The sequence below is a fragment of the Nonomuraea antri genome (genome assembly GCF_013283785.1).
Lineage (GTDB): Bacteria > Actinomycetota > Actinomycetes > Streptosporangiales > Streptosporangiaceae > Nonomuraea > Nonomuraea antri.
Map to the genome: position 1 here is coordinate 1 of NZ_JABCPZ010000001.1, position 57,671 is coordinate 57,671.

Sequence of the window (57,671 nt, forward strand, 5' to 3'; positions counted from 1 at the left end):
GGTGCTGGGGGTGGTGGGGAGTTGCGGTGTCATCGTCCTCACCTACGTCGTTCCCCAGCTCCTCGTGGCGGCGTACTTCATGCCGCTGCTGATGCCGGCCTACTTCCTGCTGGCCGTCGCGTTCGGCGCCCTCGTCGGGCGAGCCCTCGGTGTTCCGAGGGCGTGCAGGATGCCCAGGTGGCCCGGGGAGAGCAACACCTGGTGGAGGCCCCATCGCCAGGCCCGACGCCGGTTGCCTTTCTTCGACGCCAAAGCGGAACCCGATCTCAAACCTCTGGAGATCCCATGAGCTGGGCCGGCCGACTGCGACCCACAGGTGATCGACCTCCGATGCCACGGACCGCCGGACCGACCGATCTCCGACCACCACCTGCGACATCATCCCGCCGACTGATCGCATGTGCCTACGAACTACGGAACGCGGCATAGAGACGCGGTCTCGGCGGGCCCGAGGATGTCAACGACAACTCATCCTCACTATCGGTAGCATATTGATTACGCAAGGTGCGCTCGCTCGCTCACCCGTACTCTCCTACCACAGCAGCAAGCCCCCTGAGCACGGAAGGGCAGGCGGAAGTGGACGACTCCACCGATCCCGGTCTTGCGAGGTCCACGTGTCATAATGATGCGATGATCGATCCGATGAGTATTGATCTATTCCGATTTTTCGTGGATTGGACAGGCCCGCCGGATGCAAACCCAAGTCCGCTGGGCGCCTCTCATCGCTGGCTTCCTGAGCCTCTGAAGCAATGGTTCGAGCTCACCTCTCAATGGAGTGAACCGTTCATGAGGTTGAAACGAATGCGGCGTCCCGAAGAGATAGAAGCGGAAGACGGTAAGGCCATTTTCATGGAGGACCCCACCGGCGACTGGCTCTGGGCATTCGATACGGACAAGACAAATGTAGTGTACGAAGCAGAACTCGGCGGGAGGTGGGATCGAGCCACGGAATTCCTCCCGGAACTCCTCGTCCATAACGCCCTGAGTGAAGCAACTTATAACGCTCGGGCGTGGCGCGAGTATGACAACGTGGAAGAGCGCTTCGTGACTGACATCCTGACGCCGCTGGATGAGGTCGCACTCGGCGAATGGCGGTGGCCCAGTCCTGGCCATCGGGTTTTCATGGGGACAGCGCTGGTGGCCGAGGTGTCGCCAACCATGGATCTCTGCACGTGGGAGACAAAGCCCGGGTATGCTGATCTCCGTATTGCGGCGAGTGACGTGGAGCGTCTTTCCTATCTGGATCGGATTGCATCGATACGGTGGAGCAAGTCGCGGTAACATGTTCGGGAGGCGGGCGCAGCATTCACGCCCGCCTCCCGAACATTCATCAGATACCATCGGTGACTAGTCATCTGCACCTGTATAGGTCCTGCTTTGGATGTTCCCCGCGCCGTCCCGCCAGGTGACTCTCAACTTCTTACCTGGCGGCAGCATATCCTCCAAGCTGTCCTTGCAAGCGCCGCAGATGTACTTGCCGCTGATGTAGAGGAAAGCCTCATCGAGATTGGGATTGGCGCGTAGAGCCCCGGCGGCTTGTGCCTCCAGGTGATGGTAATTGGACTTCTTGGCGCCCTTGGGAAGGTTGTTCAGATAGTTCGGGTGTAGATTCCGGCGACCCGTCGACAGAGGTACCGGCTTCTCTCGGTCCGGCAGATAGAGTGCCCCCGTCATACCTCCGGGCTCTTCGAACTCGCGTGCCGCGGTTGCGGCCTTGTCCAGCCCCTCCTCGTCATCGGGTGGGCAGTAGCTGTTGTGGACGAGGAGGTCTGCCTGTCCCGCGGCGGTGTAGTACGTGTGAAGGTCCGCGACAGTGAGGTTGTGGACACGCTGCGCCGGACGTCCCTCCCGCGTTATGGCCGTAATCTGGATGTAGGTTCCGGCGGCGGTCTGCAGCCACATGCCAGGCTGAAGCTGGCCGGCATCCATCCAGTGACCCTGTTCCGGTGCCCAGAACGGGTGCTGATCGGTGGCCACGATGGTGTCAGTCTCATCGCCGCGGGTGCCATCCGTGTCTATGGTGACGGACACCAGCGACTTGCTACCTATGCTGGTGAGCGTCTTCACCACGGATTTCGCAGCGGTCTCTCCCGTGTGTGGATCGGTCGCGAGAACTTTGTCTCCGACCCGCACCTCCTCGATGGGCTTGGCGGTGCCATCTGCCATGCGTACTTCGGTCTTTGGCACGAAACTGTTGCAGTCCCTGGCCTTTTTGCGAGGATTTTTGAATTTCGCGTCGGCCAGCGCTTCGAGGCACTTGTTATTCGGGTTTTGCGCGCATGTAGTACCTACCGTGACGAGGTCGTAATAGTTCTTTAGCCAGGTAAACAAGGCAATCTCGAGCGGTGAGAACTCAGGCTCGCTGCTGCACTTTCCTTGGTGACAGTCCAGGCGAATCTTTGGGACGTTTTCATCCTTTTTCTTAGCTGCCTTGATCTTTTTTTCCTGGGCTGCTACGGCTTGCTTGTGCTTTTTCTCAAGCTCAAGCTCCCAATTTTTCTTCCTCTGCCCGCTCGGACGGTGCGTCTTGTAGAAGGCCGCGTCGGATTCCCGGGTCCCGGTGTCCACACGTCGGCCATCAGGGTCAGCGAGGTCGATGGGATTGTTGGCGGCGTACGAGTAGGCGTTTGCCCATTCGGGGGTGCGCAGATCAAGTTCCGGGTCGGTGGAGATAAACTTGGCGATGGCCGGGTCGTAGTAACGAGCACCCAGATACGTCAGGTCGGTAGAGGCGTCCTCTGTCTTGCCTAGGAAACCTCTGTCGGTGAAAGGCAGGTCGTCGCTGCCCCGGCGCTGGCCGAAGGGCAGGTAGCGTTCGCGACTGACCGAGCCGGTGGAGTTATTGACAGCGAGCTGGGCGCTGCCGTGGTTTCCGGGAAACAACCAGGTGACATTGGTGGTGTCACGCATGGCGACCATGGAGCCGTCGCTGGCGGCGTAGTAGCGTTTGCCACTGACCTGGCCGTTTGACAGGCGTAGTTCCATCCCGCCGAGGTAGAGAGTCGCGCTGCTGTCCGGGTCGCGGCGGATCAGCCGATCGCCGGCGGCGTCGTAGACCATATGGGTCTCTTGGCCGTCGACGGTGGCCTGTGTGAGCTGACCGAGGTGGTTCCAGCCGAAGCTGGCCTGTTCACCCGCCACCGTGCGGGCAGTGAGCTGGCCATTGTTGTCGTACGTGTATGTGTCGGCGCCGTTGGGCCGGGTGATGGTGGTGACGGCGTTCGGGCGGACCGCGTTGGCCCCAGGGGCCGGGTAGGTGTAGGTAGCGGTCTCACCATTGTCGGTCAGCGTGGTGATGTTGCCGACCTTGTCGTAGGCGTAGGCCTGGCTGTAAGGGTCGAGGCCCTTGGCATCACCGCTGCCGGTGCAGGAGCCGGCGGTGGTGGTGTAGGCGGTCTTGAGGCGGAGTAGGCCATCGTAGGTGAAGCATTCGGACTGGCCGTCCATGGTGCCGGGAATGGCGGAGGCGGCATCCAGCACACGGGTGATGCTTCCGCCGATGTTGTAGCTGTAGCGGTCGTCCTGAACGGTCTCGGGGGTCGCGGTATCGGCCTTGGTCTGGGTGGTGACGCGGGAGAGCCAGTCGGTGGTCGGGTCACGCTCGAGGACGCGTTCGATCTGACCGTTGGCGCCGAGTAAGCGAGCCTCCAGCTTCCCAGTCCGGGTAAAGGTGGTGTCCTTGATGTAGGTGAAGTTGCCCAGGTCTGAAGTGAGGCTCTTGGCGAAGCCGAGATCGGTGTAGCCGTAGGTGAGTTTCTCGGCGGTTAGGCCACCGGCTGCGGGCACACCCTGTTCGCGGAGGTTGCCGGCAGCGTCGTAGGAGAATGTGAAAACGTAGTCACCAGCCAGATCCTCCTCCACGGCGGGAACGGTGATCTTGGTGGTGGTTGGCCGGTAATCGTTGTCGTAGGCGGTTACCGTTTGTGTGTACGGCTGGCCGTTGGTATAGCGAATGGCAGCGTCGGGCTGTCCCTTGACGACGGTGTCGTAGGCCCATTCGGCAAGCTTGATGCCAGTGTTCGGCTCACCGGCCCACTGGCTGGTGCGGCGGCCTAGGTCATCATAGGTAGTGGAGACCTTCTGACCCTTGCCGTCGATACTCCAGATCTGTCGGCCTGCCAGGTCGTACCCGTGACTGGACGTGCCCGCGTCTGGGTCCGACGCAGTAATGCGTCGGTCAAGCCAGTCGTAGGTGTAGGTGCGGACGTTGCCGTTGGCGTCCGTCATCTTGGTCAGGTTGTCGTTGAGGTCATATCCGTAGGTGGTGTCGGCGTGGTTGGTGGCATCCGACCACTCTTCGACCTTGACGACCCGGTCGTAGACATCGGTGGCCGTGGCGGTCTTGCCGCCGACCGGCGGGGTGACCTCGGTGCGATCGCCGCCAGGGTAGGTGGTGGTGGTACGCCGTAGTTCGGTGCCCTCGTGGTAGGCGATGACGGCAGTGGGCCGCTCCAGCCCGTCATATACGGTCTTGGTCCACTGCGGCAGGCTGGTCAGATTCGGGTTCAGCAGTCCGCTGCCCGGTGCCTCATCATTGTACGTCGGCTCGGAGATCGTCCCGGCAAGGCCGCGCCCGTCATAGGTTGTCGCGATGACGATCCGGCCGCCGCTGGGGGAGGCGGTCTGGGTCTCTCGCGTACGACCGAAGCCGTCGTCATAGCTGGATGTCGCCGTCCATTTGGCCTGGGTGCCACTACCCATCAGCAGTTGCTTGACGGTGGTCTTGATTGGCGTGGTCGGCTGCCCCCGCCAGCCATCCCAGTCGATGTCGTAGGTGACGGTGGCGCTCGGCGTGCCGCCACTGCGTGGCTGGCTCGGCTTCCACAACTGGGTCGTCCGCCCTAACCCGTCATAGTCCATCTCAGTGGTCTTGCCGTTCGCGTCGGTCACCGAGGTGGGTTCACCGAGTGTGTGGGACAGTCGGGTGTTGATGATGTAGCCGAGCGGGTTCGTCACCACAACGCCATCCTTCGGCCAGCCAATAGCCGGGGTGTACGTCGTGGTCGTGATCTTGCCGAGCGGATCGGTTGCAGTCCGCGTCCGGCCGTAGTCGTCGAAAATGGCCTTCGTAGTGGAAACACTGCTGGCGTTGGCGTATGACCGGGTCTCTGTAGCGTTGCCGTCACTGGGCTTGTTCGTGGCAGGGTCAGTGCCCTGGTCGTACAGAGTGACCGTTTTGTTGATCAGGCTTCCGAATGTGCAATCGTCGCCCGAGCGCCTCTCCACCACGGACGGGAAGTTGATCAGCCATTGGCCGGAACTGGCGTTGCGGGCGTACTTAGTGCTGGTGCAGGAGTTGTCGGTGGCTATACCCTCCTGGCCATAGTCGTTGACCATGTCCGGCAATCCATCGGCGTTGTGATGAATCCGCTCATCGGCGTAGCGCCAGGTGCCGCCGGTGACCTTCAGCCTCGAACGCTCTCGGGTCTGGAGGACATAGGCAGGATTTATGCCACCGGGCCCGGTACCCGTCTCCTCAATGGTGTACTCCCATCGCGTGGAGCCGACCTCGGTATAGGCGCGAGGGCTGTACGAGGTCATCTCCCAGTCCTGCTCCTGCAGCACTTGGCCTTGCAGCAGCGGCACATCGGTGATGGTTACACCGTCGAAGTTGGTGACTTGCTGTCCACTGCCGCGCAGGAATGTCCGGGTGGTCACGGTGTAACCGGCTGGGTCGGTGCCCGCACCCTTGATGGTGCGCACCTGCCCGTAACCGCGCCAGTCCGAGCCGGCCGGCGCCAGCCCCGGCTCGGCGATCTGGAGGGGGCTGGTCCAGCGCGGACTGCCCAGGAACTCATACGCGTACGTCACGTCCGGGGAGCCGGCGACCATGTCGCGCTCAACGACCTTGGTGGCGAGTTGTTTGTAGAAGCGGGCCCAGGCCTCGTAGCCGCCCTCTGGGTCGCTGCCCATGTTGACCTGGTAGCAATCACCCGTCTGGTCGTTGTGATAGTTGGAGCCATCGCGGCCCTTGGCGCCGCCGCACGGGTCCGCCTGGCCGTAGGTGACCTCGACCCGGCCACCCATGCCGTTCTTGATGGCCGCGATGCGCGGCACCATCCGCCAGGACAGTTGGTCCTGCCAGTCGGAGTCGCTGATGTAGTCCATCCGGCCGGCCAGCATCACCGCGTCGAAGTCCAGCGGCGGCAGCGTGACGTTCGGCGAGGCGGCCTGGCCGGTCTGCTGCACAGTGTCCAGCCACATCGCCGCGTCCCACGGCAGCCCCTGGTCGGTGCGCTGGTACACCCAGGTGTGGGTGAGGTCGAGCCGGTCCACCGGGTCCCACGCTCCGAAGGTGGGGTTGCGGGACTCGGTCTGCACCGAGGCGAGCCGGCGCGTGGAGAAGAAGGAAATCGCGTCGTTCGCGCAGCCCGCCGCCTGCGCGCACTGCAGGTCGGTGGGCACGTCGTCCCCGGTACGCGCCCCGGTGGTGAACGTCATCCGCGCGGTCGGCACGCTGCCCGCCACCTGGGTGTTGTGCCCCCACGTCACCGAGGACAGGAACCCGGCCCGATCGTACGGCAGCACCTCATACACCTCGTCGGTGCACGAGGGCAGGCAGAAGTGGTTGACATCCCTGCTGTAGGAGTAGTCGATCACGTTCTCGTTGCGGTCGACCTCCTGATCCAGATTCCACCGCCACACCGTGTTACAGGTGGGCGGGATGATGTTGTTCCAGTACCGGTCGAAGCACGGCTCGCCGTTCTCGTCGCCGACGTAGGGGACCTGCCATTGGGCATCCCTGGTGGCGCCGAACCGCCAGACCTGCCCCTCCCGATCGGTGATCTTCCAATAGGCGTTGCCGTCCGCGCCTCCCGCCACCTGCTCGATCTTCCAACCGAAGTCCGGGACCGTCTTCCATATCCCTGCTGTGGTCTTGACGATCTGCGCCGACCGGCCGCCCACGCTCAGCACCAGCTCCGACTGTGTACGGTCTGCACCGGTCACGGTCTCGTCCGGCGACTCCCAGCACAGCGCGTCTCCGGCCTTGCTCTCTTCGGCGATCCACACCAGTTCGGCAGTGTTGTCGTCGTAATAGGTCCACACATCACAGCGGCGGAAACGCCGCTCGATATACCCCGCGCTCAGGTCCCAGCCCGCTCCAACCGCGCTGGACTGGTTGTTGGTCCAATCCCCCTGGCCGTCGACCGAGGAGGCGTCGTACTGCAGCGACAGATCCGGCCCACCACCGGCCACTACAGGGGGTTCCGGCAACGGAACGTCATAGTCGAACGAGCCTCCGGACGTGCCAGCCTGCCAAGTGCCCGACGGCTTCAGATCGGTGGCGCCCCAATTGCCGTCCGGCCCGGTCAGGTCGGCCGCCAGCAGATACACCGAACCAGCCGTCAGCTGCGTCGCCAACCGATCATCGGCTGCCTTGGTTGCGTCCGCCTTGCGGTCCTTGCCCAGCACCGATGGCTTGACCTGCAACTCGGCGGCGCCGGTCGGGGTCGCTTCCACGTCGGCGGTCAGCGTGCCCGCCTTCAGGTCGTTAACCGAGGGCACCACCGTCGGCCGTATGACGCACGACCGCGGCCGCGGCGCCTGTACGGCGCACGCCGGCAGCCGGACCACCTGCAGCCGGGAAGCGAACTGGCCGCCATGGGCGTCCCGGAATTCAGCGTAGGAGAACGCCGCTCGTGCTTTGCCCGGCGCTGTCCCGCCGTCGGCCCGGGTCAGCCGTGCAGCCAGGCCAACCCCGCCCAGGTTCGCCGCGATCTCGGGCGCCAGCGTCTCCACCGTCACCTTGTCCAGCTCGGCACCCTCCACCTGGCCTACCCGCACCGGCAGCGCCCCCGCCTCGGCCAGCTTGCCCGCCTCTGGAACGTTGACCTCGGCCTTTCCCGGCTCTGGCCACACCGGCTTCTTCCGCGTCACCTCCAGCGAAGATTCCTCTGCCCCCTTGGCTGCCCTTCTTGTTGGCACCGGCTGAGCGTCAACCTGTGGCTCGGGGTTGGTCGCGGCAGCTACCGCCGTGTCGATGAGTTGAACGGGACCTCCAACGCTGGAAATCAACACCAGCGTCACAAGGCCAACGACGAAAGCCACTAATCGGATCCGTAAGTGACGACCGCGCATTCTGCACACCCTTCATGGCACGCTGACACAGACCTCGACGAAAGGGCCTTGGATACTTAAAGGCGACGAAGGACGATCAATCGGAGGTTGATCGAGGAACGAAGTTCGGTCAATGCAGAGAACGTCACTTTCCCGACACGTCTAGTCAGGACGTAGTCAAGGTCTTTACATGCTGCCTGTTCAGACGCAACCCTCTAGTCAGGCAGTCAACTTCGATCAACTTGGTGTGAGTTGCGTCACACGATCACCATAAGGGTGACCTAAAGCAGAGCCCGACGACACGGTGCTCGGTGTGCCCGTGGTCATGGTTCATTGACCAGTTGGCGGCCCCTGCCGGGGTGGCGCTTCCGTCTCGAGTGGCCAGCATGCATTCGCCATTGCACCTCGACGTGACGGCGTGCTGGCCGATGCGGCCGGGGTGAGCGGTAATCACCTGAACCACCCAGTTCAAGTCACATCTCGCGACGCCACGGTCTCGGCGCCCACCATGACCCCGCTATCACCGTACGCGGCCACGTCGACGGCGTGATGATGGTGCCCACCGTTCGGCACCGCCTAGGGGCTGTTTCTTAGATCAGGTGCGAAGCAAGATGATGAGGGCGGCCAGGGTGACGGTGCCGAGGAAGATGTAGGCGCGCTTGTCGTAGCGGGTGGCGACGGCGTGGAAGTTCTTCAGCCGGTTGATCGCTCGTTCGACGACGTTCCTGCCCTTGTAGCGCTCGGCGTCGAAGCCGGTGGGCCGGCCCCCAGCCGAGCCGCGCCGGCGCCGGTTGGCGCGCTGGTCGCGGGGTTCGGGGATGGTGTGGCGGATCTTGCGGCGGCGCAGGTGGACGCGGTTGGCGCGGGAGGAGTAGCCCCTGTCCGCGCTCAGATGGTCCGGTCGGCTGCGCGGGCGGCCAGGTCCCAGCCGCGGGATCCGGATGGCCTGGAGCACAGTGCGGAACTGGGGGCTGTCGCCGTACTGGCCCGGAGTCAAGAGCAGGGACAGGGCCCGGCAGCGGCCGTCCGCGGACAGGTGGATCTTGGTGGTGAAGCCGCCGCGGGAACGGCCTAGGCACTCCCCAGTTTGACCACCTCCGCCAGCCGGGCGGCCAGGCCGGCCAGCACCGGATCGCCCCGGTTTGTCCCGGTAGCCTCCCCCTTTTGCCGCCCGGGCATGGGCAGCGCGGGAGGTGAGGTGCGGGGCGCGCCGGCGGCGTGCTGGTGCGCTCGTACGGTGGTGGAGTCCACGGCGATGTTCCAGTCCAGGCGGCCCTCGGCGTCTTGCCCGGCCTGGATCGCGGTCAGCAGGCGCTGCCAGGTGCCATCGGCCGACCAGCGGCGGTGCCGCTTGTAGACCGTGATCCAGGAACCGAAGCGTTCGGGCAGGTCACGCCAGGGCAGCCCGGTGCGGGCTCGGTACAACACGCCGTTGATCGTCTGGCGGTGGTCGTTCCATCGTCCGCCACGAAGGCCGCCCTCGGGCAGGAGCGGCCTCAGTCGTTCCCACTCGGCGTTTGTTAAGTCACCACGCCCCATGCACTCATCGTGACAGCCTCACCACAAACCGTCCCCAGATCTAAGAAACAGCCCTTAGGACGCGGTGGGAGAAGCAACGTTCGTACGCAAGCGATGCTGCTCAGGTGAAACCTCGGCCGAGCGTGGCGCTCAGGTGGGCGGCTCATTAGGACATCAACCAATGCGAATGTGATGGGCGTAACCACTGATCGGGGTGGGCCATGTGCGACCGGTGGTGCTCAACCCTCGGAGACCAGTTTCATAGAGGGCGCCGGGCCTCTGACCTGGCGCTTTTGCTTTCTCTTTGCAATGAGAGTTCAAGTCGGCGAACCTGTGGCCCCCGGCCAGGCGCATGGGGGTTCACCTCCTCTCCGACATGCGCGCCCTGCAAGCCCATGGCCCTCCAGAACAGCTACTCGACTCGGATCCACTTCGGCGGGCTGGACGCCTTGGAGGTCTGGCGCTGGTGCAACCCGGCTGGTTCTGGCATCCGGGCACCCACTCACCGTTAGCGGCGGCGCAGGCAGCATCGGCAGCGCTCCGCGTTCGCGGGTAAGCAGGTCGGCGGCTACGACGGCTTCGCGATGGACGCCCCGGCATTTGGGGCGCAGGCGGCCGCCTGCCGTCCACAGCCGATTTCCGCGCTATAGGGCAGCTTTGATCATTTCGACCATGTTGTCGAACGCCGGCAGGCCTCCGGCGGGAGCGCGGACGACGCCGACCTGGGCCGGCTTGGGTCGTGCGATCGTCGTGGCGGGGCCCCACGACACGACCTTGATCGTAGCCCCGCCGCCGTCGGCGCTCTTCCGTTTGTCCTCGACGCTCCAGCCCGACCCGAACTGGAAGGGCAGGCCATTCGCGTCGAAAATGATGCGCCAGCCAATGGCCCTGTTCGCGATACTCGTGTCGGGTCGCTTCCCGGCTACTTCACGGAATGTGGGCGACAAGTCGTACAGTTCGCCGAAGGTGATGGAGCCCGAATACCATCCAGTCTTCCTCATGGCCGGGGTTTTACCGGCCGGATTCGGCAGGCCGAACTTTCGCTCGTCGGCGTCGGCGATCAGCGCCTTGAGCGTTCCGATCTCGAAGATGTTGATGACCTGGTCACGGAAGGCCGTGGCCGCGGGCGTGCCCTTTCCACGCCGCGCCCAGGTCTTTCCCTCGGGCAGGCCGGCGGTCCACAACCGCCCCGTGTTGTAGAACCAGCCACCTGTGTTGACCCAGCGGTGCGACTGGGTCTGGATGACCAGGCTTTTCGCGACCAGATCCCCTTCGGCGGCGTGTTCCTTGGCGAGGGGGAGGTTCTCCCTGTCGAAGTCCACCCGGCGGGTGAGGCCTACCGCGGTGACTCCGTTCCTGCCCAGTTGCAGCCTTCCGTCCTGGACCGGGTTGAAGCGGAACACCCGGGCCATATTATTGGCGGATCTGTTCCTGCCATTGAGCGTGACGGTTCCGTACTGGGTGAACTTTATGCTCGCACCTTTAACGAGCTGCTGCTGTACGGCGCGCACCACATCGGGAATGGCGGCCTCGGCCGGAACTGGCCTGGCGAGCGCCGCGGCGAGGCCGATGAGTAGGGCGGATAAGAGCACTGATAAACGACGCATCGACCTATGCCTTCTGCTACGGACCAGAGATCGGTTACTTATCCAAAGATTTCCGGAAGCGTACCAGTCGCGGCGAGCGATTCTGCGGAGCTCAGAACTCGAATCATCAGCGTCTTCGCCTGCGCTTCGGTTCCGCACGCCACGACGTCTCCAACGAGCGGAATTGCTACAACGGCGGCGCGAACCAGCAGACCCGGCTGATCTACCGGATGAGGATCTACCGGCGCCGCAAGAACGAATGCGAAGGCTTCGACGAGAGCGGCTACGCCCATCTGCTGGATACCGTCCACCAGCGGTTCGAGGGCCGATCGTGCTGATCTGGGACAACGTCAACACCTACGTTGGCTTCTACCCCGTGTTCGACGCCGTCATCCGCAACGCCAAGCACTCTCTCCGGCTCTGGACGGCCCTGGGTGGCGCAGCGTGTGCTCCAACTGCTCCCCAGCCGCACGGAGGCGGCCGAGCGCGGTGTCCGGATCGTTGTCGTCGTCCGCGATCCGTGAACTGCATGCACCAGAAGATTGCGATCAGCGACGAGCGGACCGTCATGCTCGGCAGCCGGAACATCCTGTCGCAGAGCAGAACCCTGACTATGCACGGCGCCCACTTCGCCAGAAGGCTCCTCGAACACGAGCACGCCACCGACTTCGGCTCTCCATCGCCGTGCGGCAGATGCGGCGGCAGTGAGATCGACCTCCGGCGCGGAACGAAGGGCGACTGGTACTGCTACGACAAACCTGTCGGGGAAGCTCCAGCAAGGCCTGGAGCGAACCCGTCACCTTCGGCGGCCGCAGGCGGCCCTCCCCGTAAGCCTCGACCGTGGCAAGCCGATGCCAGGCGATATTCCTGCTTTCCCAGCCGTCGACCCTGCACCACGGCAAAGTTCAACACCATGCCCAGTCCGCTGGACCAGCGGAACGAGCAGCGGCCTCCATACGTTCAAGCCGGCCTGCCTCCGGCGTTCGCGAACGCTGTCGTGGACGGGCTCGTCGGGGGATGGACGAAGGCGGGCGGAGGGGGCAGGGGCTGGTTCTGCTCTACGCGAAGCCCACAGGACGCGAACGTGACGTCTCCCTATGGTGTAAAGCATGGCCTCCTTCATCCCGCCCCTGCGCCCAGCGATCGAAGATCGGTCCGCCCCCGAGTTCTCTCCGGTTCGCGAGCCGCTGTGGAGGCAGGCGCTCGGTGAGTGTCTGAGAGGCATGCGTCATGAGCGGGGCGAGAAGTTGAGCGACACGGCGAGTCGCGCCGGAGTCTCGCCGCAATATCTCTCCGAGATAGAACGAGGGCTCAAAGAGCCGTCGAGCGAGATGATCGCCGCGGTCGCCGGCGCGCTGGATGTGACCCTGGTCGATCTGACCCTTGCCGTGGCCGAGAACCTGCGCACCGCCCAGCACAGCGTGTCGAGAGGTGCTACCTGCTCGGCGGCGACGGCGTACGCTCTGGCCGCATAGCGCGGCGCGCCGGGGTGTCCACAGGCTATGCGTGCTCCTCGATGATCTGGTCGAGGAGCCCGTACTCCAGGGCCGCGGTCGCGGTGAACACGCGATCGTGATCGGTGTCGGCGCGTAGGGTCTCGATCGTCTGGCCGGTGTGGCGTGACAGGATGCGTTCGATGTCCGCTCGGACGCGTACGACCTCGTCGGCCTGCAGGATGAGGTCGGGGATCGTTCCGCGTCCTTGAGCGGCCGGCTGGTGCAGAATCACCCGTGCGTGTGGGAGGGCGGCGCGTTTTCCCTCGGCGCCTGCGGCGAGAAGGACGGCACCCACGGCGACGGCCTGCCCAACGCAGGTGGTCGAAACCCGCGGGCGGATATGGCGCATCGTGTCGTAGATCGCGAGCATCGCGCTCGGGTCACCGCCTTCACAGTTGATATAGAACTGGATTTCGGCATCGGGGTTGTCCGACTCCAGAAAGATCAGCTGCGCGATGAGCGCGTTCGCGACGCCCGCGTCAATGGCGGTGCCCAGATAAACGATTCGCTCGGTGAGCAGGTGCGAGTAGACATCCATGATCCGCTCGCCGCGAGGATTCTGGGCGATGACGTTCGGGATCGTATAGCTGGTCACTTGCCGACTCCTTCGGAAACGCCGAATCCGGGCCGCGGGCGATGGTGAGGTGCGATTTCGTCGAAGTTCTGCACTATCGCGTCGATGAAGCCGTAGTCGAGCGCTTCTTGCGCCGTGTACCAACGGTCGTGCAGGGAATCCTCGAATATGCGCTCGACGGATTGCCCCGTGTCCTCGGCGATGAGGCCGAGCACCGTGTCGCGCGTATGCCGAAGGTCGTTGGCCTGCAGTTCGATGTCGACCGCGGTGCCGCCGATTCCCGCCGAGCCCTGGTGCATCAGGACGCGTGAATGCGGCAGGGCGCGGCGCTTCCCGCGGGCCCCAGAGGAGAGCAGGAATTGCCCGGCGCTGTAGGCGATGCCCAGCACGAGGGTCGACACGTCGCAGGGTACGAGACGAATGACGTCACGAATCGCCAGCATCGAGGGAACCGAGCCGCCCGGGGAGTGGATCCACAATGCGATGTCGGTCGACGCGTCCTGCGTGGCGAGTGCCATCAATTGCGTGGCCAGCAGTGTCCCGTTGTCATCGTCGAGAGGGCCGTCGAGAACGAGGACGCGCTGCTCATAAAGCTCGCGCCTTACCTGCGCGTTGAACAGCGGAAGTTTTGATTCTTCGCTCATGCGTCCATCATGGGAGGCGATTCGGGCCAGGGGTGACGCGATCTGCCTGCGGCGGATCCGCTGTGGGCAGATCGATTTTTTGGATCATCCCGGTCGTCGACGCCGTTGACGCCCATCTGGTGTCGATGCTCAGCTTCCCGGGGAGACCCTGTGGGCTACAACGCATTTGTGAGCGACTGAGACGTGCGAGCGGCATGACGACGCCTCCGGTGCGGAGCGCGGGGGCGTCGTGGTGCCTTGGCTGCTATTCAGGAGGGGGCGCGGTGGCCGGCGACGATTTCCGCGCGGTGGCCAAGGGCCTGCCTGCAAAGGTGATCTGGACAGGAGATCATCGTGAGGTGATCCGGCGTCATGAGCTCAGTGATGAAAACAGGTCCTAGCCTGCCATCAGCTCTGTGAGCTGCTTCTTCTTGTCCGGGTCACGCACGGATGCCAGCAGCTTGCCGTCGTGTTTGCTGCGCAGAAACATGTCCGGCTCGGCCGTGCCCCAAGGGGGAAGGTCCGTCTCCGTCTTTCGGATCTCGACGTCCACCTCCGACCACACGTAGCCGCACAGGCGGCCGCCGCTCTCGCGCAGGATCACACCACGCTGGAAGCAGTGCAGGACCGGCAGCTTGCGGCGGGCACGGCGATAGAGCATGCCGCAACTCGCCAGCGCGACGACGGACAGCAGCACCATGACCGATCCGGCTGCCGGAGACCCCTCGGACCACAGGCCGACACCGCTCATGAGCGATATGGGGGCGAGAAGGGCGATGACGAGGAGGCCGCGGCCGGGCGTGCTGGACGTGCTGGGCCGGTGTGTCAGGGCGAGGTGGCCCAGCTCTCGCTGTCGTGCGAGGTGGTCCACGTCCGAAAGTGGCTTCCCCATGTTCCCGGACTCCTCATTACGTGCGAGTTCGGCAGTTCGCACATCTGCGCGGCCAAGTCGGCAAGAGCGCCGCGCCTGCCTCAGCAGTGGGCTCGCGGCTAGCCCCCCGCCCATGCTCCAAAGATGACGTCCCCACCCGATTACCGCCAGAGGGGCATCAAGCAACGACCCGTCCAGAGCGACTCGAACGGTCGTAACCGATCAGCTGATCGGTTGCGCGGAGAGCTGGAAGCATCGCCGGCCTGAGGTGTCTGGTGATCTTGCGAGGCTGCCCGGGTGGCGGTCAGGTGCGGGCCAGGGTTCAGGCGCCGGGGCTGTGGGTGGGACCCAGGTTGATGAGGGTGCGAAGGTCGAACCCTGGCGACACGGGTGTGGAGACGGGAGTTGTTCCTGATCACGCACAGGCAGCGCAGGCGCCGGTAGCCGACTCGCCGGTCGGGGTCGGTGGTGGCCTGGCGGACCCTCGGAACGTGGACACGCGATGGCATCGGCCTACGTGATCAAGAGCCCGCGGATCAACGCCGAGCACGTCGGCGGCTCGGGCTCCCATCGCGTCGAGTCGGACGGGCTCTGGCTGGACGGCGAAGACAAGCGGTCCTGCCGAGCCGACCCTGCTGCCTCGTCTTGAGCGACACGTTCACCTCGGTCACAGGGCGGAGTGGCAACCGCATCCGCTGAACGGCGGCGCCTGGGCCGCCGGGTCCTTCGCGGCCGCTTCGATGTCCGCGAGCATCGCCGCGCGCCGCGCCGGCGAGATGTATCTGCCCCGGGCGACCACGGAATGGACGCGTCGGGTGGCGGTGATGTCGGCGAGCGGGTCGGCATCGAGCACCACGAGGTCGGCGAGCTTGCCACGCTGGACGGTCCCGAGGTCGTGCCCCATCCCCAGGTACCGGGCGGGCTCGACGGTCGCGGCTTGGAGTGCGCGCAGCGGGCTGAGCCCTGCTCGGACCAGCACGGCCAGCTCGTCGTGCAGTCCGAAGCCGGGGAAAAGGTACGGGATGCCGGGTCCGTCCGTCCCGGCCAGGATCGGTACGCCGGCGCGGTCCATGGCCGCGACGAGCCGCAGGCGGTGCCGGAACAGCCGGCGGCGCCGGGCGCTCTCCTCCGGGGTGCGCTGCCGGCGGATCGCGGTCAGGGTGCCGTTCCAGATCTGCCTCCACGAGGCCGGCAGGTACTTCAGCCGTTCGTCGTCGAGCGCGACGTTCTGCGGCATGTCGATGCGCTCGAACATGGCCAGCGTGGGCACCTGCCGCGACTCGTTCCGCGCCAACCGCGCGAAGACCGCCGCCGCCTTGCGCGGGTGATGATGGCGGACGGCCCGCAGTTCGAGCGCGCTCATCTGGCGCAGCGGGTCCACCGGGTCGATGGCGGCGTCGGCGACGGCCCGCAGGAATTCCGACTCGCGGTCGGACGTGGCGAACAGCATGCCCAGCAGGTGCTCGAACGAGCTCTGCCCGGCGTCACTGGCCTCACCGACCGGGACGACGTTGGGGCAGTGGCCGGCGAACGGGATCCGCTGCCGCCGTGCCTCGTCCACCACGGCCCGGTACAGCGGGCGGGACAGCTGCGAGTAGACCTTGACGAAGTCCGCGCCGTCCCGCTTCGACCGCTGGACGGCGGCCCGCGCCTCGGCCTCGTCCTTGACCTCGTGGAAAGGCAGGCCGCGGCCGTTCCAGTAGGAGGGCGACCCGTCGATGAGCATGCCGCCGATGACCCAGCGCGGACCGGCCAGGGTGCCGTTCTCGACCTGGTCGCGCCATTGGTGGTGGAATGGCATTCCCCACATCTCGCGCACCGTGGTCACCCCGGCCACGAGGTAGAGCGGCGGAAAGATCTTCTCCGAGCCGAAGTTGTGCACGTGCATGTCGCACAGCCCCGGGATCAGGAACTTCCCGGTCAGGTCGATCACTTCGGCGGTCGCGGGGACGGGGGTACCCACATAGGGGCCGACGGCCGCGATCCGTCCCGCGCCGACGATCACCGTCTGGTCGGGCAGCCGCCGTCCGGTCGTCACGTCGATCACCGTGACGTGGGTAAACGCCGTCTCGTCGCCGGCCCGGGAGGCGGCGGCGGGCCGGGTGACGCCGAGAACCGTTCCCACACCGGCCGCCGCTCCGAGTGCGAGTGCGCGGCGGCGAGACCATCGGTCGGACATGCGATACCTCCGGGAGACGACGGCGACATCGCCCACCAGTCTTCTGCGATACGGCTCGGCGCTCAGTCACGCTGACCCCCGTGGAGGAGGTGTGGCTGCCCTTACCACTCAGCTCGCCTGATCTTGTTCCTTCGCCCTATGGACGATTTGCCCGATGGACGAAGAGCACAGGCAGAGCCGTGCGCACCCGCCCGATGTTGCGCCGACCATGGTCGAGCCCGTCGTACAAGGTCCCGTGCTCAGGCGCCGGTGCCAGCCCGACCGGCGTCTTGACCGGCCCAGCCCCGCACAACACCGCGCCGGTCGACTCGAACGACTCCTGGCCGGGCAGGCAAGCCACTTGGTGCGGAGATCCGCTGGTACGGCCGGCCCGCTGTGCGAGCGGGATCACCACCGGTGCCTACCAGGGCAAAGACGAAAGCCGAGTGGGCGTTCAGTCCTGTCGGGTTCTGGGTTCGGCGGCGGTGTCGCTGATACGCGCTCGGCGCGACCACGAAGCTCACGGCCCGGCGCTGGGGTGGTCGAGTACGCACACGTCGAGGCGACCGTGTGGCGAGCAATCCTAGATTGAGTAGGTGCGCAGGAATCCCCGCAGCCACGAGCGAGGCCGGCCGGGGTTACCGACCCGCAGACGGATGTGCGTGCCGGACATCCCGGCAGTTGCGGCCCGGAGATGCGGATGCGACGCATGCGATCGGCTCGATCTGCGTGATCCTCCCGTGCCGGAACACGTTCAGCACGGCAACTCCCATCGTTCGCCGGTCGGCAAGTCGGTCACGAGCAGGTCCGGACCGGACAGCCGCGCCGCGTCCGAGGCGGTGCCGTTGGTGCGGAACAGCCGCGAGAGCGGGTCGTGCCCGTGGGCATCGTGCACGGGCACCAGCACCCGCGCGCCCAGTACGGACGACCCGGCGACGGCCTGCGCCGGACCCATCACCAGACGCGGGCCGAACAGCGGACGCAACCCGTTGACCGGCAGCAAAGCGAGGTCTGCCGGTGGCTGCTGGGCGCGGTAACGCTCCACGAGCGCGACGTCGGCGATCTCACCGCCGAAGAACACCCGGCCACCCGCGGTCTCGAACGCATAGGCGTTGTTGGGCCAGATCAGGGTCCGTCCCGCGGGCACCACCCGCATGGACACGCCGGGGGCGACGTCGCGGGTCTGTCCCCAGCTGAGGCGCTCTGCCCGCAGGAAGCCGAGCGCCTGGGCGCGGCGCGCCATGCCGGCGGTGGGCACGTACAAGGGGGTGGTGTCCTTGGCGGGCAGGGCGCGCAACCCGCGCAGGTCCCAGTGGTTGGTGGCCAGGTTGGTGACGACGATGGCGGCGAGCGGAGGCAGGTCGCCGATCCCCAGGCCGAGTGGCTCTCCACGGCGCAGCCACCACCGTTCGGTGAACCACGGGTCGGTGAGTACGGGATGGCCGTCCAGCTCCAGCAGCACGCAGGAGTTGACCACGCGGGTGACCGCGATCGATGACTTGATCATGCCGTCAGCGTGCCGGTTAATGTACACATGAAGTCAAGCGAGGCTCTGGCCATCGGCGAGCTGGCACAACGGGTTCGGCTTGGCCACGCATGTGCTGGCTGGATCACCTCCGGCATTGAGCGCTGAACGGTACCGGCCGAGCTTGCGGTCACACTGTGACAGCCGTTTGCGCAGGTCGATCAGGGCCGCCTCGTTGGGGTCGGTCGCCTGCCCCGGCCATCGGCGCGATCGCGTGTTCCGGCCTGTCCGGCCCGAATGCCGGTTCGGCGCGCCCCCGTCACGGACGGGATGCGGCCGGGTCGTCGGCTCAGGCCGGGGGCGGCCGTTGCGTGGATGCCGGCCCGAACAAGCGGTCCAGGTGGTACCCGATGATCGCGGCGGCGGCCTCGTGGCTGCGCTGTCGGCCCAGGACGCCGGCGGTCAGGCCGTTGACGAGGGCCAGAAGTGTGGCGACCTCGGTGCGCGGGTCGCGATCGGAGGCGAGGTCTCCGGCCTGCTGCGCGGTGGTGAGCCGGATGGTGAGGAAGTCTTCCAGCGCACCGGGTCGGGTGAGCGCGGCCGCGGCGAGCGCCGGGTCGGTGAGTGCGGCGGTGTAGTAGGCGGTCCAGGCCAGCGAGTCCAGCCGGCTCTGTTCGTCGGAGGGCAGGATCGCGCCGAGGACGGCTTCGAAGACACCTCGCGTGGACAGCCCTTCCGTGGCGGCGGCCCGCTGCTTGACTCGGCGGTCCAGGCGGGCGGCCAGTTCGGTGAGACCGGAGTCGAGCAGGGCCTGCTTGTCGGTGAAGTAGTACTGGACCACCCGAAGCGAGACGCCGGCCTCGGCGGCGATCTCGCGCATCGACACCGCCTGCAGGCCGCGGGTGCCGGCGATGCGCAGCAGCGCCTCGGTCAGCCGGCGTCGCCGCTCATCATGGTCGACCTGTTTGGGCATGTCAGTGTCCTGGCCGCGGGTTCGTGCCGTGCTCCGGCGTTGCGATCTCGGGCCGGGCTTGGCCGGGGAAGGCGAGGATCCGCTCTGTGACCAGGCCTGGAGCCTCGACGGGCAGCGCATGCCCGGTGCCGGGCACGATCTCCACCCGCCATGATGGCGCGATCTCGGCCAGCCGCGCGACCACCGCCCGCGCGTCGTGCACCGCACTGCGGGCGCCCAGCAGCACCTGTACGGGTACGGTCAGCTCACGTACCTGCTCGTCGGTGTAGGCGGGTGGCATGGGCAGCCGCCGGCGGAAGGAGCGGCCGGCGAGCATCAGCTTCATCAGCACGTCCTCGCGCAGCGTGCCGTTGCCCAATGCGCCGGCGGCGCGGTGTCGCAGCGTACGAGGAAGCAGCGCGGCCATACCGCCGACGATGACCCACCGGTAGAACCGCCCGGTCAACGGCGCGAAGCCGACCGGATCCACCAGCGTCAGCGCCGCGACCCGGCCGCCGCCGCCACGCTGCTGTTCCAGCGCGGTCCAGCCGCCGTAGGAGGAGCCCACCACATGTGCGTGCTCGGCGCCGACCGCGGCCAGGACGTCGGTGAGCCAGCCACCGACCTCGGCACTGGTCGCGAGCGGCCGCGTCTGGACCGAGAGGCCGGGCTCGCCGAGCGGGTCGACGGCGATGACCGGACGCGTGCGTGCCAGCGGCTCGATGTAGCGATACCAAGCCAGTGCGTTCCCACCGGCCCCGGCCAGGAGGACTACGGGTTCTCCCGTGGCGGGCCCAGCCCGGTGGATTCGCACCTTGCCGGCTCGGGTCTCCACGTCGATGGCGTCCACCGGCGCCGGCCACAGCTCGCCGAGCACTCGGTCGTAGGCGGCGTAGTACTTGTCACGTGCAGAGTTGCTGGTGAAGGCCGACGGCCGGTCGGGCATGCGCATGGTGACCTCACCTCACGTGCCGTTAGGATACAGTCGTATCCTAACGCTCGATGAAGTCGCCTGTGGCGATTGTCTGGTGCGAATTCAGCTGCCCAGCGGCGCCGCGAAGACGACCGCAATACGAACTTCAGCGGGCATGTGCTCTCCCGCTGGGCGCAATGATCGAGCCGGTTGTCGCGTATGCGCGGGCCTGTTGATCAGAAGCGGAACATCTCGACGAACCGGCCGAGCAGTGCGGGATCACCTTCTGTGCGCACGCTGCCGTCGCGGAGTACTTCGTCGGGGGTCTTGCCGCCGGTTATCAGCTCGCGGATGGGGAAACCGGTCAGCCGTTCGATGACGAGGTCAGGGGACGGGTGCGGGCCGATGCCGACCGCGAGTGCTCCGTCGGTGATCTGCAGGCGGAACGTGAAGTCGCCCATGCGGAGCTCGTAGCCGGCGGTGACGCCGACGGCGGCTTCCGGCTGGAAGGTGGTGCGGAAGGACATGGCGATCGATTCGGCGGTGACGACCTCGCCGGGGCGGGGCTCGGCGAGTGTCCGCGCGCCCCAGCGTCCCAGCGCGATCAACGCGGGTTCGAGGTCGCGTCCGAAGTCGGTGAGTTCGTAGACCACGGCGCGCTCGGGGTGCGGCAGCGCGCGGCGGGTGGCCAGCCCCGCCTCTTCCAGCTGTTTGAGCCGGGCGGAAAGGACGTTGGTCGGGATGGCCGGCAGGCCCCTGTGCAGGTCCGTGAAGCGCTGGGCGCCGATGAGCAGGTTACGGATGATCAGCACGCTCCACCGTTCGCCGATCATCTCCATCGCGCGGGCCAGGCCGCAGAACTGTCCGTACTCGCGAGACGCCACGCTGCAGATCGTACCGCATGCTTCAGTTGACAGATCACACTTGCAAAAGACAAGCTTGCTGCTCGCAGGACTACCGACGGAATGGAGAAACGTATGTCGTTCCAGGCCTACCTCGACAACATCGAGGACAAGACCGGACTGACGCCGCGTGAGTTCATCGCTCTGGCGAAGGAGCGTGGCTTCGACGAGCCGTCCGTGAAGGCCGGAGTGATCGTCGACTGGCTGAAGCAGGACTACGACCTCGGACGTGGACACGCGATGGCGTTGGTGCACGTCATCAAGAAGGGGTCGAAGATCGACGCCAAGCACGTGGGCACCTCGGGCTCCCATCGGGACGAGTCCGACACGCTGTGGCTGGACGGCAAGAACAACCGGCCATGAAGAGCCCTCTGACGAGCTGGACGCGCCGCGGCGCCGGTACGGAACACGGTTGATCGATCGGTATCAGCCCTCCTGGCAGGAGGGGCACGTGTGCGAGACCCGGAGTGATGATGAGCCTGGAGAGCCTGGGGCTGACCGCTGAGCAGGAGCGTCTGTACCGCTACCTGCTGCGCAATCCACGGGCGGACCTGCGGGCGGCGGGGGTCGAGCTGGTCGTGCCGGGTGTGGGGCCGGTGCTGGCCGAGTTACGGGAGCTGGGCCTGGTGGACGGCACGCTGACCGCGCTCTCCCCGGCCGCCGCGATCGACGTGCTGGTACGTCGGCGCATCGAGCAGACGCGGCGCCAGCTCACCGAGCTGACGCTCGCCTGGGACGTGCTGACCGAGCTGGCGGAGGAGCATCGCAGCGGCCGGGCGGTGCAGATGGTCGAGCACATCCCCGAGGGGGCGGCGGTCACCCGGCGCATACGCACGATGCTGGCCGCCGATCCCGGCGAGTTCACGCACATGAAGATCCGCGCCAGGCACGCCGCCGCCGGCTACGACGACAGGCCATTCCAGCAGCTGCTGGCGCGCGGGTTACGCAGCCGCACCCTCTTCCCGGCCCACACCCTGGAGGACCCGGACGAGGAGGAGCACGCCCGGTCCTGGCACGCCCTGGGCGACCTGCACCGGGTGACCATCGAGCCGGTCAGGCACCTGGCGATCGTCAACCGGTCGGTCGCCTTCGTCCAGGCCTCGCCCGCCCAGCCGCGGGCGGGGGCGCTGCAGATCCGCCAGCCCGGCGTGGTGGCCATGCTGGCGGACGTCTTCGACGGCATGTGGGAGCGGGCCCGCGACCTGGACGATCTGCCGCTGTCACCGATCGAGCAGCAGGTCCTGCGCGCGCTGACCTGCCACGACACCGACGAGGCCGCCGCCCGGTCGATCAGCGTGTCGGTGCGCAAGTTCCGCGCGCACGTGGCGGAGCTGATGGCGCGCCTCGACGCGGCCACCCGCTTCCAGGCGGCGCTGCGTGCCAAGGAACGCGGCTGGCTGTGAGGAGACGGGCCGGCGGTGTCAGCCGGGCGGGGTGAAGCAGATGCCTGACGATACGAACCTGCCCCGTCCAGGCGAACCTCCCGATCACGAGGGGCGCGCTCCGAAGTCGGAGACGTGGGCGCCGGCCCATTGCGCGAAGGTGCGGGCAGGACGGCCGGTGAGTTTCTCCACGGTGGGGTGGACGGTGCTCTCGTCGATGGTGTGGTCGCGGTAGAAGCTGAAGAACGCCCGCACGTACTCGATCGGCGTGGTGGCGCTCATCCGCGTCCAGGCCTCCTCGTCCGTCAGCGCCTCGAAGCGCAGCTCGCGGCCCAGTGCCCGGCCGAGGATGCGGACGCGGTCGGCGGGCAGCAGCGCCTCAGGCCCGCTGAGAGAGTAGACGCGTCCCTCGTGCCCCGGCCCGAGCAGCGCCTCGACGGCCACCGCCGCGATGTCGGCCGGGTCGATGGCGGCGATCGGCACGTCGCCGAAGGCGTCGCTCACGACGTCGCCCGTCCGCAGCTGCGGCAGCCAGCGCAGAGCGTTGGACATGAAGGCGGACGGCCGCAGGAACGTCCAGGCCGAGCCGGACTCACGGACGGCCGCCTCGGAGTCGATCATGTACGCGGAGACGGCGTTGGCGGTGTCGGTGGCCACGGCGGCCTGGCTGGACAACAGCACGACCCGCTCGACCCCGGCCCTGTCGAACTCGGCGGTCAGCCCACGCATGTAGCGGTAGCCGGGCAGCAGGAACACCGCTCGCACCCCGTCCAGCGCGGGACGCAGCGAGGCGGGTTCGTTCAGGTCTGCTCCCTCGCTCCGCGACAGGGCGCGGAACGGGGCGCCCGCCGCGGTGAGCTCCGCGACCACCTCGCGGCCGACGTTGCCGGTGGCTCCGGTGACCAGGATCATCCCAGCGTCCTGCGGAAGTGCGCGGCCACGGCGTCGGCCGACACCGCCACCTGCGGCTCCTGGTCGTAGAAGTCGAACTGGGTGCCCTGGGTCCACAGGATGTCCTTGGGCCCGGCCAGCCCGGCGTGGAAGCGGCGCGCGCCGTCGGGGATGGCGGCGTCCTCGCTGTGCACCAGCAGGGTGGGACGGCTGATCCGCGGGGCCAGCGCGATGGAGTCGTAGGTGAGCCAGTCCGGCCAGGCCATCACCGCGAACCGGTTGGGCCAGGCCGCGATGCCGCCGCGGGCCGGGTTGAGATAGAAGTCGATGTCGTACGGCATGGCCGCGCGCTGGTCCGTGGCGCTCACCACCGGCACGTAGTCGATCTCGCCTGTCTCGTCATGGCGCGACCGGGCCTCGCGTCCGATCTTGATCTTGTCGGCCACCGCCTGCGCGCCCCCGTAGGCGGCCTCGCAGATGGCGGCGTCGTGGAGCCAGGGCGCCACCAGCGCCAGAGAGGAGATGCGGGGATCGTCGGCGGCGTTGTCGGCCATGTACATCGCCGCCGCGCAGATGCCCAGAGCGCCCAGCCGGTCGCCGTCGACCGCCGGGTGGGCGGCCAGGAAGCCGACCGCGTGGTGGATGTCCCTGACCTTGCGCGCCGGGTTCTCCACGTCCCTCGGCTCGCCGCCCGAGGCGCCGAAGCCGGTGAAGTCGAAGGACAGCGCCGCGAAGCCGCGCTGGGCCAGCCGCTCGGCGTACCGGTCGGCCATCAGCTCCTTGACGCTGGTCCAGGTGCCCGCCACGACCACGCCGGGCGCCCGCTCCACCCCTTCTGGCAGGAACAGGTTGCCGGACAGGGTGACGCCGTCGCTGTCGAAGGTCACGTTCACGCGTACTCCAAGGTCGCTTTGGTGATCAATCCGTCGGTGATGTCGAAGTGGTAGTTCGCGCGGAAGCCGCCCACGCCGCCGGGCTGGAAGCGGACCAGCATGCTCACCCCGCCGTCGCGCGGGGTGTGGTCCAGCAGCGTGTACACGCCGCCGATGACCTCGTCGGCCGCCCATCGGCGGATGGCGTCCCTGCCGCGGATCTCGCGGCCGACGTCGACGACCAGGCCGTCGGGCGCGAAGGCGGCGGCCAGCGCGTCGGCGTCCGCGGCCGCCACCGCGTCCAGGTAGCGCTGCGCCGCGGGGTCCAGCGGGCCGCGCGAGGCGGCCGGCGAGGGCAGCGGCTGGACGGTGTCGGCGACGACCGCGCGCAGGAAGTCGCTGCCCGACACGGCCGCGATCGCGCCGACGGCCAGCACGGCCACCGCCGTTCCGGCGATGGCGATCCGCCTCATCGGACGCCGTCGTTCCAGGCCGCGGTCATGACCACCGCGGTGATGCGCCAGCTTCCTCCGGTGCGGGTCAGGGCGAAGCGGTAGGTGCCCCCGAGCGTCCACAAGGTGTCATCGCTCTTACGGTGGGTGGCCTGGAAGGGGGCGGTGCACGACGCGGTGTCGCCGTCGACGACGACCAAGGGGTGGCCGAGCAGGTGCTGGGTGGCCGCGTAGCCGCCGAGCGCGGCCCGCCAGCCGTCGATGATCTGCGCCGGGGTGAGCGTGACGGGCTCACCGCCGTTGAGGCTGGTGTAGTCGAGAGTCACCTTGCCGGAGAACACCTCGGCCAGCTTGTCCCACTGCCGCTGGTCGGCGTGCCAGGCCATTCTCAGGCAGGTGTCGATGATGTCGTGTCGCTCCATGCGGGCAAGGATGTCGGCGTTGGGGTGGTTCGCGGGAGACGGAGAAGCTGCAGCTCCGGCTGCAGGAACCTGCAGAGCACCGCCCGCTCGGCCCCTTGCCCTGCTTCGATGCGTAATGCCGGTTCAGCCGTAAGCTGGCAGACGTGGCTCCAGCGCTGACCTTTCTCGACGGTGTCCGCTGGCAGGGCACGCGGCTGGCCGGTGACCGGGCGCAGGCGCTGCTGGCCGTCCTCGCGCTGCACGCCGGCACCGGTCTCAGCGACGAGCGGCTGGTCGAGGAGCTGTGGAGCGAGGAGTCTCCGGCCAATCCCACCAAGGCGCTGCAGGTCGTGGTCTCGCGTACGCGGGCCGCCACCCATCCCGACGTCGTGGTGCGTACGGCGCGCGGCTATCGGCTCGGCCTGCCGGCCGATCAGGTCGACGCGCTGCTGCTCGCGAGCCTCGCGGGGCAGGCGCGCGAGGCGCTGGGCGGGGGCGACACGGCGGTGGCCAGGCGGCGGGCCGAAGAGGCGGTCGCGCTGGTGGCGAGCGGGTTCGAGCCGTCCAGCGGGCCGCTGGCCGACGTGCGCGCCGACGCCGCGAAGGCGCTGGAGGAGGCCCGCCGGGTGCTGGCCGTCGCGCGCAGCAGGGACGGCGACCACGCGGGCGCGCTGCCCCTGCTGGAGGAGTACGCGTCCGTCCGGCCGCACGACGAGGAGCTGCTGGCGTGCCTGCTGCGGAGCGAGGCGGCGGTGCGCGGCGTCGCCTCGGCGCTGGAACGTTTCGAACGCTACCGCGCCGACCTGGCCGAACACCTCGGCGCCGACCCGGGCCCCGAGCTGACGCGGGTGCACGCCGCGCTGCTGGCCGCCGACCGGCCGGTGCGCGAGGGCATCCTGTACGACGGATCCTCACTGCTCGGCCGCGACGACGACATCCGCTCGGTGCACGCCCTGCTGCAGACCGGCCGGGTCGTCTCCATCGTCGGCGCGGGCGGGCTCGGCAAGACACGGCTGGCCCATGTGGTGGGCAGGAACGCCGCCCAGCCGGTGGCGCACTTCGTCGAGCTCGTCGCCGTGTCCTCGCCTGAGGGCGTGGTCGGCGAGGTCGGCTCGGCGCTCGGGGTGCGCGACTCGGTCACCGCGCGGCGGGTGCTGACCCCGCAGCAGCGCAGCGACGTACGCTCGCGCATCGCCGGTCATCTGGACCAGGTGCCCTCGCTGCTCATCCTGGACAACTGCGAGCACGTCATCGAGGCCGTCGCCGACCTGGTGGCCTTCCTCGTCGCCAACACCCGTGACCTGCGGGTGCTCACCACCTCGCGCGCCCCGCTGTCGATCCCCGCCGAACGGGTGCACCAGCTCGGCGAGCTGGCCACGGGCGACTCGGTCGAGCTGTTCGGGCAGCGGGCCACGGCGGCGCGTCCGGGCGTGCGGCTGGAGGAGGAGGCGGTGCGTGAGATCGTCACCCGCCTCGACGGGCTGCCGCTGGCCATCGAGCTGGCCGCGGCCAAGGTGCGGGTCATGTCGGTGGAGGAGATCAGGCGGCGGCTGGCCGACAGGTTCGCGCTGCTGCGCGGCGGCAACCGCAGCGCCCCCGACCGGCACCAGACCCTGCTGGCCGTCATCGACTGGTCCTGGAACCTGCTGGACGAGCAGGAACGGCGCGCGCTGCGCCGGATGTCGCTGTTCGGCGACGGTTTCACGCTGGAGACGGCGGAACACGTCCTGGGGCCGGGCGCGCTGCAGGCCGTGCACGCGCTGACCGAGCAGTCGCTGCTGAGCGTCAGGGAGAACGCCTTCGGCCTGCGCTACCGCATGCTGGAGACGGTCCGTGAGTTCGGCCTGATGCGCCTGGCCGAGGCGGGCGAGGAGGCGCAGGCCCGCACGGCGCAGCAGACCTGGGCGACCGAGTACGGCATGCGCCACGCCGCCGCGCTGTTCGGCGCCGACCAGTTCGCCGCGGTCGACGCGCTGCGCGCCGAGGAGGGCAACCTGGCCGACCTGCTGCGCCGGGCGCTCGCCGAGGGCGATCCGGCCATGGCGGTGCGGTTGATGTCCGCGGTCGGCCCGCTGTGGTCGGTCCGCGGCGACCATCCCAGGATCATCGCGCTCGGCGAGGCGCTCACCCAGACGATCACCGGCTGGTTCCCGCCCCCCGAGCTGGAGGACCTGACCAGGGTGACCCTCCTCATCATGCTCATGAACCTGATGGTGATCACCGACAGTCATCACCAGCTGCGCGACCTGCTCGCCCGGCTGCCCGACCGCGACACCACCGACCGCCGTCTGACGGCGATGACGCGGGTGACGATGGCCAGTGATCCCGCCAACGGCGAGAGCGCGCTGCGCCGGCTCACCGAGCTCAGCCAGAGCACCGATCACGACCTGGCGCTGTTCGCCGGCCAGATGCTGACCCACGCCCTGGAGAACACCGGCGACACGGCGGGCGCGGCCGCGGTGGCGGAGCGGACGCTCGCCCTGACGGGAGACGACGACGGCCCGTGGACCCGGGCCATCATGCGCGCCACGCTGGCCCATCTGGCGATGCAGGCGGGCGACCCCGAGCGGGCGGCCGGCCACGCCAGGGCCGCACTCCCTGTCATGATCAGGATCGGCGCCACCGACGACGAGGCCCAGCTCCGGGCCATCATGATGTATCTCGCCATCCAGTCGGGCGACCTGGCGACGGCCGAGGCCGAGCTCGCCGAGCTGATGCGGATCAACGAGAGCGAGGCGGTGCAGGGCGGCCTGGCGATCATCCCGGCGTGCGCGGCGGAGCTGGCGCTGGCCCGCGGCGACGTCGCGCTGGCGCTGTCGGAGTACCGGCTGGCCGTGCAGCGGGCTCGTGACCTGCGCCTGGCCGGGCTGCCGAAGACCGGTGTCGAGCCGTGGGTGATGGTCGCCGCGTCCGTCGCGCTGACGGTCCACGCCTACCACGCCGGTCCCGCCGACCTGTGGTTCGGCGAGGAGCTGTTCGCCACGCAGTACGCCCTCCTGCGCGATGAGGTGCTGAGCGAGGCGAACACCTTCCTGGACTACCCGGTGGCCGGGATGACGCTGTTCTCGCTGGGGGCGTGGGGGCTGCTGCGCGGGGCGCTGCCGCCGCGCGTGGCGATCAGGCTGCTGGTGCTGGCCGAGCGTTTCTCGTACAACCAGATGATGGCCAGCATGGCCTTCGAGCGGATCGAACCGCACGCGGAGAGTGCCGTGCCCGGCCTGATCGCCGCCGTCCGCGCGGAGTACGGCGATCGGCGCGGCCACGACCTGCTCGGCGAGGCCAGGCGGGCGCTGCGCGACCACGGGTCACATGTGACGCTTGTAGCTGCGCACGGACAACGGCGCGAAGATCGCGATGCAGATCAGGCAGGCCAGTAGCGTCCAGGCGACCTCACCCGTGACGACGCCGCCGTTGGCCAGGTCGCGGGCCGCGGTGACCAGGTGCGAGACCGGGTTGACCTTGACGAACGCGGCCAGCCAGCCCGGCAGCGTGTCGACCGGCACGAACGCGTTGGACAGGAACGTCAGCGGGAACAGGATCATCATCGAGATGCCCTGCACCGCCTGGGCGCTGCGGGCGATGGTGCCGACCCAGGTGAACACCCAGGCCAGCGACCAGCCGGTGACGATCGACAGCGCGATCGCGGCGAGCGTGCCGGTGACGCCGCCGCCCGGCCGGTAGCCCATGAGGATGCCCATGCCGAAGGTCAGCCCGGAGGCGATGGTGTAACGCAGCAGGTCGGCGACCATCGGCCCGGCCAGCGGCGCGATGCGGGCGATGGGCAGCGACTTGAACCGGTCGAAGACGCCCTTCTCCATGTCTTCGCGGAGCTGGGTGCCCGTCGCCATGCACGTGGTCAGCACGGTCTGGGCGAGGATGCCGGGGATCATGAGCGGCAGGTAGTTGCTCACGTTCCCGGCGATGGCCCCGCCGAAGATGTAGGCGAACATCGCCGTGAACAGGATGGGCTGCAGCGTCACGTCGAAGAACTGCTCGGGGTTGCGCCGCATCTTCTTCACCGCCCGCCAGGCCATCGTCATGGTCTGGGCGAGCGTCTCGCCGAGCGAGACGTGCCGGCGCGCGGCGGCCACGCGGTCGGCGGCCCGGACGGTCTCGCGGGCCGGCGCGGTCAGGGTGGTGCTCATCGGGCCTTCTCCTCGTGCACGTCGTCGGTGGTGTCGTCGGCGCTCGCGGTGTCCTCGCCGGCGCCGTGTCCGGTGAGTGCCAGGAACACCTCGTCCAGGCTGGGCTTGTCCACGCTCACCGACGCGACGGAGATTCCCGCGGTACGCAGCGCGATCAGCACGTCGGCGGCCAGGTCGGCCTGGCCGAGCGGGGCGGTGAGCCGTCCTCGCTCCGGGCTGAGCGCCGGCTCGACGCCGAGCACCCGCCGGACGATCGCCACCGCGTCCCCGGTCTCGCCCGGTGCGGCCAGCACCACCTGCAGGGTGGAGTCGCCGACGGTGGTCTTCAGCTCGTCGGGCGTGCCCTCGGCCACCTTCCTGCCGTGGTCGATGACGGCGACCCGGTCGGCGAGCTGGTCGGCTTCGTCCAGGTACTGGGTGGTCAGCAGGACCGTGCAGCCGTCGGCGACCAGGCCGCGGATGGTCTCCCACATCTGGCCGCGGGTACGCGGGTCGAGGCCGGTGGTCGGCTCGTCCAGGAAGATCAGCGGGGGTTTGGTGATCAGGCTGGCCGCCAGGTCCAGCCGGCGCCGCATGCCGCCGGAGAACTGCGCGATCGGCTTGTCGGCCGCGCTCTCCAGCCCGAACCGCTCCAGCAGCCCGGTGGCGATCCACCCGGCCCGCGCGGAGCCGATGCCCTGCAGCCGGGCGAACATCCACAGGTTCTCGCGGCCGGACAGGTTCTCGTCCACCGACGCGTACTGGCCGGTGACCCCGACCAGTTGCCTGATCACGTGCGGGTTGTCTGCCACGTCCACGCCGAAGATCTCCGCGCGTCCTGAGTCGATCCGCAGCAGGGTCGCCAGCATGCGCATGGTCGTGGTCTTGCCCGCGCCGTTCGGTCCGAGTACGCCGAATATCTCGCCCGGTCGCACGTCCAGATCGATCCCGTCGACGGCGCGCTGCGTGCCGAACGACTTGACCAGCCCTTCGGCCAGCACGGCGCTCACCGCCGTCTCGACGACGCCGGTCCTTCTCTCTTGGGTGATGCTCATGGCCACAGTGTCAGCGGGCCCGGTTTCACCACGCACTCGCCCCGGTTTCGCGCGACCCGGGTGCGGTTTCTCGCGCGGGGCGAGGCCGCGGTGGAACGGGTTGGAACGCCGACGGTCATGGGGGCGGACTCGTCGGCGTGGACGGGCGGCCGGGCTGAGCCGAGGCGGCTGTCGACCGATCGTCGACGGATTGTCGATGAGGCGTGCGAGCGTGAACTGTTCCAAGGGGCACCGGAGTCACCGACGCCGCCTCGGGCCGGGGGGATCGCGGACCTGGGCGCGGCTTGGGGGGATGAGCATGAGCCTGGCCTACGAGCTGGAGACCTGCGTCGGCGCGCCCGGCGACGCCGAGGCGTCGCTGGTGGCGGCCGAGCGCGCGCTGCACCTGGACGGGGACCTGCGGACCGGACGGTGCCGGTTCGACCTGGCCTTCCAGGTCGCCGAGCGCGCCGGCGACGGGCCCGCGACGGCCAGGGCCGCGCTGGGCCTGGGCGGCATGTGGGTGCACGAGCACCGCACCGCGGCCTCGGCCGCCAAGGTCCTGTCCAGGCAGCGGCAGGCGCTGGCGAACCTCGACCCGCGCTCGCCGCTCGCGGTGCGGCTGCGCGCCAGGCTGGTGGCCGAGGAGGACCATCTCGCCGGCCGGCACGAGACGATTCTCCGTGCGCTGCCCGAGGCCAGGGACACCGGCGACCCGGTGGCGGTGGCGGAGACGCTGAGCCTGGCGCACCAGTGCCTGATGAGCCCGGGCCACGAGGCGCTGCGGCTCGAACTCGCGCACGAGCTGATCTGCCAGGCGGCCAGGACCGGGCGTCGCGGAGACCTGCTCGCCGGGCTGCTGTGGCGGACCGTCGACCTGTTCCTGGCCGCCGATCCGCGCGCGGAACGGTCGCTGGCCGAGCTGCGCGGCCTGCTCGCGGTGCGGGATCACCTGGCGGTGGGGTTCGTCGTCCAGGCGGTCGAGGTCATGCTGGCGATCAGGGCGGGCCGGTTCGCGCAGGCCGAGGCGCTGGCCGCGGTCTGCGCCGAGCGGGGCGAGGCCGCCGGCGACGCCGACGCGGCCAACTGGTTCGGCGCCCAGCTGGCCACCGTCCGCTGGTACCAGGGCAGGATCGCCGAGTTCGTCCCGGCGTTGTCGGGGCTGGTGAACTCGCCGGCGCTCGGCTCCACCGACTTCGGCTGCTTCCCCGCGCTGGCGGTGGCCGCCGCGGCGGCCGGGGACCAGCGGGTGGCCAGGGGCATGCTGGCCAGGGTCGGCGACCCGGCGACGCTGTCACGCACCAGGGGCTGGCTGGCCACGGTGCACGCGGTGGTCGAGGCGGCCTTCCTGCTCGACGACGCGGAGACCGCCGCCCGGGCGTACGAGCTGCTCGTGCCGTTCGCCCATCTGCCGGTGGTCGTCGGGCCGGGGGTGGCGTGTTTCGGCTCGGTCCAGCACGCGCTGGGGACGGCCGCGCTCACCGCGGGCGAGCCGGATCGGGCGGTCGAGCACCTCGGCGCGGCCGTCCAGGCCAACCTGGCGCTGGGGCACTGGCCGGCCACCTGCCTGTCGCGCCATCGGCTGGGTCAGGCATTGGCGCTGCGCCACGGGCCCGACGACGTGACGGCCCGACGCCAGCTGGCCCTGGCCGGCGAGGAGGCCGCCGGGCTGGGCATGACGCTGCCCGCCGCGTCCACGCGGAACCGCCTCGCGCCCGGCGGCGGGCCGGCCGCGGTGTCATGTCGGCGCAGCGGCCGGCACTGGCGGCTGGACTGGCGCGGCAGGAGCGCACTGGTCGACGACAGCGTGGGGATGCGGCACCTGGCCGTACTGACCGAGAACCCCGGACGCGAGATCCTCGCCGCCGACCTGGCCGCCGGACCCGGGGGCGGCCTCCCCGACCAGGCCGGCTCGAACCAGCCGATGCTGGACGAGCAGGCCAGGCTCACCTACAAGCACCGGCTGTCGCAGTTGCAGGCCGAGATCGACCAGTACCGGGCGCTCAACGATCCCGAGCGGGCCGCCGCCGCCGTGGCGGAGCGCGACTGGCTGCTGGCCGAGCTGACCGCGGCGGCCGGGCTCGGCGGTCGCGTCCGCGCCTTCGCCGACGGACGGGAGCGGGCCAGGATCGCCGTGGGCAAGGCCATCAGGCGTGCCCTGGCCAGGATCGCCGACGCCGACCCGGTGATCGCCGACGAGCTGCGCGCCACCGTCCACACCGGGCTTCGCTGCCGCTACCTGCCCAGATGAGCGACCTATGGATCGGCGGCCAGGGCCGCCCGGCGCAGGCACCCGGCGAGCTTGACGCGCAGCGGGTCCGTGTCGGAGAGATTGAGCTCGTCGGCGATGACCAGGGCCTGCGACCAGGCGTCGCGGGCGGCGGCCAGGTCGCCGACGACGCTGTGGGTGTCGCCGATGTAGCCCAGGCCGATGGCCGTGCTCCGGCGGTCGCCGGTCCGGCGGAACAGGACGAGTGCCCGGTGGTAGCAGTCGATGGCCTGCCGATGCTCGCCGAGATGGTGGTGGATGTAGCCGATGGTGTCCCAGATGTGTGCCTGGCCGTTGGGGTCGTCGATCTCCTCGGCCAGGGCGAGTGCCCGCCTGCAGTGCGTGAGGGCCTTGGCGTGCTCGCCGAGCTGGGCGTGGAACCAGCCGACGCAGCCCAGGGCGGCGGATCGGCCGCCCCGGTCGTCGGCGGCCAGGTAGTGCTCAAGGCTGGCGTAGGAGTGGCCGAGCGCCTCGGCGTGGCGGGCCTGCGCGCCCAGGACCCGGGCGAACGCCTGGTGGGTGCGGCCCTGCCCGACGTGGCAGCCGAGCCGTTCGAACAGCTCCAGCGCGATGCCGAAGTGGCGCAGCGCCTCGGCGCGGTCGAGCGCGGCATGGGCGAGCCCGAGCCCGAGATGGGCGTTGGCCTGCCCGGCCGGGTCGCGCCGGCGTCGCGCCACGGCCAGCGCGGCGGTCTGCGCGGCCGCCAGCGACGCCCAGTGCCCCTGCCGGTCGAGGAACGTGGTGAGCGTCGAGGCGAGCTGCCAGGCATGGGTCTCGAAGCCGGGCGGGACGTGTTCGACGAGGGCGAGGAGAACGGGATGTTCGGCGGCGAACCAGGCCAGCGCCTGGCCGTAGTCGCCCGGCGTGCCGAGCGCGGTGCCCGGCGCCGGGCGGCCGAGCACGACCAGGCCCCGCTTGCGGTCCAGGAGGGAGCCGGCCAGGTCGGCGGTGTGCAGGTAGTGGTCGAGCATTCTGCGGGTCGCCGCGTGCCGCTCGTCCTCGCCGTCGTGGGTGACGACCAGTTCCGCCGCGTACGTACGGAGCAGGTCGTGCAGGGAGAACCGGCCCGGGACCGGCTCGTTGACCAGGTGCACCCGCACCAGTTCTGCCAGCAGCGCCCGGGCGCGGGCCGGCGGCACGCCCGCCAGGGCGGCCGCGGCGGGCAGGGCGATGTCGCGCTGCGGATGCAGGCCGAGCAGCCGGAACAGCCGGGCGGCGGCCTCGCCGAGCATGCGGTAGGAGCAGGCGAAGACGGCCCGGATCTCGGTGACCGGGTCGCCGCCGTCGAAGGGGTCGAGGCGGGCGGTCTCCTCCTGCTCGCGTTCCTCCAGCTCGCGGGCGAGCGCGGCGAGCGGCAGGTGCGGCTGGGCGGCGCTGCGGGCGGCCACGATGGCCAGCGCCAGGGGCAGCCCCGCGCACTGCTCGACGATCGACGTCACCGCGCCGGGCTCGGCGGCGATCCGGTCGCCGCCCAGGCGCACCCGCAGCAGATTGCGGGCCTGCGGGCCGGTGAGGAGGTCGAGCACGAGCAGATTCGCGCCCTCCAGCGCGGCCAGGCTGCTGAGCCGGTTGCGGCTGGTGATCAGCGTCAGGCATCCGGGGGTGCCGGGCAGCAGCGGCCGCACCTGCTCGGCGTCGCGGGCGTTGTCCAGCACCACCAGCATCCTGCGGCCGTTCAGCAGGCTGCGGTACATGGCGGTCTGCGCTTCCAGTCCCGGCGGGACGCTGCCCGGAGGGATGCCGAAGGCGTCCAGGAAGCCTCGGACGGCCTGCGCCGGGTGCACCGCCGATCCGGTGGGGTCGAAGCCGCGCAGGTTCACGTAGAGCCGGCCGTCCGGGAAGTGCCGCGCGACCCGGTGCGCCCAGTGCACGGCCAGAGTGGTCTTGCCCACCCCTGCGGTGCCGGAGACGGCGCAGACCACCGCGCCGGCCGGGCTCTCGCCGGCCAGCAGCGCGTCCAGGTGGGCGAGCTCGCGCTCGCGGTCGGTGAAGCCGGCCACGTCCGGCGGCAACTGGCTCGGCCGCGGTCCACCGCCGACGTCGACCGCCGGCCCGCTGGTGCGGGGGCCGAGCAGGTGCGGGTCGTGGGCCAGCACGCCGCGATGGATCTCGGTCAGCGCCGGGGACGGCTCCATTCCCGACTGCTCGATGAGCGCGGCGCGGGCCCGCACGAACGTCTCCAGCGCCTCGGTATGGCGGCTCGCCCGGCACAGCGCGATCATCAACTGCCCCCAGAGCCGCTCGTGCCCCGGGTTCTGCTCCGTCAGCGTCAGCAGCTCACCGACCAGCGCCTCGCCCGCGCCGATCAGCAGCTCCGCGTCGATCCGGTCCTCGACGGCGCGCAACCGCAGCTGGCGCAGCCTGGTCACCTCCGGCCGGAGCATCGGGACCTCGGCGAACTCGCCGTAGGCGTCCCCGCGCCAGAGCGACAGCGCGGCGGACAGGCGCGTGCGCGCGGTGGACGGCTGGTCGGCGGCCAGGGCCCGGCCTTCGGCGGTCAGCCGCTCGAACGTGACCGCGTCGAGCGAAGCGGCCTCCAGCCGCAGCGAGTAGCCGGCCGGATGGGTCGCGATCAGATGCCCCCGACGTGTTTCCTGATCGGTACGTGCTTTTTGACCGGCACGTGCTTGCTGGGCGGCGGGTGTCAGGGATCCGCGCATGCGTGAGACGTAGGTACGCACCGTCCGATGGGCGTCGGGCGGCGCGTCCAGGCCCCACAGCCCTTCAGCCAGCGTCCGCACCGTCACCACGCGCCCGGCGTTGGCCGTGAGCAGCGCGAGGAGGAGCCGCAGCCGCCGGCCGCCGAGATCCAGCGGCCGACCGGCGACCCGCACCTCGATGGGGCCCAGGACCCGGACCTGCCCCGCCGCACCGGCTCGATCACCTCGTAGCGCACCGTCGGTCACACCATAGGAGATTCGTCTGCCGCTCTCCTGATACCGGGACCGTGCGGCGTCTCACCCGTGCCCGCCTGGGGGATGCGGGAATCGCCAGGTCACCCGGTGTGGCAGGGTGGGACGGGCCTTGATCCAATTGAGATGAGTGATCTTCTGTGTCCCGTTCCCACATCGCGATGGTCGGCATTCCCGCCGTCAGCCACGTCCTGCCCAGCCTGGAGATCATCCGTGAGCTGGTGGCCCGCGGCCATCGGGTGACCTATGCCAACGATCCCGCCGTCCGCGGGCTGACCGAGCCCACCGGCGCCGAGTTGGTCCCGTGCACGTCCGTGCTGCCCGTCGCCGACAACGACTGGCCGGACGACCCCATCGCCGCCATGAGCCTGTTCCTGGACGATGCCGTCCAGGCCCTTCCGCAGTTGCGCGCCGCCTACGACCGCGACCCCGCGGACCTCTACCTGTACGACATCGGGGCCTACGCCGCGCGCGCACTCGGCGAGTCGCAGCGGCGCCCCGTCATGCAGTTGTCCCCCACGTTCGTGGCCTGGGAGGGCTACGACCAGGAGGTGGCGGCGCCGCTGTGGCAACTGCCGGGCGCCGACGCCTACCGGGCGAAGTTCGGGCGGTGGCTCGCCGAATCCGGCGCCACCACCACGGACGTGGACGTCTTCCCCAGCCGCCCCGCCCATGCCCTGGCCCTGATCTCGCGGGCCATGCAGCCGCACGCCGACCGGGTGGACACCACGACGGTGACGTTCGTCGGCCCCTGCTACGACCTGAGCGACCAGGAGAGCACCTGGCGGCGTCCCGCCGACGCCGAGAACGTCCTGCTGATCTCACTCGGCTCGGCCTACACCCGGCAGCCGGAGTTCTACCGGCGGTGCCTGGCGGCCTTCGGCGACCTGCCCGGCTGGCACGTCGTCCTGCAGATCGGCCGGCACACCGACGCGGGCGAGCTGGGCGCGATCCCCGCCAACGTCGAGGTGCACTCCTGGGTGCCGCAGCGGGCGATCCTGGAACAGGCGGACGCCTTCGTCACGCACGCCGGGATGGGCGGCTGCGGCGAAGGGCTGCTGGCCGGGGTGCCGATGATCGCCGTCCCGCAGGGGGCCGAGCAGTTCATGAACGCCGACAGGCTGGTCGAGCTGGGTGTCGCGCGCCGCATCGACACGGCGGAGGCCACGGCGGAGAACCTGCGCGGCGCGCTGACCGAACTCACCGCCGACCCGGAGGTGGCCCGGCGCTCCGCGCGGTTGCGGGACGCCGCCCGCGCGGAAGGCGGCACCACCCGCGCCGCCGATCTCATCGAGGCCCTGCTGACCTTACCGGACTGACTTTCACGCGGATGCCCGACCCCGCCGCGAGGGTGCGCGCGGTTCCGGGGCTTCTTCCCACATGCCGGAAATATCCACGCACCGGTGACCGATCCTCCTATGATCACCGAACGTGATCATGACTCTCGCGCTCAGCGCGTCGCTCGTCCTGACCGGCTCGCCCGCTCAGGCCGCCACCAAGCCGGTGACGTTCCAGGGGTTCACCATCAAGGTCCCGGCCGCCTGGAAGGCCAAGAAGGAGGGCACCGGCCTGCGCGTCATCACCGGGGCCTGCTCACCCAAGGCCGCTGAATGCCACGGCTTCCTGCTGGGCGGGCCGACCTCCGTCAAGTACGGCTCCGAAGGCGGCCCGTACCGGCTCGACCAGCCGTACCACCCGAGCAGCGGGGTGACGGAGTGCGTGCCGGCGAAGAAGTACACCAGCGGCCAGGCCAAGCTGGTCAGGACCGCGAAGGCCGCCTTCGGCGGGCAGCGGGCGCAGTTCACCGAGTGGAAGGTGAGCTGCGACGGCAGCAGGCTCAACGTGACGTCGTACCGCCAGCGCGTCTGGTACGTGAAGGCCGAGAAGGTGATCGTCGTCGACCACTGGAGGACGCCGGGGCTGGCCGCCATCCTGGCCAAGGCCGTCTGGAAGTAGCCGCACGCGCGGGCTACCGCCGGGTCGGACACAGGCTCACCGCCGGCCCGAACGCGGGCTCACCGCCGGGCCGGGCCCACGTCGACGACAACGGGCCGGCCGACGCGTTCGCCGGTCTCGATGAAATACACCCGCGGGCTCTCGCCGCGTAACGTGAGGGAGAAGTAGCGGCCGTTCGGCGAGACGTGCAGTTGGGGCTCGTCCTGGGTCAGGGGTTCGTGCGACATCGTTTTCACCCGGCCGGTGGCCAGGTCCCGGATTATGTAGCCGTTTTCCGCGGTGCTGAAGTACGCGATGCGTTTGCCGTCCGGGCTCACGATGAGGGGCAGCTGCAGAAATCGTTGCTGCGAATCGATGTATCTGGCGGCATCGGGGATCGCCACCTCATACAGGTCGGTGTTCTCCACGGGCCGGCCGCCGGCCGGCGGTCGCTCGGCTCTGACCACCAGTCGCCAGCAACTGATACAGTCCGCCACCTCCGGCCAGGCATCGTAGGCGTAGCTCACCGTCCAGGTCTGCGACTCGGGCCGCCAGGGTTTCGGCTCGGACGGCTTCGGCCGTTCCGCCGGCTGAATCAGAACAATGGCGCCGGCCAAGGCGGCCACCGCAGCCCCTACGGCGGCCCGCTTCGCCGTGAACAATCGTGTCCCCCGCATGATCGTGCACGATAGCGACGATCGTAATCAGGCACTAGCCGACGCCATTACGGAAACGCCCGCGGCCGTCACCCGACGCGATATTGTCGGCGCCCGATGATAGGACTCTGCCTGGATTCTTCAGCCGAGACCGATGAGAGGAAATCGTTGAAACCGTTAACCAGGGCCGGGCGCCGGATCAGTATGCTGGTCGCCGTTGTCGCCCTCGCTTCCGGCGCGTTCGCCCCGGCTGCGCAGGCCGCCCCGGAACCGATTGTTTTCGGTGCCGCTTCCGCGTCGCCGAAAACGCACACGGGCGCATGCCCGGTGACCGTGACGTTGTCCACCACGGTGAAGGTGAAGGCGCCTGTCGCGCTGAAGTACCAGTGGACCTTCAGCGACGGCGACAAGAGCAAGATCAAGACGTACCGGATCGGCGGCAAGGGCGTCAAAACCGTCCGCCTCTCCACGACGCTCAAGGTCGGCGGCGACGCCACCGGCTGGGGTGCCGTCCGGGTGGTCAGCCCGGCGAAGAAGACGTCCAAGAAGGCGTCGTTCGCCGTCACCTGCAGTGGTGGCGACGAGAACGCCGGCGACGTCTGGGACAGCGTGAACACCTCCGTCGAGTACGACGGGGCCACCACCACGCCGAGCCCGAGCCCGACCGCGAGCCCGTCGCCGACCCCGACCCCGACTCCGACCCCCACCGGGACCGAGGCGCCGCTGCCGAACCTGGTGCGGAAGGCCCGCATCGCCTTCGAGCGCACCACCGCGTCGAAGTGCCCGCTGACCTTCAAGCTGCACGGACGGCTCGAAGGGATCCCCGCGGGCGCGCAGTCGATTCAGTACCGCCTGGTCGGCGCGAAAGACTGGAAGACGCTCAGCGTGCCGGCCGGTCACGGCCCGGTGCACAACGCCGTGCTGGAGACGCTGAGCTGGGACCAGGAGTCGACCACGTACTCGGTGCAGATCGAGTTCAACCAGGCCGACCGGCTCAGGACCAACCTCATCTACTACTTCGAGTGCGCGGGTCCCGGGGAGAACACGCGGATCGGCATGGCCGCCGACGACATCAAGCGCGACTCGTGGGGCAGCGGCCCGATCGCCGAGCTGGTCGCCGACGCCATGCTCGAATCGGTCCAGCCCGTGTCCGGCGCGCAGATCGCCCTGGTCAGCAAGTACGCGTTCCGCTCGCCGAGCTCCGAGATCAAGAAGGGGCCGGTCACGTACGGGCAGCTGTACGCCACCCAGCCGAGCGGGTTGCACGTCGACACCTGGTCCATGAACGGTTCGCAGCTCAAGTGGGTTCTCGGGCATGCGAGCAAGGCCCGGGGCGTGCTGACCCCGTCCGCCGGGCTGCGTTACACGCTGACGGACGGCGTGGTCACGGAGATCACGCTGAACGGCGCGCCGGTGACCGACACCCAGGTGATCAAGGTGGCCGCGAACTACATCCTGGCCGGTGGCTTCGAGGGCTTCCCGCAGTGGAAGTGGCCCGACAACAGCGTGGCGCACAGCGGGCCCGACGACCGGGGCGCGCTGGGGTCGTACTTCGCCGACCACTCGCCGGTCAGCGCGCCCAAGGGTGACCGCGTCAAGGTGCTGGGCACGATTCCCTAGGTTCGGGCCTGATGGTTACCTGACGCCCAAAACGCGTTATATCGCATTAAGGTGGCAATCCTGGGGGCCGGTCGAGGCATGTCCGAAGGGATGACCGCGATGGATGTCAACGCGTCAGGCACCACTGGTTCCGTCTCCTCCGCGGACGGAACCACCATCGGCTACCGGCGGCTCGGCAGCGGCGGACCGCCGGTAGTCCTCGTCCACGGCGGGATGGAGACGGCCGGGAGCCATCTGCAGCTGGCCGAGGAACTGGCCGGCGAGTTCACCGTCTACCTGCCCGATCGTCGCGGACGCGGGGCGAGCGGGCCGCACGGGGCCGGGTATCGCCTGCGCAAGGAGGTCGAGGACCTCGACGCGCTGCTCGCCGCGACGGGCGCCGAGGCGGTGTTCGGTCTGAGCTCGGGCGCCATCATCTGCCTGCAGGCGGCGCTCGAGCTGCCGGCGGTGCGCAAGGTGGCGATCTACGAGCCGCCGCTGTCGATCAACGGCTTGCTGGCCACGGACTGGCTGCCCCGCTTCGACCGGGAGATCGAGGCGGGCGACCACGCCGAGGCGCTGGTCATCGCGACGAAGGAGACCCGGCAGTTCGGGCACGTGCTGCCCGGGCCGCTGCTCAAGCTCGTGTCCAGGCTCCTGCTCGGCGACATGCTGCGGCTGGTCCGGACCTTCCATCACGACATGGAACTCGTCATCGAGACGAAGGACCAGTGGCGGCGCTACGCCGACGTGCGGGCCGACGTCCTGCTCATGGGCGGCGGCCGGAGCCCGGCCTACCTGAAGACCGCGCTCGACGAGCTGGAACGCGTCCTGCCCGAGGCGAGGCGCGTCGAGTTCGCCAAGCTCAACCACGGCGGCTCGGGCAACAGGAACAGAGGCGGGAACCCGCCGCTGGTGGCCGGGGAGCTGCGCGGGTTCTTCGCGAGCCCGCCCCGGGCGGTCTGACGGACCAGTGCGCTCAGGACGGCGGGAAGCGCCGCACCCAGCGGCGCTGCCACGGGGTCTCGACGGCCCGGCGATGGTGGTGCTCACGGGTCCAGGCCACCGCCTCGGCCGGGTCGACGCCGGCCAGGACGGCCAGGCAGGCGACCACCGTGCCGGTGCGTCCGACGCCGCCGCCGCAGGCGACCTCCACCGCGCCGCCCGCCAGTGCCCGCTCGTGCAGCGCGCGGATCCCGGCCACGGCGGCGTCATGGTCGCGGGGCAGCAGGAAGTCCGGCCAGGTGATCCACTCGTGCGGCCATCGCAGCTCGCCCTCGTGGCGCAGGCGCATCTTGGCTGAGCCGAGATACAGGCCGAAGTCGGGCGTCGGCCCCTCGGGCAGCGGGTAGCGCAGGCCGCGGCCGCGGATCCAGGCGCCGTCGGGCAGCCGGAAGGCGCCTGCGAGCGGCGGCGCGCTCATCGGGTCGGTCATCGCATTCTCCTCAAGTCCCCAGGTAACGCAGGACTGCCAGGACCCGGCGGCTGTAGCCGGCCGTGTGTGACAGCGCCAGCTTGTCGAACAGCGAGTTCACGTGCTTCTCCACCGCGCTCTGCGACACGTGCAGCGCCTGCGCGATCGAGGCGTTGGTCAGGCCCTGCGCCATCAGCTCCAGCACCTCGCGCTCCCTGACGGTCAGCCTGGCCAGGGGGTCGGCGTGGGTGGTGCGGGCCAGGAGCTGCCGCACCACCTCGGGGTCGAAGGCGGCGCCGCCCGCGCCCACCCGCTCCAGCGCGTCGAGGAAGTCGCCGACCTGCGCGACCCGGTCCTTCAGCAGGTAGCCGACGCCGTCGACGTCGCCGCTCATCAGCTCGGTGGCGTACTTCTTCTCCACGTACTGCGACAGCACCAGCACCTTGACCAGCGGCCAGCGGCGCCTGATCTCCAGCGCGGCACGCAGTCCCTCGTCGGTGTGCGTGGGCGGCATCCGCACGTCCACCACGACCACGTCGGGCCGCTCCGCCGCCACCGCCGTGACCAGCGCCTCGCCGTCGCCGACGGCGGCGATCACCTGGTGGCCCTCCTCCTCGAGGAGGCGCACCAGGCCCTCGCGCAGCAGGGTCGAGTCTTCGGCCAGGGTCACCCGCACGGCAGCTCCGCGGTGATCGTGGTGGGCCCGCCGGCCGGGCTGGTCACGGTGAACCTGCCGTCCAGCGCGGCCACCCGCCTGGCCAGCCCGGACAATCCGCCGCCCGCCGGGTTCGCGCCGCCCACTCCGTCGTCATGTACACGCACGACGATCATTGTGTCGCGCTCGCGCACCTCGACGGTGACCGCACCCGCCCCGGCGTGCTTGACCGCGTTGGTCACCGCCTCGCTGGCCACGAAGTACGAGACCGTCTCCACCGCCGTCGGCGGCCGCCCGGACAGCTCGCACACGACCTTGACCGGGACCCCGGCACGCTCGGCCACCCCGGCCAGCGCGTCGGCGAGCCCGAGCGAGTCCAGCGCCGACGGGTAGACCCGCCAGGCCACCTCGCGCAGCTCGGCCAGCGCCTGCTGGGCCTGCTCGTGCACCTGGTCGAGCAGTTCCGTGCGTCCCCGGCGGGCCCGTCCGGCCAGCATGGACAGCGCCACCAGCCGCTGCTGCAGCCCGTCGTGCAGGTCTCGCTCGATCCTGCGCCGCTCGGCGTCGACCGCGGCGAGCACGCCGGCGCGGCTCTCGGCCAGCTCGTCGATACGCCGCCGCAGCGCCTCGGTGGGATCGGGGGCGAGCATGCGCAGCGCCAGCCGCCGCTCCAGCCCGTGCACGCCCACCAGCCCGGACAGGTCCAGGAACAGCAGCACGCACCCGGCCAGGCTGATGTAGGCCACCAGCGGCGCGGTCGGCGGCATGCCGTCGAACGGCAGGCCCCGGCCCCACGACCAGGCCAGCATGGCGCCCGTCCAGAGACCGATGCCGAGCAGCGCGACGACCACGCCGCCGAGCACGCCGACAGGCAGCCTGGCCGCCAGGTAACGCAGCTCCTGACCGTCCTCGCGGGCCGCGCCCAGCCCCAGCGCGCCGGGGTCGAGCCGCAGGCGGCGGGCCTCCAGCGCGGCCAGCCGCCGGGCCGACTCGCGCGCCCACGGACGGCGGCCGAACGGCAGCGCCACCGCCACGAAGACCAGACCGGCCAGCGCGGTGGCGGCGCCCAGCGTCACCGCCCCGAGCAGACGCAGCCCGCTAACCGCGATACGCATGCCGCCCCTTGCGCAACTCGCCGAGCCTGACCCCGGCGAAGACGAGCACGGCCAGCAGCACCAGCCCGATGACCAGGTTGGTGCCCAGCCCGACGTACGTCTCGACCAGCGCCCAGTTCTCGCCCAGGAAATAGCCGGCCAGCACGAAAAGGGTGTTCCAGAGCAGGCTGCCGGCCGTGGTCAGCAGGGTGAACACGCCCAGCGGCATGCGTTCGACCCCGGCCGGAACGGAGATCAGGCTGCGGAAGATGGGGATCATCCGGCCGAAGAACACGGTCTTGCGCCCGTGCTTGAGAAACCACGCCTCGGTCCTGGCGACGTCGGACACCTTCAGCAGCGGCAGCCGGGCGGCCAGGGCCAGCGTGCGCTCGCGGCCGAGCAGCGCGCCCACCCAGTACAGCGCGAGCGCGCCGACGACCGAGCCGGCCGTGGTCCAGGCCAGCACGCTCAGCAGGTTCATCTCGCCCTGCGAGGCGGTGAACCCGGCCAGCGGCAGGATCACCTCGCTGGGCAGGGGCGGGAACAGGTTCTCCAGCGCGATTGCCAGGCCCGCGCCGGGCGCGCCGAGGGTTTCCATCAGTTCGATCAGCCAGTCCGTCATGTCTCAGAGGCTATGAATGGTCGGGTGGTGCCGGTAATGGGGCGCATGGCCGTTCTGGGGTGCGGAAAACCACAGGTGTTCACTGAGCGGTACGCCGGAACGAGCGCCGGTAGCCGTCGGGCGGCACCCCGACGATCCGCTTGAACTGGCGGCGCAGCGTCGTGGCGGTGCCCATGCCGGTGGCCAGCGCGACCTCCTCGACGCTGCGACCGGTGGTCTCCAGCAGTTCCTGGGCCCGTCGGACGCGTTGCGCCAGCAGCCACTGCAGCGGCGTCTGCCCGGTGACGGCGAGGAAGCGGCGGCCGAGCTGGCGCGGGCTGACGTTCGCCTGCCTGGCCAGGTCGGGCACGGTCAGCGGCTGGTCGAGCCGTTCCAGCGCCCAGGCGAGCAGATCGGCGAGCAGGTGGTCGCCGGTGACCTGGACCGGCGTGGCCACGAACTGGGCCTGGCCGCCCAGCCGGTGCGGCGGCGTGACGAGGCGGCGGGCGACCGCGTTGGCGATGGCCGCGCCGTGGTCGAGGTGGACCAGGTGGAGGCAGAGATCGACAGCGGCGGCCTTGCCCGCGGCGGTGAGCACGCTGCCGTTGTCGGTGTACAGCACGTCCTGGTCCACGATGGCACTCGGATGACGGGCGGCCAGCTCCGCGGTGTGCGCCCAGTGGGTGGTGGCCCGCCGGCCGTCCAGCAGGCCGGCGGCGCCGAGCGCGAACGCCCCGGTGCACAGCGAGGCGATCCTGGCGCCCGCCTCGTGGGCCGCGCGGACGGCGTCGACCAGCTCCGGCGGGGGCGGCACGTCGATGTCCGCGCACGCGGGCACGATCACGGTGTCGGCCTCGGCCAGGTGCTCCAGGCCGTGCTCGGGCTCGACCGCGAACGGGCCGATCCGCGCCGGTCCAGGGCCGCAGAGCCGCACGTCGTACCAGCCCGCGGTGGCCTCGCGCGGCGGGTTGCCGAAGATCTCGTAGGCCACTCCCAGTTCGAAGTGCAGCAGGTGTCCGGCGGTCGCCAGCGCGATCGTGTGCATGTCGGAAAGTGTACGGATGATGTCGTTACGGACGCTCACCCCCATGGTCCGGATCCCGCCAAAGTAGAGGTCATCGGAAAGCGCGAGATCGGGGAGATCATGAGGACATCGGTGGCGGTCTACGGAGCGACCGGGCACACGGGCAGGTTCGTCGTCGCCGAGTTGCTGCGGCGCGGCTTCACGCCGATCGCGTCCGGCCGCGACGCCGCCCGGCTCGAATCGCTGGCCAAGGAGTGGGACGGGCTGGAGGTGCGACCGGCCTCCGTGGACGACCCGGACTCCCTGGACCGGGCCCTGGCCGGGGCGGCGGCCGTGATCAACGCCGCCGGGCCGTTCGCCGTGACGGCGGGCCCGGTGGTCGAGGCGGCCCTGCGGGCCGGCATCCCGTACGTGGACGTCGCCGCCGAGATCGAGGCGAACGCCGCGATGTTCGCCGGTTACGCGGACGCGGCGCGGGAGGCGGGCGTGCCGGTGGTGCCCGCGATGGCCTTCTACGGCGGCCTGGGCGACCTGCTGGTGACCGCGGCTCTCGGCGAGTCGGCCGCCGCGGACGAGGTGCACGTCGCGTACGGGCTGAGCGGCTGGCACCCGACGCCCGGCACCAGGATCGCCGGCCAGGTGTCGCACCAGCGGCGATCCGGCCGGCGGGTGCGGTTCACCGGCGGCGCGCTGGAGTACCACGACAACGAGCTGTCCCAGCAGGACTGGCTCTTCCCCGAGCCGCTGGGCCGCCGCCCGGTGATCGCCGAGTTCAGCATGGCCGACATCGTCACCGTGCCGAGCCACCTGGACGTGCCCGAGGTGCGCACTTACATGACCGTCACCGCCGCGCGCGAGCTGGCCGACGCGGACACGCCCGCGCCCGCGCCTTCGGACGAGCACGGGCGCTCCGACCAGACGTTCGTGGTCGACGCCGTGGTCGGCGCCGGCGGCGTCGAGCGCCGGGCGGTGGCCCGTGGCCAGGACATCTACGCGATCAGCGCGCCGCTGGCGGTGGAGGCCGTCAGCCGGCTCCTGGACGGGCGGTCCAGGCGGACGGGCGTGGCCTCGGCCGGCGCCATGTTCGACGCGGCGGACTTCCTGTCGGCGCTGGCGCCGCACCTGACGGTCGAGCTCCCAGCCTGAGGGATCGAGCTCTCGGCCTGACCGGGTGACCACTTTCCCACCCCGGCGGTGTCCATACCGGCGACAAGGGACCACGAGGAGGGAAGGGAGCCACCATGCCAGGCATTCCACCGGCCGGGCACCCGGCCGAGGAACTGCTGACGCGGGCCCGCGACGGTGACGGCGAGGCGTTCCGCGGGCTCGTCGAGCCGTACCGGCACGAGCTCCAGGTGCACTGCTACCGCCTGCTCGGCTCCATGCAGGACGCCGAGGACCTGCTGCAGGAGACGTTGCTGGCGGCCTGGCGCGGGATCGGCGGCTACCGGGCGGAGGCGTCGATGCGCACCTGGTTGTACCGGATCGCCACCAACCGTTGTCTCAACGCGCTGCGCGCCGGCGCCCGCCGGCCGACCGGTCAGGCGGCGACGTACCAGCCGGAGGTGGCGATGCCCGAGCCGTCGCACCGCCGCGCGGAGCCGAGCTGGCTGGAGCCGTACCCCGACGCGCTGCTCGGCGCGATCGCCGACGCGCGCCCCGGGCCCGAGGCGCGCTACGAGGTCAGGGAGTCGGTGTCGCTGGCGTTCCTGACCGCGCTGCAACACCTGCCGCCGCGCCGGCGGGCCGTGCTGGTGCTGCGCGACGTGCTGGGATTCCGGGCCGCCGAGGTGGCGGCCATGCTCGACACCACCGAGAACGCGGTGCACGCCGCGCTCAAACGGGCCAGGGCCGCGCTGCCGCGGGATCTGCCCGGCACGGACGTCCCGCTGCCCGGGTCGCCGCACGAGCGCCGGGTGGTGGCGGAGTTCGTCCGCGCCTTCGAGAACGGCGACGTCGACGCGATCGTGACCCTGCTGACCGGCGACGCGTGGCTGACCATGCCGCCGCTGCCGCTGGAGTACCAGGGCCGGGACGCCATCGGGGACTTCCTGCGCTCGGTCGCCTTCCGCGACGGTCGCAGGCACGCGCTGGTCCCGACCCGGGCGAACGGCCAGCCCGCGTTCGGCTGCTACCTGCGCGACCCGGGCACACCGATCCTGCACGCGCACGGGCTGGTCGTGCTGACCCTGACCGGCGACGGGATCGACGCGATCACCCGCTTCCACGACAACGCGCTGCTGGCGGCGTTCGGCCTGCCCAGGTCGCTGCGCCTGACCGCCGGGGGTGACGATGCGCGGCGATAGCGGGCGGATGACGGCCGAGCAGGCGTGGGTGCTGGGGCTGGCGTCGCTGGCGTCGTTCATGATGGCCCTGGACAGCCTGGTCGTGACGACGGCGCTGAGCACGATCAGGAACGACCTGCGGGCCTCGATCGAATCACTCGAATGGACCGTCAACGCCTACAACCTGACGTTCGCGGTGCTGCTGCTGACCGGCGCGGCGCTGGGCGACAGGTTCGGCCGCCGCCGGATGTTCGTCGCCGGGCTGGCGGTGTTCACCGTCGCCTCAGTGGCCTGCGCGCTGTCACCGGGCGTCGGCGCGCTGGTCGCGGCCAGGGCGGTGCAGGGAGCGGGCGCGGCGCTGGTTCTGCCGCTGTCACTCACGCTGATCAGCGCCATGTTCCCGGCGCACCGGCGGGGCCGGGCCATGGGCCTGTACCTGGGCATCACCGGGCTGGCCACGTTCAGCGGGCCGTTCGTCGGGGGCGCCATCGCCGAGGGACTGGCCTGGCAGTGGATCTTCTGGCTGAACCTGCCGATCGGCGTGCTCGCGATCCTGCTCACGGCCAGGCGGGTGGCCGAGAGCCGGGGCGGGAACGACCGGCTCGACCTGCCCGGGGTCGGGCTGGTGACCGCGGGCGCGTTCGGCGTGGTCTGGGCGCTGGTGCGCGGAAACGCGGCCGGCTGGGCCGGCGCGGAGGTGCTGGGCACGCTGGGGCTCGGGGTCGCGCTGATGATCGCCTTCGTGCTCTGGGAACGGCGGGCGCCGGCGCCGATGTTGCCGATGCGGTTCTTCCGCGCCCGGGCGTTCGCCACCGCCAACCCGGCCAACTTCCTGGTGTTCGCCTCGCTGTACGGCACCATGTTCTTCCTGGCGCAGTACTTCCAGACCGTGCACGGCGACGGGCCGCTCGCCGCGGGCCTGCGGCTGATGCCGTGGACCGCGACGCTGATGGTGTGCGCGCCGATCGCCGGGCGGCTGGCCGACCGGGTCGGCGAGCGCGCGTTCGTGGTGGCCGGGCTGCTGCTGCAGGCGTTGAGCATGGGCTGGATCGCGCTGGCCGCCGGGCCGGGCACCGGCTATCTGGAACTCCTGCCCGCGCTGGTCGTCGGCAGCGCCGGGCTGACCATGGCGATGCCCGCGGCGCAGAAGGCGGCGGTCGGGGCAGTGCGTCCTGAGGAGATCGGCCAGGCGTCCGGGGCGTTCATGATGCTGCGGATGTTCGGCGGGGTGTTCGGCACCTCGGTCACGGTGGCGGTCTTCGGCGCCGTCGGCGGTTACGCGTCGGCGGCCGAGTTCAGCGCGGGATTCTCGGCCGGGATGGGCGCGGTGTCGGCGTTCGCGTTCGCCGGGACGCTGGTCGCGCTCGGCATGCCGGGCCGGCGACCGGCCGCGGGCGAGCGGTCAGCCGGCCCGGCCGGGGACGGCCTCGACCGCCGCGCGGCCCCGGTGCAGCGGTAGCACCCGGTTCAGCCGCAGGCCGGCCGGCTCCAGCAGGCGGCGCAGGTGTGCGGTGTCGCGCTCGCGGCCGTTGCAGACGGTCATCATGTACAGGTCCATGGCCGCGACGAGCTCGGCGCGGTCCCGGGACTGCGGGGCGTCGGTGAGGGTTTCGACCAGGATCAGGCGCGTGCCTTCGCCCATCATGGCGCGGCAGTGGCTGAGCAGCGCGGCGCAGTGCTCGTCGTCCCAGTCGTGCAGGATGTCGCGCATCAGGTAGACGTCGCCACCGGCCGGGATGTCGCGGAAGAAGTCGCCGGACCTGATCTCGCAGCGGTCGGCGAGACCGGCGGCGGTCAGGTTGCGCCGGGCCGGCTCGGCGGACTCGGCCCGGTCCAGCAGCACGCCGCGCCGGTCGGGGGCGGCGGCGACGAGCCTGGCCAGCAGGTCGCCGCGGCCGCCACCGACGTCCACGAGCAGGCAGCCGGGCGGCAGGTCGAGCACCCGCAGCAGCTCGCCGGCCTCCAGTTCGAGGTCGCACGCCTGCGAGCGGTGGAAGAGCGCGCCCAGTTCCGGGTCGGCGGCCAGGTACGCGAAGAAGCCGGTGCCGAAGCACGACTCGAACGCGGTCCGCCCGGTGCGCACGGCCTCGCCGAGCCCGCCCCATGCCCGCCCGACGACGCCGCCGACCAGCAGGGCGCTGGACAGCGCCGATCCCGGCGTGCCGGTGCACAACATCGCGCCGAGCGGGGTCAGCGCGTACTGGTCGCCCGGGCGCGGCTCGAAGACGCCGATCCCGCTCAGCGCGGCGAGCAGCCGGCCGAGCGCGTCGGGGTCGGCGCCCGCGTGCTTGGCCAGGGTGTCGAGGTCCAGCGGGCCGCCGGCCAGCAGGTCGGGGATGCCGAGTTCGGCGACGGTGACCAGGCCGTGCGAGATCACCTGGCCGTAGAGCAGTTCACGCATGCGCGCGGCGTTGGCCCGATCGACGTCATCCACGGCCCCTCCTCAGGCGCCCGGTCCGGACACTGAAAGTGATGGTACCTAGCACTGGGTGATTGCCCGGTAAAGACACTTAGATCGTCTCGTGGCTGGCTTGTTCCCTTATGCCGGGTACTGCACCGATCGGCCAATCATGCGCCATCTCCGAAGGGACACGCCCGATGTACAAGCACGTCTTCATCGCACTCACGCTGGCCGCCGGAGGCCTGTTCCTGGCCGCCGGCCAGGCGTCCGCCGACGTGGTGGACGACTTCCACGGCCCCGACGACCGGGTACGCACGCACACCGTCAGCCACCACACGCACGGCACCCGCGTGACGCGGACCGCCCACTCCGTGAGCTACTCGACGCTCACCACGCGCACCCTCTCGCACCGCAGCTCGGTGCCCGTGACGGCGCTGCTGTACTGACGGCCGCCGGGGCGGCGCCGGTGACCCGCTCGTCGCCGTCTCCGCCCCGCCCGCCTTCAGTCGCCCGTCCTCAGGAGTGACGCGTCTTCAGGAGTCGCGCGTCGCGGCCCACATGCCGCGTTCGGCCTCGGCCAGCGTCGGGTACGACGGCAGCACCCGATCCAGGCCGGACAACCGCAGGATGCGGTCGAGCCTGCCGTGCACGCCGATCAGCGCCAGCGAGCCGCCGCAGTGCTCGACCTTCTTCCAGGCCGCGATCAGCAGGCTCAGCCCGGACGAGTCGCAGAACGTCAGCCCCGAGACGTCCAGCACCATCATCGGCGGATCGGGCAGCGTGCACACGGCCCGGTCGAGCTCGTCCTTGAGCCGCGACCTGGTCACCATGTCGAGTGCGCCGCGCAGCGTCAGGATCGCCCCGAGCGGCGCCGCGCCGACGCTGATCTCCAGCCGCTGTTCCTGGGCGGTGTTGTCCAACGGCGATCACCTTCCCACCAGAGCGGGCAGGGCTATCCGGCCAACCCCACAACCGTTCACAGGTATGCCCACAAGGCTCGGTCACAGTAACGCCGAGCAGGGCCGTCGCAGGTCAAGATATGCGATCTCGCCCGGCCGCGTCTCAGGTCTCGGTCATCCCGTGCGTACGGCACGCTCATCACCGCCCAAACCGTACGGACCCGGCCCCCGGTGGTAGAAGATTAGGGCGATGCCCACTATCTACGATGTCGCCCGCCAGGCCGGCGTATCCGCGGCCACCGTGTCCCGCGTGCTCAACGGCCGCCAGAGCGTCGATCCCGACATGGTGGCCCGGGTGCTGGCCGCCGTGCGCGAGCTGGGCTACCGGCCCAACGCGGTGGCGCGTAACCTGCGGCGCAGCCGCACCACGCTGTGGGCGGTGATCATCTCCGACATCGGCAACCCGTTCTTCACCGCCACCGTGCGCGGCATCGAGGACGTCGCCCAGCAGGCCGGCTACTCGGTCGTGTTGTGCAACAGCGACGAGAACCCGGCCAAGGAGGAGACGTACGTCGCCGCCGCGCTCAGCGAGCAGATGGCCGGGGTGATCATCGCCTCGGCGGGCAGCGGCAAGGCGGCCAAGGCGCTGCTGGAGTCGTCCATCCCGGTCGTCGCCATCGACAGGAAGCTGCCGCGCGGCGAGGTCGACACGGTCGTGGTCGACAACGAGGCGGGCGCGCGCGAGGCCACCGAGCACCTGCTGGGGGCCGGGTACCGGCGCGTCGCCTGCATCACCGGGCCCGAGGGCGTGAGCACCGCCGACCTGCGGCTGCGCGGCTACGCGAGCGCGATGCCGGGCGAGCCGCTGGTGGTGCGGGCAGACTTCCGTGAGCAGGGCGGCTACGACGCCATGTCCGCGCTGCTGTCCGGGCCCGACCGGCCGGACGCGGTGTTCGTGGCCAACAACCTGATGGCGGTCGGCGCGCTGCGCTGCCTGGCCGAGCACGACGTGAACGTGCCCGGGGAGATGGGCCTGGTCGGCTTCGACGACATCCCGTGGGCCGACCTGGTGCGTCCCTCGCTCACCACCGTGGCCCAGCCCACCTACGAGCTGGGCCGGATGGCCGCCCGACTCCTGGTCGACCGCATCGCCTCCCCATCGGGCAAGCCGTCCACCGTCGTGCTACCCGCCGAACTGCACGCCCGCCAGAGCAGCCGCCTCACGTAGTGAGGCCAGGAAACACAGCTAGAGCGTGGGCGATGCCTGACGTTGACGTGTACAAATCGCGGTAGAGGGTGTAGAGCCGGTCGTAGTCGGCCGCCGCGCCCGGGTCGGGTTCGACGAGTGAGGCGGGCGGGTTCCAGCCGCCGGTCTCGACACCGAGCGCGCGGGCGGCGAGCATGGCGTCGCCGAACGCGGCCCCGACCGTGTGCGTGGGCAGGACCTGGGGCTGCTGGAGCACGTCCGAGACGATCTGGGTCCACAGGCCGCCGCGCGTGCCGCCGCCGACCGCCACCAGGCGCTTGGCCGTGCCGCCCGCCTCGCGCATGGCCTCCAGGTTGTGCCTGACGCCGAACGCGGTGGCCTCGAGCGCGGCCCGGTAGAGGTGGCCGCGCCCGTGGCGCAGGGTGAGGCCGATCAGCGTGCCGCGCGCGTCCGGGTCGAACAGCGGGGTGCGCTCGCCGGCGAAGTACGGCAGCATGAGCAGCCCTTCCGCGCCCCGCCCGGCCAGCCCGGCCTCGGCGGTGAGGTCGGCGAACGAGGCCCCGGTCAGGTCGCGCAGCCACGCGGTGACCGCGCCGGAGGTGGCCATGCCCGCGGCCAGGTTGTACGTGCCCGGCGCCACCCCGACCGTGCCCCACAGGTGCGGCGAGGCCCCGCGCGAGTCCAGGACCTCGACCAGGAACATGGTGGTGCCGTACATCAGCATCACGTCGCCGGGCGAGTCGACGCCGACGCTGGTCGCCTCCGCCCAGGCGTCGATGGTGCCCGCGACGACCGGGATCCCGGCGGGCAGCCCGGTGGCGGCCGCCGCCGCGGCGGTGACCTCGCCGATCACGTCGCCGCTCCAGGCCAGTGCGGGCAGTTCCAGCCCGGGCGCGATGTCGTGCGCCCACTCGCCGATCCACTCGTGCGTACGCGTGTCGTAGAGCGGGGTGCACTGGCTGGCCGAGTGGTGGTCGAGCACGTACGCGCCGGTCAGCCGGTAGGCCAGCCACGAGTGCGCCATGAACAGCCGTTTCGTCCTGCCCCACACCTCGGGCTCGTTGACCCGCAGCCATTCCAGCTTCGGCCCGGCCGCCTGGGAAGTGAGCGGCGTGCCGCACCTGTCCATGATGGCGTCCTTGCCGTAGCGGTCGGCCTGGGCGGCGATCTCGGCGGTGGCGCGGGTGTCGACGCCGTACAGGATGGCCGGGCGCAGCGGTTCGCCGTCGGCGGTGCAGGGCAGCACGCACGGGCCGATGCCGCTGAGCCCGACGGCGGTCACGTCCGGGCGGGCGAGTTCGGCGATGAGCGAAAGGAAGTCCGCCCACCAGACGGCTTCCGCGTCGTGCTCGAACCAGCCCGGGCGCGGCGTGGCGGTGTCGTGCTCACGCACCGCCGTGGCCGCGACCGTGCCGTCCGGGGCCACGAGGACGCCCTTGGAGCTGGAGGTTCCGATGTCGATGCCGAGGAACATCAGTTCTGTCCTGAGAGGTCGTACTGCTTGTACAGTTCAGCCGCATTGTCCTTGGTGACCTGGGTGGTGCCCAGCACCTGCCGCTTCTCCACCGGCTGTCCGTGGAGGATCTTGTTGACCGTCTCGGCCGCCTCCTGGGCGCCGGTCGGGTAGATGAAGGTGGCCGAGAGCTGGCCGAGCTGGACCGCGCGGATGCCGCCGTCCGGGATGGCCAGGCCGTCGATGCCGACGAACTTGATCTGCTCGGCCCGGCCCGCGGCCTGCGCGGCCAGGTACGCGCCCAGCGCCATCGGGTCGTTGTGCCCGTACACCAGGTCGATCTTGGGGTGCTGGGCCAGCCACTGCTGCATGATCGGCGTGGCCTGGTCCTTCAGCCACTTGGCCTCGCGATCCGCGATGATCTTGATCTTCGGGTTGGCCGCGATGGCCTCGCGGAAGCCCTTGTCGCGGTCGATCTGGGGCTGGTTGGACAGGATGCCGCGCAGTTCCACCACGTTGCCGCCGTCGGGCAGCAGCTTCAGCGCCTCCTCGCCGGCCTTCCTGCCGATGAGGACGTTGTCGCCGCCGATGAAGGCGGTGTAGCAGTCGGTGTCGACGGTCCGGTCCAGGATGATGACCGGGATCTTCGCCTCGCACGCCTGCTTGACGGCGGCGGTCAGCGGGGCCGGCTCGGTGGGCGAGACGATGAGCGCGTCGACCTTCTGGGTGATGAAGTTCTGCACCTGGGAGACCTGGGTGGCGCTCGACTGCTTGGCGTCGGCGATCGGCAGCAACTCGATGTCCGGATATTTCTTGATGAAGTGCTGAAGCTGCAGGTTGAGCTGTGCCCGGTACGGCTCGGCATTGTTGCTCTGCGAGTACCCGACCACGAACTTCTTCGCACCGCCCGTTTCGCCACCGCCGTCCGCCGGCGCGGGCGCCTTGGACGCGCAGGCCGCCGCGAGGACCGCGCACAACACCAGTGTCATGGTCTTCTTCACGATCGAGACCCTCCTCTGAAGAGTTTGAAGAGATCGGGACGCTGCAGGACGACCGCCACGACGACGATCAACCCCTTGATCACGAGCTGCCAGTTGTCGCTGACCGCGTTCAGCCCGAGCACGTTGTCCAGCAGCGTGAGGATGAGCGCGCCCACGAACGTGCCGGCGATCGTGCCCTTGCCGCCGGCCAGTGACGCGCCGCCGATCACCGCGGCGGCGATGGCGTCCAGCTCGAACGACAACCCGGCCTGCGGGTCGGCCGAGGCGCTGTAGGCCGCGTCGATCGGCCCCGCGAACCCGGCGAGCATCCCGGACAGCGTGAACACCGCGATGATCACCCCGGTCACGTTCACGCCGGACAGCCGGGCCGCGGTGGGGTTGCCACCGACCGCGTAGACGTGCCTGCCGAACCGCGTCTTGGTGAGGATCAGGTGGAAGACGACGCAGACCACGACGAACGCCAGCACCGGATAGTAGATCCGGCCGAACAGGTTGTGCCCGGGCGTGCCGAAGAGCTGGAACGCCTCCGCCTGCGGGGTCAGTTTCCCGTCCGGGCCGGTGATCTGGGTGCCGACGCTGACGTTGTCGCTGACCTGCCGGTCCAGGCCGCGGACGACCGACAGCATGGCCAGCGTCATCACGAACGACTGGATGCGCAGCCAGGCCGTGCCGGCGCCGTTCAGAAAGCCGAAGAACGCCCCCACCACCATGCAGATCGGAACGATCTGCCAGGGCTCCAGCGAGTACTTCGACAACATCATCGCCGCCGTCATCGAGCCGATGCCCAGCAGCGAGCCGACGGACAGGTCGATGCCGCCGGTGAGGATCACCAGCGTGACGCCGACCGCGAGGATGCCGCGCGAGGCGAACGCACCGATGGCGTTGGTCAGGTTCGTCTCGTTGAGGAACATCTCGCCCTTGGTGGCGATGCCCACGGCGAGGATCAGCACCAGGCCGATGTAGGCCTGGGTCGCGCCGAGCGCGGAGAGCGTGCGCCGCGTCCTGCTCTCCCCCGGCGCCACCTGCGGTTCCACAGTGGTCTTCATGAGGTGGTCACCTGTCGTCTGGCCATGGCGGCCTGGAGAATGGCTTCCTGGGTGGCCGCCCCTCGGGCGAACTCGGCGGTGATGCGGCCCTCGCACAGCACGAGGATCCGGTCGCACATGGCCAGCAGCTCGGGCAGCTCGGACGACGCCACCAGCACGCCCTTGCCCGAGGCGGCCAGTTCCGACATCAGGGCGTGGATCTCGGCCTTGGCGCCCACGTCGATGCCGCGGGTGGGCTCGTCCATGAGGATCAGCGACGGCGCGGTCAGCAGCCACTTGGCCAGCACGACCTTCTGCTGGTTGCCGCCGGACAGGTTGCCGACGGTGAAGCGCAGGCCGGGCGTCTTGACCCGCAGCTCGCGCACCTGCTCGCCGACCGCGGCGCTCTCGCGCCCGCCGTCCACGACGCCGAAGCGGACGAAGCGCTTGAGCGAGGAGAGCGCGGCGTTGAAGCCGACCGTGTTGCCGAGCACCAGGCTCTGCGCCTTGCGGTCCTCGGCCACCAGCGCCACGCCGCGCTTGATCGCCTGGCCGGGGCTGCGCGGCCGGTAGGGCCGGCCGGCCAGGGTGAGCGTGCCCGACGACGGCCGGTGCGCGCCGAAGATCGCTTCGAGCAGTTCGCTGCGCCCGGCCCCCATCAGCCCTGCCACGCCGACGATCTCGCCCCGGCGCACGCTCAGCGAGACCTCGCGCAGCGCGGTGCGTCCGGAGCCGGGGTCGCCCGGCACCGACAGATCGGCCACGCGCAGCAGTTCCTCGCCGGTGTCCCCGCCGTTCGCGCGCGGGAACAGCTCGCCCAGCGGGCGGCCGACCATCATCTGGATGAGCTCGTCCCGGTCGATCGTGGCGCGCTCGCCGATGTAGCGGCCGTCGCGCAGCACGACCACCCGGTCGGCGATCTCCGCCAGTTCCTCCAGCCGGTGCGAGATGTAGATCACCGCCACGCCTCGGCCGGTCAGGTCGCGGATGACCTGGTACAGGCGGTGCACCTCGGCGTCGGCCAGCGCCGAGGTGGGCTCGTCCATGACCAGCACCCGGACGTTCTGCGACAGCGCCTTGGCCACCTCGATGAGCTGGCGCTCGGCGATCCTGCAGCGCTTGACCGGCCGGCGCGGCGGCAGGTCGAGCCCCAGCCCGGCGAGCAGTTCGGCGGTCCTGGACTCGGCGGTGCGCCGGTCCAGGATCGCGCGTTCCCTGCCGAGGAAGACGTTGTCCGCGATGGACAGCTCGGGCACCAGGTTGAGCTCCTGGTGGATCATCGCGATGCCGTGCCGCGCGGCGTCCTTGGGCGAGTGGATGTGGGCGGGCTCGCCGCCGATCGCGATCTCGCCCTCGTAGTCCTTGAACACCCCGGCCAGGATGTTCATCAGCGTGGACTTGCCCGCGCCGTTCTCCCCGAGCAGGGCCACCACCTCGCCCTTCCGCACGGAGAGCGACACGCCGTCGAGCGCGCGCACGCCGGGGAAGGACTTGCCGATGGCCCGCATCTCGAGCACCGTCACCGCAGGCTCCAGGCCGTGTACGCCCCCGCCGACCAGGCGGTCCTCGGGGTGATCCGGACGGTGATCTCGCTTCGCCCGGCGGTCACGCTCGCCGGGATCTGGTAGACGTCCTCCAGCCAGCGCCTGGACCGGTTGCCCAGCGGCTGCACCCAGTCGGCCAGCCGCTGCCCGTCGACGGTGATCTCGGCGTGCTGCCCCGCGGTGTGCTGGTCGCCGGTGCGGCGCAGCTCGACGCCCCGGTTACGCCGGTCGATCTTGAGCGTGAAGCCGATCGGCGCCTCGCTGACGCGGTGCGTGGCCTTGAGCGTGAACGGGTGCTTCCAGTCGCCTTCGAAGGCCGAGTCGAGCGTGACCGGCTCGCCACCGCCGGTGTAGCCGTGCGCCCGCTCACTGGCCGGGTCGCCCACGGTGAGCGCGTCGGTCTGGGCGGTGGCCGCCTGGTCCCTGCCGTACCAGTACGCGGTCGAGGAGTAGGCGGCCTCGACGTTGCTGGTCCAGCCGTGCTCGATGTCGAAGGTGATCGCGCTGCCGAACGGCACCGCGTCGCCGATCATCAGCCGGTACGCGGCGGTGCAGTCGCTGTCCGGCGCGCAGCCGGTGGGCGGGGTCAGGTGGGCCGGGTTGCCGTGGAAGGGGGTGGTGAAGGTCTCCCGGTTGAAGTACCAGCCGGCCTGGTAGAAGTCCTCGGTGCCGGTGCCGTGGATCTGCGGGGTGCGCGAGCCGTCCACGTAGACACGCTCGTCGCCCTCCAGGTACGTACGGTTCAGCGGGCCGCGCATGGTGTGGCTGACGCCGACGAACTTGCCCTGCCCGGTGGCGCGCAGGAAGACCCAGCTCTGGTCGGGGGTGGTGGCCCCGGCCCGCGACTGCGCCCGAAAGTAACCGACATTTCGTGACATGGGGCGGTGGGCCGAGGTCACCCACGCCGTGCCGTCGATCGTCCGGCCCGAATCGTTGTACAGCTCGACCACGGCCCCGGACGCGTACGGCATCGGCCACCACGACGACAGCGTGCTCGTCTCGGCGTCGATGCCCGTCATCAGGGCCTTGACCGGCATCAGCGCGTGCCCGGAGCCGAAGAACTCGCCGACGGGCGCGTCCACGGTGCGCCTGCCGTCGAAGCTGACGCGCAGCCGCAGCCCCTGCAGCACGTCCTGGGCCACCCGCAGCCGGGCGAGCTGCGCCTGGTCCAGCGGGTAGGCGAAGGTGCGCACGCCCTGCCAGGTCTGCCCGCCGATCGTGTACGCGTGCGCCGCCTCGTCGGCCGGGTCGCCCACGTCCACGGTGTCGGTGCGCCTGCCCGCGCTGTCCACCCAGTAGGTGAACTCGTTGTAGTCGAAGTCGGAGGAGACGAAGACGTTCCTGATCGTGATCCGCGACTTGCCCTTGGTGGCGCTCGCCGGCAGGTCCACGGACTCCTCGGCCCACAGCCCGCCCGGCCCCTTC

47 protein-coding genes and 1 pseudogene (1 of these 48 running past the window's edge) are annotated in these 57,671 nt (G+C 70.0%); 17 read left to right on the forward strand and 31 right to left on the reverse strand.

Going from position 1 to position 57,671, the window contains the following annotated elements; genetic code table 11:
• Together HII36_RS55495 and HII36_RS00005 are read left to right on the forward strand one after the other, a co-directional pair.
• On the forward strand, positions 1 to 289 hold a 289-nt coding region (locus HII36_RS55495), incomplete at its 5' end, for a hypothetical protein (RefSeq protein WP_217368979.1).
• A 341-nt stretch (positions 290 to 630) separates the two neighbouring features.
• Positions 631 to 1,281 carry a hypothetical protein gene (locus HII36_RS00005; protein ID WP_173520902.1) on the forward strand — a complete coding sequence of 217 codons (651 nt, stop codon included), beginning with the start codon at positions 631 to 633 and terminating at the stop codon, positions 1,279 to 1,281.
• A 66-nt stretch (positions 1,282 to 1,347) separates the two neighbouring features.
• Here the strand turns inward: HII36_RS00005 and HII36_RS00010 are convergent, their stop codons facing one another.
• The 3 genes and pseudogenes from HII36_RS00010 to HII36_RS00020 form a co-directional block, all read right to left on the reverse strand.
• A complete protein-coding gene (locus HII36_RS00010) occupies positions 1,348 to 8,049 on the reverse strand; it encodes a polymorphic toxin-type HINT domain-containing protein (protein ID WP_173520903.1) in 6,702 nt (2,233 codons plus the stop codon).
• Positions 8,050 to 8,653: 604 nt separating this feature from the next.
• A pseudogene (locus HII36_RS00015) lies at positions 8,654 to 9,597 on the reverse strand (IS5 family transposase).
• Positions 9,598 to 10,220: 623 nt separating this feature from the next.
• Positions 10,221 to 11,168, reverse strand: coding sequence for a hypothetical protein (locus HII36_RS00020; protein WP_173520904.1), 948 nt, complete (start codon positions 11,166 to 11,168; stop codon positions 10,221 to 10,223).
• 1,103 nt (positions 11,169 to 12,271) lie between these two features.
• Here HII36_RS00020 and HII36_RS00025 point away from each other — a divergent pair.
• On the forward strand, positions 12,272 to 12,637 hold the full coding sequence (locus HII36_RS00025) for a helix-turn-helix domain-containing protein (RefSeq protein WP_173520905.1): 366 nt from the start codon (positions 12,272 to 12,274) through the stop codon (positions 12,635 to 12,637).
• Positions 12,638 to 12,662: 25 nt separating this feature from the next.
• On the opposite strand, the gene HII36_RS00030 is transcribed toward HII36_RS00025, so the two are convergent.
• The 3 genes from HII36_RS00030 to HII36_RS00040 form a co-directional block, all read right to left on the reverse strand.
• Positions 12,663 to 13,253 (reverse strand): ClpP family protease, encoded by a 591-nt coding sequence (locus HII36_RS00030; RefSeq protein WP_173520906.1) that lies wholly within the window; start codon positions 13,251 to 13,253, stop codon positions 12,663 to 12,665.
• Complete coding sequence (locus HII36_RS00035; protein WP_173520907.1) at positions 13,250 to 13,876, reverse strand: ClpP family protease; 627 nt, start codon at positions 13,874 to 13,876, stop codon at positions 13,250 to 13,252. The genes HII36_RS00030 and HII36_RS00035 overlap by 4 nt, the downstream gene beginning before the upstream one ends.
• A 376-nt stretch (positions 13,877 to 14,252) precedes the next feature.
• Complete coding sequence (locus tag HII36_RS00040) at positions 14,253 to 14,555, reverse strand: hypothetical protein (protein WP_173520908.1); 303 nt, start codon at positions 14,553 to 14,555, stop codon at positions 14,253 to 14,255.
• 673 nt (positions 14,556 to 15,228) lie between these two features.
• Between HII36_RS00040 and HII36_RS00045 the strand changes: the two genes are divergently transcribed.
• Positions 15,229 to 15,375: a hypothetical protein gene (locus HII36_RS00045; RefSeq protein ID WP_173520909.1), complete on the forward strand. Its 147-nt coding sequence runs from the start codon at positions 15,229 to 15,231 to the stop codon at positions 15,373 to 15,375.
• Between the two features lie 18 nt (positions 15,376 to 15,393).
• On the opposite strand, the gene HII36_RS00050 is transcribed toward HII36_RS00045, so the two are convergent.
• From HII36_RS00050 to HII36_RS00070, 5 genes are all read right to left on the reverse strand, one after another.
• On the reverse strand, positions 15,394 to 16,851 hold the full coding sequence (locus HII36_RS00050; protein WP_328807530.1) for an amidohydrolase family protein: 1,458 nt from the start codon (positions 16,849 to 16,851) through the stop codon (positions 15,394 to 15,396).
• Between the two features lie 787 nt (positions 16,852 to 17,638).
• The gene (locus HII36_RS00055; protein ID WP_173520911.1) at positions 17,639 to 18,391 is read right to left on the reverse strand and encodes an MBL fold metallo-hydrolase; all 753 of its coding nucleotides are present in this window, start codon (positions 18,389 to 18,391) and stop codon (positions 17,639 to 17,641) included.
• A gap of 307 nt (positions 18,392 to 18,698) precedes the next feature.
• Positions 18,699 to 19,322, reverse strand: a complete 624-nt coding sequence (locus HII36_RS00060) for a TetR/AcrR family transcriptional regulator (protein ID WP_173520912.1) — start codon at positions 19,320 to 19,322, stop codon at positions 18,699 to 18,701.
• A gap of 1 nt (position 19,323) precedes the next feature.
• The gene (locus HII36_RS00065; RefSeq protein ID WP_173520913.1) at positions 19,324 to 20,253 is read right to left on the reverse strand and encodes an alpha/beta fold hydrolase; all 930 of its coding nucleotides are present in this window, start codon (positions 20,251 to 20,253) and stop codon (positions 19,324 to 19,326) included.
• A 197-nt stretch (positions 20,254 to 20,450) separates the two neighbouring features.
• Entirely contained in the window at positions 20,451 to 21,098 is a 648-nt protein-coding gene (locus HII36_RS00070) for a winged helix-turn-helix transcriptional regulator (RefSeq protein WP_173520914.1), read from the reverse strand.
• Positions 21,099 to 21,191: 93 nt separating this feature from the next.
• On the opposite strand from HII36_RS00070, the gene HII36_RS00075 reads away from it, so the two are divergent.
• Both HII36_RS00075 and HII36_RS00080 read left to right on the forward strand, forming a co-directional pair.
• Positions 21,192 to 21,479 carry a DUF4287 domain-containing protein gene (locus HII36_RS00075; protein WP_173520915.1) on the forward strand — a complete coding sequence of 96 codons (288 nt, stop codon included), beginning with the start codon at positions 21,192 to 21,194 and terminating at the stop codon, positions 21,477 to 21,479.
• 110 nt (positions 21,480 to 21,589) lie between these two features.
• On the forward strand, positions 21,590 to 22,519 hold the full coding sequence (locus tag HII36_RS00080) for a helix-turn-helix domain-containing protein (protein WP_173520916.1): 930 nt from the start codon (positions 21,590 to 21,592) through the stop codon (positions 22,517 to 22,519).
• An 84-nt stretch (positions 22,520 to 22,603) separates the two neighbouring features.
• Here HII36_RS00080 and HII36_RS00085 read toward each other — a convergent pair whose 3' ends face one another.
• Genes HII36_RS00085 through HII36_RS00100 form a run of 4 tightly spaced genes read right to left on the reverse strand, consistent with a single transcriptional unit; the run spans position 22,604 to position 25,135 of the window.
• Complete coding sequence (locus HII36_RS00085; protein ID WP_173520917.1) at positions 22,604 to 23,410, reverse strand: NAD(P)H-binding protein; 807 nt, start codon at positions 23,408 to 23,410, stop codon at positions 22,604 to 22,606.
• Positions 23,407 to 24,282, reverse strand: coding sequence for an alpha/beta hydrolase (locus HII36_RS00090; RefSeq protein WP_173520918.1), 876 nt, complete (start codon positions 24,280 to 24,282; stop codon positions 23,407 to 23,409). The genes HII36_RS00085 and HII36_RS00090 overlap by 4 nt, the downstream gene beginning before the upstream one ends.
• Entirely contained in the window at positions 24,279 to 24,734 is a 456-nt protein-coding gene (locus HII36_RS00095) for a nuclear transport factor 2 family protein (RefSeq protein WP_217368980.1), read from the reverse strand. Before HII36_RS00095 ends, HII36_RS00090 begins: the two co-directional genes overlap by 4 nt.
• Entirely contained in the window at positions 24,731 to 25,135 is a 405-nt protein-coding gene (locus tag HII36_RS00100; RefSeq protein WP_173520919.1) for a nuclear transport factor 2 family protein, read from the reverse strand. The genes HII36_RS00095 and HII36_RS00100 overlap by 4 nt, the downstream gene beginning before the upstream one ends.
• Before the next feature lie 143 nt (positions 25,136 to 25,278).
• Here HII36_RS00100 and HII36_RS00105 point away from each other — a divergent pair, with 143 nt between their 5' ends.
• Complete coding sequence (locus HII36_RS00105; RefSeq protein ID WP_173520920.1) at positions 25,279 to 28,491, forward strand: ATP-binding protein; 3,213 nt, start codon at positions 25,279 to 25,281, stop codon at positions 28,489 to 28,491.
• Here HII36_RS00105 and HII36_RS00110 read toward each other — a convergent pair.
• Both HII36_RS00110 and HII36_RS00115 read right to left on the reverse strand, forming a co-directional pair.
• Entirely contained in the window at positions 28,420 to 29,259 is an 840-nt protein-coding gene (locus tag HII36_RS00110; RefSeq protein WP_173520921.1) for an ABC transporter permease, read from the reverse strand. The genes HII36_RS00105 and HII36_RS00110 overlap by 72 nt on opposite strands.
• Entirely contained in the window at positions 29,256 to 30,293 is a 1,038-nt protein-coding gene (locus tag HII36_RS00115; RefSeq protein ID WP_173520922.1) for an ATP-binding cassette domain-containing protein, read from the reverse strand. The genes HII36_RS00110 and HII36_RS00115 overlap by 4 nt, the downstream gene beginning before the upstream one ends.
• 298 nt (positions 30,294 to 30,591) lie before the next feature.
• Here HII36_RS00115 and HII36_RS00120 point away from each other — a divergent pair, with 298 nt between their 5' ends.
• The gene (locus HII36_RS00120; RefSeq protein ID WP_217368981.1) at positions 30,592 to 32,523 is read left to right on the forward strand and encodes an ATP-binding protein; all 1,932 of its coding nucleotides are present in this window, start codon (positions 30,592 to 30,594) and stop codon (positions 32,521 to 32,523) included.
• Positions 32,524 to 32,528: 5 nt separating this feature from the next.
• Here HII36_RS00120 and HII36_RS00125 read toward each other — a convergent pair whose 3' ends face one another.
• Positions 32,529 to 35,447: an AfsR/SARP family transcriptional regulator gene (locus tag HII36_RS00125; RefSeq protein ID WP_173520923.1), complete on the reverse strand. Its 2,919-nt coding sequence runs from the start codon at positions 35,445 to 35,447 to the stop codon at positions 32,529 to 32,531.
• A 167-nt stretch (positions 35,448 to 35,614) separates the two neighbouring features.
• Between HII36_RS00125 and HII36_RS00130 the strand changes: the two genes are divergently transcribed.
• Positions 35,615 to 36,772 carry a macrolide family glycosyltransferase gene (locus HII36_RS00130; RefSeq protein WP_173521024.1) on the forward strand — a complete coding sequence of 386 codons (1,158 nt, stop codon included), beginning with the start codon at positions 35,615 to 35,617 and terminating at the stop codon, positions 36,770 to 36,772.
• 112 nt (positions 36,773 to 36,884) lie between these two features.
• Entirely contained in the window at positions 36,885 to 37,409 is a 525-nt protein-coding gene (locus tag HII36_RS00135; RefSeq protein ID WP_173520924.1) for a hypothetical protein, read from the forward strand.
• A gap of 59 nt (positions 37,410 to 37,468) precedes the next feature.
• Here the strand turns inward: HII36_RS00135 and HII36_RS00140 are convergent, their stop codons facing one another.
• Positions 37,469 to 38,014, reverse strand: coding sequence for a hypothetical protein (locus tag HII36_RS00140; RefSeq protein WP_173520925.1), 546 nt, complete (start codon positions 38,012 to 38,014; stop codon positions 37,469 to 37,471).
• A gap of 357 nt (positions 38,015 to 38,371) precedes the next feature.
• On the opposite strand from HII36_RS00140, the gene HII36_RS58485 reads away from it, so the two are divergent.
• Positions 38,372 to 39,664, forward strand: a complete 1,293-nt coding sequence (locus tag HII36_RS58485; protein ID WP_217368982.1) for a 5'-nucleotidase — start codon at positions 38,372 to 38,374, stop codon at positions 39,662 to 39,664.
• 99 nt (positions 39,665 to 39,763) lie between these two features.
• Entirely contained in the window at positions 39,764 to 40,609 is an 846-nt protein-coding gene (locus HII36_RS00155) for an alpha/beta fold hydrolase (protein WP_173520928.1), read from the forward strand.
• 13 nt (positions 40,610 to 40,622) lie between these two features.
• Here HII36_RS00155 and HII36_RS00160 read toward each other — a convergent pair whose 3' ends face one another.
• From HII36_RS00160 to HII36_RS00180, 5 genes are all read right to left on the reverse strand, one after another.
• A complete protein-coding gene (locus HII36_RS00160; protein ID WP_236003022.1) occupies positions 40,623 to 41,078 on the reverse strand; it encodes a protein-tyrosine phosphatase family protein in 456 nt (151 codons plus the stop codon).
• 10 nt (positions 41,079 to 41,088) lie between these two features.
• Positions 41,089 to 41,733, reverse strand: a complete 645-nt coding sequence (locus HII36_RS00165; RefSeq protein ID WP_173520929.1) for a response regulator — start codon at positions 41,731 to 41,733, stop codon at positions 41,089 to 41,091.
• Positions 41,724 to 42,827: a sensor histidine kinase gene (locus HII36_RS00170; RefSeq protein WP_173520930.1), complete on the reverse strand. Its 1,104-nt coding sequence runs from the start codon at positions 42,825 to 42,827 to the stop codon at positions 41,724 to 41,726. The genes HII36_RS00165 and HII36_RS00170 overlap by 10 nt, the downstream gene beginning before the upstream one ends.
• Entirely contained in the window at positions 42,811 to 43,428 is a 618-nt protein-coding gene (locus HII36_RS00175; RefSeq protein WP_217368983.1) for a DedA family protein, read from the reverse strand. The genes HII36_RS00170 and HII36_RS00175 overlap by 17 nt, the downstream gene beginning before the upstream one ends.
• Before the next feature lie 79 nt (positions 43,429 to 43,507).
• A complete protein-coding gene (locus HII36_RS00180) occupies positions 43,508 to 44,452 on the reverse strand; it encodes a helix-turn-helix domain-containing protein (protein ID WP_173520931.1) in 945 nt (314 codons plus the stop codon).
• Positions 44,453 to 44,551: 99 nt separating this feature from the next.
• Here HII36_RS00180 and HII36_RS00185 point away from each other — a divergent pair, with 99 nt between their 5' ends.
• The 3 genes from HII36_RS00185 (at position 44,552) to HII36_RS00195 (ending at position 48,175) form a co-directional block, all read left to right on the forward strand.
• Positions 44,552 to 45,577 (forward strand): saccharopine dehydrogenase family protein, encoded by a 1,026-nt coding sequence (locus HII36_RS00185; RefSeq protein ID WP_173520932.1) that lies wholly within the window; start codon positions 44,552 to 44,554, stop codon positions 45,575 to 45,577.
• Positions 45,578 to 45,672: 95 nt separating this feature from the next.
• Entirely contained in the window at positions 45,673 to 46,737 is a 1,065-nt protein-coding gene (locus tag HII36_RS00190) for a sigma-70 family RNA polymerase sigma factor (RefSeq protein ID WP_173520933.1), read from the forward strand.
• The gene (locus HII36_RS00195; RefSeq protein WP_217368984.1) at positions 46,724 to 48,175 is read left to right on the forward strand and encodes an MFS transporter; all 1,452 of its coding nucleotides are present in this window, start codon (positions 46,724 to 46,726) and stop codon (positions 48,173 to 48,175) included. The genes HII36_RS00190 and HII36_RS00195 overlap by 14 nt, the downstream gene beginning before the upstream one ends.
• On the opposite strand, the gene HII36_RS00200 is transcribed toward HII36_RS00195, so the two are convergent.
• Positions 48,119 to 49,150 carry a methyltransferase gene (locus HII36_RS00200; protein WP_173520934.1) on the reverse strand — a complete coding sequence of 344 codons (1,032 nt, stop codon included), beginning with the start codon at positions 49,148 to 49,150 and terminating at the stop codon, positions 48,119 to 48,121. The two genes, HII36_RS00195 and HII36_RS00200, sit on opposite strands and share 57 nt — an antisense overlap.
• Before the next feature lie 164 nt (positions 49,151 to 49,314).
• Between HII36_RS00200 and HII36_RS00205 the strand changes: the two genes are divergently transcribed.
• Positions 49,315 to 49,563, forward strand: coding sequence for a hypothetical protein (locus HII36_RS00205; RefSeq protein WP_173520935.1), 249 nt, complete (start codon positions 49,315 to 49,317; stop codon positions 49,561 to 49,563).
• Positions 49,564 to 49,650: 87 nt separating this feature from the next.
• On the opposite strand, the gene HII36_RS00210 is transcribed toward HII36_RS00205, so the two are convergent.
• The gene (locus tag HII36_RS00210; protein WP_173520936.1) at positions 49,651 to 50,037 is read right to left on the reverse strand and encodes an STAS domain-containing protein; all 387 of its coding nucleotides are present in this window, start codon (positions 50,035 to 50,037) and stop codon (positions 49,651 to 49,653) included.
• A gap of 229 nt (positions 50,038 to 50,266) precedes the next feature.
• On the opposite strand from HII36_RS00210, the gene HII36_RS00215 reads away from it, so the two are divergent.
• Positions 50,267 to 51,244 carry a LacI family DNA-binding transcriptional regulator gene (locus HII36_RS00215; protein ID WP_173520937.1) on the forward strand — a complete coding sequence of 326 codons (978 nt, stop codon included), beginning with the start codon at positions 50,267 to 50,269 and terminating at the stop codon, positions 51,242 to 51,244.
• Here the strand turns inward: HII36_RS00215 and HII36_RS00220 are convergent.
• The 5 genes in view from HII36_RS00220 to HII36_RS00240 are tightly spaced (each overlapping or abutting the next) and all read right to left on the reverse strand, a layout consistent with a single transcriptional unit that may run on beyond the window.
• Complete coding sequence (locus HII36_RS00220) at positions 51,237 to 52,697, reverse strand: FGGY-family carbohydrate kinase (RefSeq protein ID WP_173520938.1); 1,461 nt, start codon at positions 52,695 to 52,697, stop codon at positions 51,237 to 51,239. The two genes, HII36_RS00215 and HII36_RS00220, sit on opposite strands and share 8 nt — an antisense overlap.
• Positions 52,697 to 53,677 carry a substrate-binding domain-containing protein gene (locus HII36_RS00225; protein ID WP_217368985.1) on the reverse strand — a complete coding sequence of 327 codons (981 nt, stop codon included), beginning with the start codon at positions 53,675 to 53,677 and terminating at the stop codon, positions 52,697 to 52,699. Before HII36_RS00225 ends, HII36_RS00220 begins: the two co-directional genes overlap by 1 nt.
• Positions 53,674 to 54,723, reverse strand: coding sequence for an ABC transporter permease (locus HII36_RS00230; protein WP_173520939.1), 1,050 nt, complete (start codon positions 54,721 to 54,723; stop codon positions 53,674 to 53,676). Before HII36_RS00230 ends, HII36_RS00225 begins: the two co-directional genes overlap by 4 nt.
• Positions 54,720 to 56,225, reverse strand: a complete 1,506-nt coding sequence (locus HII36_RS00235; RefSeq protein ID WP_217368986.1) for a sugar ABC transporter ATP-binding protein — start codon at positions 56,223 to 56,225, stop codon at positions 54,720 to 54,722. The genes HII36_RS00230 and HII36_RS00235 overlap by 4 nt, the downstream gene beginning before the upstream one ends.
• A protein-coding gene (locus tag HII36_RS00240) for a glycoside hydrolase family 172 protein (RefSeq protein ID WP_217368987.1) crosses the window boundary here: on the reverse strand, positions 56,222 to 57,671 show its 3' portion. The gene runs 926 nt beyond the window's last position; the window shows 1,450 of its 2,376 coding nt (coding positions 927–2,376); its start codon lies off the right edge, out of view; it ends in the stop codon at positions 56,222 to 56,224. The genes HII36_RS00235 and HII36_RS00240 overlap by 4 nt, the downstream gene beginning before the upstream one ends.

Excerpts from the sequence above, each read along its gene's own strand:
- HII36_RS00005 (WP_173520902.1), top strand. The coding sequence starts at position 631 with ATGATCGATCCGATGAGTATTGATCTATTCCGATTTTTCGTGGATTGG.
- HII36_RS00025 (WP_173520905.1), top strand. The coding sequence starts at position 12,272 with ATGGCCTCCTTCATCCCGCCCCTGCGCCCAGCGATCGAAGATCGGTCC.
- HII36_RS00035 (WP_173520907.1), bottom strand. The coding sequence starts at position 13,876 with ATGAGCGAAGAATCAAAACTTCCGCTGTTCAACGCGCAGGTAAGGCGC.
- HII36_RS00040 (WP_173520908.1), bottom strand. The coding sequence starts at position 14,555 with ATGGTGCTGCTGTCCGTCGTCGCGCTGGCGAGTTGCGGCATGCTCTAT.
- HII36_RS00045 (WP_173520909.1), top strand. The coding sequence starts at position 15,229 with ATGGCATCGGCCTACGTGATCAAGAGCCCGCGGATCAACGCCGAGCAC.
- HII36_RS00055 (WP_173520911.1), bottom strand. The coding sequence starts at position 18,391 with ATGATCAAGTCATCGATCGCGGTCACCCGCGTGGTCAACTCCTGCGTG.
- HII36_RS00060 (WP_173520912.1), bottom strand. The coding sequence starts at position 19,322 with ATGCCCAAACAGGTCGACCATGATGAGCGGCGACGCCGGCTGACCGAG.
- HII36_RS00065 (WP_173520913.1), bottom strand. The coding sequence starts at position 20,253 with ATGCGCATGCCCGACCGGCCGTCGGCCTTCACCAGCAACTCTGCACGT.
- HII36_RS00075 (WP_173520915.1), top strand. The coding sequence starts at position 21,192 with ATGTCGTTCCAGGCCTACCTCGACAACATCGAGGACAAGACCGGACTG.
- HII36_RS00080 (WP_173520916.1), top strand. The coding sequence starts at position 21,590 with ATGAGCCTGGAGAGCCTGGGGCTGACCGCTGAGCAGGAGCGTCTGTAC.
- HII36_RS00085 (WP_173520917.1), bottom strand. The coding sequence starts at position 23,410 with ATGATCCTGGTCACCGGAGCCACCGGCAACGTCGGCCGCGAGGTGGTC.
- HII36_RS00095 (WP_217368980.1), bottom strand. The coding sequence starts at position 24,734 with ATGAGGCGGATCGCCATCGCCGGAACGGCGGTGGCCGTGCTGGCCGTC.
- HII36_RS00100 (WP_173520919.1), bottom strand. The coding sequence starts at position 25,135 with ATGGAGCGACACGACATCATCGACACCTGCCTGAGAATGGCCTGGCAC.
- HII36_RS00110 (WP_173520921.1), bottom strand. The coding sequence starts at position 29,259 with ATGAGCACCACCCTGACCGCGCCGGCCCGCGAGACCGTCCGGGCCGCC.
- HII36_RS00115 (WP_173520922.1), bottom strand. The coding sequence starts at position 30,293 with ATGAGCATCACCCAAGAGAGAAGGACCGGCGTCGTCGAGACGGCGGTG.
- HII36_RS00120 (WP_217368981.1), top strand. The coding sequence starts at position 30,592 with ATGAGCCTGGCCTACGAGCTGGAGACCTGCGTCGGCGCGCCCGGCGAC.
- HII36_RS00130 (WP_173521024.1), top strand. The coding sequence starts at position 35,615 with ATGGTCGGCATTCCCGCCGTCAGCCACGTCCTGCCCAGCCTGGAGATC.
- HII36_RS00155 (WP_173520928.1), top strand. The coding sequence starts at position 39,764 with ATGGATGTCAACGCGTCAGGCACCACTGGTTCCGTCTCCTCCGCGGAC.
- HII36_RS00160 (WP_236003022.1), bottom strand. The coding sequence starts at position 41,078 with ATGACCGACCCGATGAGCGCGCCGCCGCTCGCAGGCGCCTTCCGGCTG.
- HII36_RS00170 (WP_173520930.1), bottom strand. The coding sequence starts at position 42,827 with ATGCGTATCGCGGTTAGCGGGCTGCGTCTGCTCGGGGCGGTGACGCTG.
- HII36_RS00175 (WP_217368983.1), bottom strand. The coding sequence starts at position 43,428 with ATGACGGACTGGCTGATCGAACTGATGGAAACCCTCGGCGCGCCCGGC.
- HII36_RS00180 (WP_173520931.1), bottom strand. The coding sequence starts at position 44,452 with ATGCACACGATCGCGCTGGCGACCGCCGGACACCTGCTGCACTTCGAA.
- HII36_RS00185 (WP_173520932.1), top strand. The coding sequence starts at position 44,552 with ATGAGGACATCGGTGGCGGTCTACGGAGCGACCGGGCACACGGGCAGG.
- HII36_RS00190 (WP_173520933.1), top strand. The coding sequence starts at position 45,673 with ATGCCAGGCATTCCACCGGCCGGGCACCCGGCCGAGGAACTGCTGACG.
- HII36_RS00195 (WP_217368984.1), top strand. The coding sequence starts at position 46,724 with ATGCGCGGCGATAGCGGGCGGATGACGGCCGAGCAGGCGTGGGTGCTG.
- HII36_RS00205 (WP_173520935.1), top strand. The coding sequence starts at position 49,315 with ATGTACAAGCACGTCTTCATCGCACTCACGCTGGCCGCCGGAGGCCTG.
- HII36_RS00215 (WP_173520937.1), top strand. The coding sequence starts at position 50,267 with ATGCCCACTATCTACGATGTCGCCCGCCAGGCCGGCGTATCCGCGGCC.
- HII36_RS00220 (WP_173520938.1), bottom strand. The coding sequence starts at position 52,697 with ATGTTCCTCGGCATCGACATCGGAACCTCCAGCTCCAAGGGCGTCCTC.
- HII36_RS00230 (WP_173520939.1), bottom strand. The coding sequence starts at position 54,723 with ATGAAGACCACTGTGGAACCGCAGGTGGCGCCGGGGGAGAGCAGGACG.